General features: G+C 64.6%; 34 protein-coding genes (2 of these 34 running past the window's edge). 12 read left to right on the forward strand and 22 right to left on the reverse strand.

Features of this window, described 5'->3' with window-relative positions:
- From J2853_RS47400 to J2853_RS47455, 12 genes are all read right to left on the reverse strand, one after another.
- Positions 1 to 686 carry the 5' portion of a methyltransferase domain-containing protein gene (locus tag J2853_RS47400; protein WP_307569476.1) on the reverse strand. It extends 106 nt beyond the left edge of the window, so 686 of the gene's 792 nt are visible here — the first part of the coding sequence; the start codon lies at positions 684 to 686; its stop codon lies beyond the left edge, outside the window.
- The gene (locus J2853_RS47405) at positions 683 to 1,483 is read right to left on the reverse strand and encodes a hypothetical protein (RefSeq protein WP_307569478.1); all 801 of its coding nucleotides are present in this window, start codon (positions 1,481 to 1,483) and stop codon (positions 683 to 685) included. The genes J2853_RS47400 and J2853_RS47405 overlap by 4 nt, the downstream gene beginning before the upstream one ends.
- A 30-nt stretch (positions 1,484 to 1,513) precedes the next feature.
- Positions 1,514 to 2,449, reverse strand: a complete 936-nt coding sequence (locus tag J2853_RS47410; protein ID WP_307569481.1) for a TIGR03621 family F420-dependent LLM class oxidoreductase — start codon at positions 2,447 to 2,449, stop codon at positions 1,514 to 1,516.
- Between the two features lie 22 nt (positions 2,450 to 2,471).
- A complete protein-coding gene (locus J2853_RS47415; protein ID WP_307569483.1) occupies positions 2,472 to 4,286 on the reverse strand; it encodes a thiamine pyrophosphate-binding protein in 1,815 nt (604 codons plus the stop codon).
- The gene (locus J2853_RS47420; protein WP_307569485.1) at positions 4,283 to 4,783 is read right to left on the reverse strand and encodes a uridine kinase family protein; all 501 of its coding nucleotides are present in this window, start codon (positions 4,781 to 4,783) and stop codon (positions 4,283 to 4,285) included. The genes J2853_RS47415 and J2853_RS47420 overlap by 4 nt, the downstream gene beginning before the upstream one ends.
- A gap of 88 nt (positions 4,784 to 4,871) precedes the next feature.
- A complete protein-coding gene (locus tag J2853_RS47425) occupies positions 4,872 to 6,155 on the reverse strand; it encodes a sedoheptulose 7-phosphate cyclase (RefSeq protein ID WP_307569487.1) in 1,284 nt (427 codons plus the stop codon).
- Between the two features lie 11 nt (positions 6,156 to 6,166).
- Positions 6,167 to 6,712, reverse strand: a complete 546-nt coding sequence (locus tag J2853_RS47430) for a flavoprotein (protein WP_307569488.1) — start codon at positions 6,710 to 6,712, stop codon at positions 6,167 to 6,169.
- Positions 6,709 to 7,617, reverse strand: a complete 909-nt coding sequence (locus tag J2853_RS47435; protein WP_307569490.1) for a nucleotidyltransferase domain-containing protein — start codon at positions 7,615 to 7,617, stop codon at positions 6,709 to 6,711. Before J2853_RS47435 ends, J2853_RS47430 begins: the two co-directional genes overlap by 4 nt.
- Before the next feature lie 162 nt (positions 7,618 to 7,779).
- On the reverse strand, positions 7,780 to 7,911 hold the full coding sequence (locus J2853_RS47440) for a hypothetical protein (RefSeq protein WP_307569491.1): 132 nt from the start codon (positions 7,909 to 7,911) through the stop codon (positions 7,780 to 7,782).
- Positions 7,912 to 8,659: 748 nt separating this feature from the next.
- Entirely contained in the window at positions 8,660 to 8,986 is a 327-nt protein-coding gene (locus tag J2853_RS47445; RefSeq protein WP_307569493.1) for a hypothetical protein, read from the reverse strand.
- A 948-nt stretch (positions 8,987 to 9,934) separates the two neighbouring features.
- A complete protein-coding gene (locus J2853_RS47450; protein ID WP_307569495.1) occupies positions 9,935 to 10,135 on the reverse strand; it encodes a DUF397 domain-containing protein in 201 nt (66 codons plus the stop codon).
- 9 nt (positions 10,136 to 10,144) lie between these two features.
- Positions 10,145 to 11,023, reverse strand: a complete 879-nt coding sequence (locus J2853_RS47455; protein WP_307569498.1) for a helix-turn-helix domain-containing protein — start codon at positions 11,021 to 11,023, stop codon at positions 10,145 to 10,147.
- Positions 11,024 to 11,444: 421 nt separating this feature from the next.
- On the opposite strand from J2853_RS47455, the gene J2853_RS47460 reads away from it, so the two are divergent.
- Positions 11,445 to 12,116 carry an ATP-binding protein gene (locus J2853_RS47460; protein WP_307569500.1) on the forward strand — a complete coding sequence of 224 codons (672 nt, stop codon included), beginning with the start codon at positions 11,445 to 11,447 and terminating at the stop codon, positions 12,114 to 12,116.
- Positions 12,117 to 12,342: 226 nt separating this feature from the next.
- Here J2853_RS47460 and J2853_RS47465 read toward each other — a convergent pair whose 3' ends face one another.
- Positions 12,343 to 13,155, reverse strand: a complete 813-nt coding sequence (locus J2853_RS47465; protein WP_307569501.1) for an SAM-dependent methyltransferase — start codon at positions 13,153 to 13,155, stop codon at positions 12,343 to 12,345.
- Between the two features lie 801 nt (positions 13,156 to 13,956).
- Here J2853_RS47465 and J2853_RS47470 point away from each other — a divergent pair.
- From J2853_RS47470 to J2853_RS47485, 4 genes are all read left to right on the forward strand, one after another.
- Positions 13,957 to 15,531 (forward strand): MFS transporter, encoded by a 1,575-nt coding sequence (locus J2853_RS47470; RefSeq protein ID WP_307569503.1) that lies wholly within the window; start codon positions 13,957 to 13,959, stop codon positions 15,529 to 15,531.
- 148 nt (positions 15,532 to 15,679) lie between these two features.
- On the forward strand, positions 15,680 to 16,720 hold the full coding sequence (locus J2853_RS47475; RefSeq protein ID WP_307569505.1) for a hypothetical protein: 1,041 nt from the start codon (positions 15,680 to 15,682) through the stop codon (positions 16,718 to 16,720).
- Positions 16,721 to 17,408: 688 nt separating this feature from the next.
- Positions 17,409 to 17,750 carry a hypothetical protein gene (locus J2853_RS47480; protein WP_307569506.1) on the forward strand — a complete coding sequence of 114 codons (342 nt, stop codon included), beginning with the start codon at positions 17,409 to 17,411 and terminating at the stop codon, positions 17,748 to 17,750.
- 364 nt (positions 17,751 to 18,114) lie between these two features.
- Positions 18,115 to 20,580 (forward strand): NACHT domain-containing protein, encoded by a 2,466-nt coding sequence (locus J2853_RS47485; RefSeq protein WP_307569508.1) that lies wholly within the window; start codon positions 18,115 to 18,117, stop codon positions 20,578 to 20,580.
- A 201-nt stretch (positions 20,581 to 20,781) separates the two neighbouring features.
- On the opposite strand, the gene aroF is transcribed toward J2853_RS47485, so the two are convergent.
- From aroF to J2853_RS47505, 4 genes are all read right to left on the reverse strand, one after another.
- Positions 20,782 to 21,870, reverse strand: a complete 1,089-nt coding sequence (gene aroF, locus J2853_RS47490) for a 3-deoxy-7-phosphoheptulonate synthase (RefSeq protein ID WP_307569510.1) — start codon at positions 21,868 to 21,870, stop codon at positions 20,782 to 20,784.
- Complete coding sequence (locus J2853_RS47495) at positions 21,871 to 22,200, reverse strand: hypothetical protein (protein ID WP_307569512.1); 330 nt, start codon at positions 22,198 to 22,200, stop codon at positions 21,871 to 21,873.
- Positions 22,201 to 22,544: 344 nt separating this feature from the next.
- Positions 22,545 to 23,579, reverse strand: a complete 1,035-nt coding sequence (locus J2853_RS47500) for a cytochrome P450 (RefSeq protein WP_307569514.1) — start codon at positions 23,577 to 23,579, stop codon at positions 22,545 to 22,547.
- Positions 23,576 to 24,133, reverse strand: coding sequence for a chorismate pyruvate-lyase family protein (locus J2853_RS47505; protein ID WP_307569516.1), 558 nt, complete (start codon positions 24,131 to 24,133; stop codon positions 23,576 to 23,578). Before J2853_RS47505 ends, J2853_RS47500 begins: the two co-directional genes overlap by 4 nt.
- A gap of 613 nt (positions 24,134 to 24,746) precedes the next feature.
- Between J2853_RS47505 and J2853_RS47510 the strand changes: the two genes are divergently transcribed.
- A complete protein-coding gene (locus J2853_RS47510; RefSeq protein WP_307569517.1) occupies positions 24,747 to 25,178 on the forward strand; it encodes a hypothetical protein in 432 nt (143 codons plus the stop codon).
- Positions 25,179 to 26,020: 842 nt separating this feature from the next.
- Positions 26,021 to 26,851 carry an SAM-dependent methyltransferase gene (locus tag J2853_RS47515; protein ID WP_307569519.1) on the forward strand — a complete coding sequence of 277 codons (831 nt, stop codon included), beginning with the start codon at positions 26,021 to 26,023 and terminating at the stop codon, positions 26,849 to 26,851.
- Positions 26,852 to 26,888: 37 nt separating this feature from the next.
- Here J2853_RS47515 and J2853_RS47520 read toward each other — a convergent pair whose 3' ends face one another.
- A complete protein-coding gene (locus J2853_RS47520) occupies positions 26,889 to 29,759 on the reverse strand; it encodes an AfsR/SARP family transcriptional regulator (protein WP_307569521.1) in 2,871 nt (956 codons plus the stop codon).
- A 565-nt stretch (positions 29,760 to 30,324) separates the two neighbouring features.
- Between J2853_RS47520 and J2853_RS47525 the strand changes: the two genes are divergently transcribed.
- From J2853_RS47525 to J2853_RS47535, 3 genes are all read left to right on the forward strand, one after another.
- Positions 30,325 to 30,771, forward strand: a complete 447-nt coding sequence (locus tag J2853_RS47525; RefSeq protein ID WP_307569523.1) for a hypothetical protein — start codon at positions 30,325 to 30,327, stop codon at positions 30,769 to 30,771.
- Positions 30,772 to 30,870: 99 nt separating this feature from the next.
- On the forward strand, positions 30,871 to 32,058 hold the full coding sequence (locus tag J2853_RS47530; RefSeq protein WP_307569525.1) for a cytochrome P450: 1,188 nt from the start codon (positions 30,871 to 30,873) through the stop codon (positions 32,056 to 32,058).
- A 671-nt stretch (positions 32,059 to 32,729) separates the two neighbouring features.
- Positions 32,730 to 33,503 carry a hypothetical protein gene (locus J2853_RS47535; protein WP_307569527.1) on the forward strand — a complete coding sequence of 258 codons (774 nt, stop codon included), beginning with the start codon at positions 32,730 to 32,732 and terminating at the stop codon, positions 33,501 to 33,503.
- A gap of 32 nt (positions 33,504 to 33,535) precedes the next feature.
- On the opposite strand, the gene J2853_RS47540 is transcribed toward J2853_RS47535, so the two are convergent.
- From J2853_RS47540 to J2853_RS47555, 4 genes are all read right to left on the reverse strand, one after another.
- Entirely contained in the window at positions 33,536 to 34,861 is a 1,326-nt protein-coding gene (locus J2853_RS47540; RefSeq protein ID WP_307569529.1) for a helix-turn-helix domain-containing protein, read from the reverse strand.
- Positions 34,862 to 35,946: 1,085 nt separating this feature from the next.
- Positions 35,947 to 37,629, reverse strand: coding sequence for an ISAzo13 family transposase (locus tag J2853_RS47545; RefSeq protein WP_307569530.1), 1,683 nt, complete (start codon positions 37,627 to 37,629; stop codon positions 35,947 to 35,949).
- A 784-nt stretch (positions 37,630 to 38,413) separates the two neighbouring features.
- Complete coding sequence (locus J2853_RS47550) at positions 38,414 to 38,839, reverse strand: hypothetical protein (protein WP_307569532.1); 426 nt, start codon at positions 38,837 to 38,839, stop codon at positions 38,414 to 38,416.
- Entirely contained in the window at positions 38,836 to 38,979 is a 144-nt protein-coding gene (locus J2853_RS47555; protein ID WP_307569534.1) for a hypothetical protein, read from the reverse strand. Before J2853_RS47555 ends, J2853_RS47550 begins: the two co-directional genes overlap by 4 nt.
- A gap of 27 nt (positions 38,980 to 39,006) precedes the next feature.
- On the opposite strand from J2853_RS47555, the gene J2853_RS47560 reads away from it, so the two are divergent.
- Entirely contained in the window at positions 39,007 to 39,513 is a 507-nt protein-coding gene (locus J2853_RS47560) for a zeta toxin family protein (RefSeq protein ID WP_307569536.1), read from the forward strand.
- Positions 39,514 to 39,718: 205 nt separating this feature from the next.
- Positions 39,719 to 57,671, forward strand: partial view of a helicase-like domain-containing protein gene (locus tag J2853_RS47565; protein WP_307569538.1) — the 5' portion only. It continues 12,821 nt past the right edge of the window; the window shows 17,953 of its 30,774 coding nt (coding positions 1-17,953); it begins with the start codon at positions 39,719 to 39,721; its stop codon lies off the right edge, out of view.

A 57,671-nucleotide genomic window follows, 5' to 3' on the forward strand; every position in this document is an offset into this window, starting at 1 on the left:
TGATCGAAGTTGCCGGGAATGGGTTCATCCCCACGGTGATCGGCGAAGATCCGCACCCCGTACCAGACTGTGGTGGTAGCTCCCGCTGCGGTCAGCAGCGCCCTGAGCTCCTCCAGCGTATGAGCGCGGCTGGGGACCCCGAGGTTACCCGTCTCCGTGGTGGTGGTCATGGCTGTGAGTGCCTCGGCCCACTGGCCTTTAAGCCCCGGCCGCATAGCCAGTGCGTTGGCGCTCTTCGCCAAAAGCGAGACCAGACCGCCGGGACGCACGACCGACACCATGGCCTTCAGCAGGGGCTGTGGATCAGCCAGGTACATCAGCACGCCGTGACAGCACACGGCATCGAAACCGGTACCGACCAGATCGCACGCCTGCTCCCCAGGCCCATGGACCATGGTGACCCGTTGGCGGACGTCGTTGGCCTCGGCTGCCAGTCTGGTTTCAGCGTGCTGGAGCATCTTGATATCTGGGTCGAGCAGCGTCACCACATATCCGGCCCTGGCGAGTTGAACCGCCTGATGGCCGTCCCCGCCGCCGACATCCAGTATCCGCTGGGCATCGGCGAGTAGATGCGTACGAAGCGCGCGGGCGACCAGCTCGTGTCGCAGAGCCCCTCGCAGCGTTCCAGCGTGCCGGGTATACCTATCCGGAAGATCATCCGACGTTGAAGTCCAGGTGTTGGTCATGGCCGATCCTCCGGCAACGGGGCCAGCGTGACAAACAGGTCTGGTCGCTGCATCACCAGCAGGATCGATAGATAGCGCTTGTTCAGCAGCTCGCGTAGCTCATGCGCTGCGGAGCTGTCGGGCAGACGCCCCTGGCGGGCGGCTCGGCGCAGCGCGATCAGATAGGGCAGTCGTCGCTCGAGTGTGTCCAAGTCGACGGGTTTGGACACGCCGGTGTGGTTAAGCCAGACGTCGAGCCGCTCACGGGTCAGGACCTCTCGGACCACTACCTCGCGCCGGCTGCCGTCGGGGTCTTGAACGGTCGTCAAATGCGGGATACAGCACAGCTCGTCCGGTATTTCGCACGAGAGCAGGTCCGGGCGGCCGGTACTCGTCACGCAGGCCCCACGGAGGCCACGAGCATGCCGCACGTCATATAGGTGTGCGGCGAAGGTGACCGCCAGACTCACCTGCGCCGGGGCCGCCTCCTCGGAAATGACGGCCACTGCCCGCACCCAGGAGTAGCGGGCCACCTCGAGCCCGGCACGCAAGGCGATCGCCGGATCGTGATGCTCATACCGGGTGCGGCGCCCTTGGTCATCACTGTGGACCATGCCCACGCCGAAGGCCTCGCCAAACTCAGAGACGGCGAAGTAGTGCTCTCCCCGTGCGGTGCGCATCATGCCGTCTCCTTCCTGATAAGGGTCACAGTGAGCGTGCCTTCCGCGGCGGCGTTTCGGCTCGGTGGCAGCGCTGGCCTGGATGAGATTACTCATGGAGGCTCCGATATATGGCGTGGTGGGCTCGGTGACCTGCATGATTCGTCCGCACAACAGACACCACGATGATCAAATTTTCGCTTCGGCCAGCCGCGCAATCACGGGGGCGAACGTGTGCATCACCTCGTCCTTGACGAGGAAGTAGTTCAGTCCCAAGAGCTGTCTGCGGGCGAGGATCGCTTCACATACCTCGTCGAGCTCGCCGGCGAGCACCAGCGGAGATTGCCCGATCTGTTCTCGAGGCAGAGGCAGCTTGGTGGCGACCCAGTCGAGGTAGGAGGCCTTCCCCGGGCCGAGATGGACGAAGAAGACGGTGGTGGAGATGTTCATGCTGGGCCAGCGAGCACCGGCAAGCTCGGCGAGCCGGTCGGACTTTCGCTGAAACGACGCCAGCGACGCATCCTCGGTGAGGTGCCCGCCGGGTAGCCCTGACCGTAGCCGGGGCATGATGCTGGCAGCGTCGCCGTATCGTGCCGCCAGGGCCAGGACGCGCGAAGAGCCGCCACCGATCACAATGGGCGGTTTGACCGGCACCGGAGGCCACAGGTAGGCACCCGACAGCTGGTGAAAGCGTCCGTGGACGTCGAGGGTCTCGCCGTCGAACAATCGCGTGATGACCTCAAGGGTTTCAGCGAACCGGTCAATCAACGCGGACCTTCCGGCTGGGAAGTCGGTGCCCGTGGCGTGGAAGTCCCCCTGCAGCCATCCTGCTCCCAGACCAAGTTCGAAGCGGCCCTGGGAGATGAGCTGCACCATGGCCGCCTCGCGGGCGGTCATCACCGGGTCGCGGATTCCGCTGGCCAGGACCATCGTGCCCAAGGTAATTCGAGAGGTGACCGCGGCGATCGCCGCCAACGCCACAAGGGGCGGGAACTGCTTGCGCAGGTGATCAGGCATCACGAGGGTGGAGTAGCCGAGTGATTCAGCGGTTATCGCACGGGCTTTGAGTTGTTCCCACGATGGGGAATCTGATATCACCACGCCGAAACGGAAATCCTTGCCCACCAGTGCGCTCCACGAAATTTCATTACTGCATCGACAATAAGACGGCCATTATTTCGTCGAGCACATGGCCGGTGTGGTCGATTGGGTTCCTGAGCCACCATTCGGATGCCGATAGTTGCCGTTCGCTCAGATCTATCGCCGTCACCAATTGATCGACGGCGCTGCTTTTACGGACAGACAATTCCAGAGACGTTGTCTCGCCATCGACAAGTACGCAGAGGTAAGGCGCCTTTCCGATGTGCTGGGACAAGGTGGCCGGATCAAGGCGGGTCAGCCGCACCACGTTCAGGACCGCGCATTCGCGACCTACGCGGGTCAGAGCTTGTGCGGCGGCCAGTGCGACGGGAACGGCCATGCCGGTGGCGACGATCACGACGTCTTCCGGGTGCTGTGTGGCGGCGGTCATGCGATACAGGCCGTCGCTCACGCAGGCCTCTCGCGCGGCCGGGAAATCCAGGAGGCGATGGGGGAGACGCAGGTAGGTGGGGCGTGCGCTGGCTGGTAGCGCGTTCAGCACGCTGGTGAGGTCACCGGTGGTCGCCGGTTGGACGATGTCGACTCCCGGCGCCCGATAGGTTTCCAGGTCCCGTCGTGAGACGTAGGTCGGCCCCCAATGCCCGAGGTAGGAGCCGGTGTTGAAGCCCACTACCAGCATCGGATCCTGGTGCAGGCCGGCCAGCCGAAACTCATCGCTGCAGCACTCCAGATGCACTCCGGGGGATACGTAGATCGGGTATCCGCCGCTCTGGCTGACTCCGCGGGCGAGGTTGAAAGCGCCGATCTCGTTGATACCGGCGCATTGGCTGAGGTCGGTGCGGGTTTCGCCTGGGTCGAGCTGGGGGTCGAAGGGGTAGCTGGTGTCGGAGTTGATGACGTGCACGGTGTGCGGGTTGAGGCGGCAGACGGTCTCGAGCCACTGTTTGAGCACCTGGGAGGCGCGTGTCGTCCGCACCGGGGCAAGCGCGCGCTCGACGATCAGTTCACGCCGGGCGGGGGCCGCAGCCGGGCCGGCGTCGAACTCGCCTCCTGGAGCAGGGGCGGGGTATTGGCTGGCGTGCTGGGCCAACTCCACGCGGAGCACGGCGTGCAGGCGGTCGTCCACGCCATGGTTGTAGCGGCCGATCTGGCCCTCGATCTGGGCCAACCCCTTGCCCTTGACCGTTCGCAGCAGGACCAGGCCCGGCTTCTCGGCCGCCATCGCGTCCCGGACCGCCGCAGCCACCGCGGGGCGGCTATGGCCGTCGACGTCGTGCACCGACCAGCCGTAGTCGGCCCAGATCCTGGCGAGGGGCAGCTGCCCGCCCGCACCGGGAGTCAGCGTCAGGTCGACGTCGGAGACCGGGTAACAACTTTGCAGCCCGTTCACATCGACGAGCACCAGCAGGTCCCGCAGCCGTTTCGCCCCGGCCAGCCGGGCGGCCGCATCGATGTTGCTTTGCAGCTCACCGTCGGAGACAACGACCACGGTCAGACGCCGCAGGCCGGCGCGGCGGTAGTGCATGGCCCGGCCCACGGCGTTCCACAGGCTGATGCCGAGCTTTTCTGGACCGTAGGTGATCTCTGCGGTGCCGGTCTGCGGCAACGGAGGTACCGAGCTCGCGTCGATGCCGATGCCGCGGACCTGCTCCAGGGCGGCATAGACGGCGTTGGCGCTGGTCGCCTTCGGGATGAAGTCGTATCCGATCCCGTCGCGGGTGAGCTCGGGAAAGACGTCACCGAACAGCGCCAGGTAGGCGTCGATGATGGAGAACGCTCCGGTCAAGGGTCCGCGGTTGCATTCCCAGAACGCCAGGATGCGCTGGCGGGCGCGTGCGGCTTGGCCGTCGGCGTCGTTCATCGGCGTAGCTGTGCGATCAGCGGGCCGATGAGCGCATCGAGCGGCTGGGTACCGTCGATGCGCAGGTCCGCGCTTTCGGCTGCTGGCAGCACATGGCGTAGGTAGCCCGCTCGGCCGCGCTCCAGGTAGCCGCGGATGCTCGGTCCGATGTCGGCGCCTTCGGCGAGCTTGCGCATCAATTTTCTGGCCAACCCGACGTCGAAGGGGACGTCCACCCATACCGTGCTGAACGCCTGGGACCGGATTTCGTCAAGGGTGAGCGCGAATATCCCCTCCACGATGACGATCTGCGCTCCGGCCGCTCTGTGCTGATCGATCGCGGCACAGACGGCGGTGACGTCTAGAGTGCGAGGGTCGCTGAAATCAACGCCTGCCCCGGGGGATGCCGCAGGGCGATAGTAGTGATCCATCTGCACTACCGGCGCGTTCAAATCTTCACTGAGGCGCCGGGCGATCTCGGTTTTTCCTGCCCCGGGAATTCCGGAAATCGCAAGCACAGAACGCTCATTCAATGACGGTATGGACATATTGGCTCCGGATGCATTCAGCGCGCTTGTCAATGGCGAGGCGATCGTCTCATCGGTTTCACCCGAGGAGGGGATCGATGCCCCCGCTGTTCTGGCGTGCCGTACACAGGCCGCGGTGAGTTTCGATGGTTTCTTTCAGTAACTCGTCGCTGATGTCCTGGGCGTAATCGCACTGGCCGATGGCGGCTCTGGGCAGCGGCGCCCACAGGGCGTGCCCGCCCCGCTTGGCGCGCATCGCCTGCTGGGCGCGCGTCAGAGTGTCTACCTTGGTGATGACCGGATGGTAGATGGCCAGGTCGAGGCGCTGGCAGAGGTTCAGGATGCGATCACGATCCGATGCGCTGATCCAGCCCATCACCGTGGCCATCGTGGCGCTGAAGGCCATTTCGATGGACACCGCGTGCCCGTGCAACAGCCGGGCTGCTGGTTCGAATCCCGGACTCCAGGTGTGGCCGAAGGCATGCGGCCGGTCCTGGTAGGTCTCGAACATGTTCGGGCCCTCATGGCCCAGGTAGGAACGCAGTGTCCGGTAGATGATCGCTTCATCGGTCGCTGCCGCCGCGCTGGGCGGTGCGCTGGCCAGGCGTGAGGTGACCAGGTCGGGGCCGCGCTCTTCAAGCAGGGTGAACAGTGCTTCGTCGTCGACGATGGCCATCTTCAGCACTTCGGCGAGCCCGTGCCGGAAGGTCTTGGCCGACTGGGTGACGAACAGTGATCGGTCGACCAGGGTGAGGGCCGGCGGGTGGTAGGCGCCGACGGAGTTCTTGAGCCCGTCGGTATTGACGCAGGTTCGCGGGGAGGGACCGGCGTCGATGGCGGCCACCAGGCTCGTGGCGACCATGACGTAGGGAGTCCGGCGGTGCAGCAGCGCGCACGCCAGGCCGGCGGTGTCGCTCAGCACGCCGCCGCCGATGACCAGGACAGGCTCGTTCCTGGTCACCTCGCGGCCGTTCGGGCCGAGGTAATCGACGATGCGCGCCACGGTGCTCAGGGTTTTGTCGGCCTCCAGCGCCCGGCAGACCATGACCAGCAGCTCGATGCCGCATCCGGCGAAGTAGGCGGCGATCGCGTCGCCGTACACGCGGTGAACGTGCTCGTCGACGATGGCCACGCACCGGCCGAACGGGCGATAGACCTCGGCCAGGTCCGGCGAAGCGGGGTCGAACACCCCCGAGACCAGGCGGACCTCGCACTGCAGGTGGAATTCGGCGTGCACGGTGAAGCCTTGGGCGCTCTCGTCGACTCGACCTCCTCCGCGGTAGTAGGGGGAGGTCACGAAGCGCTCGCGGCCGTCGGCCGGCGTAAGCGAAGGGGACGCGTTGTGTACACGAGCAGGAGACACGGCTGGCTCCTCTAGCCGAGGTCGTGGAGGTAGTGCTCCAGGACGGTGGTGATGACGGTGCGCCATTCGCATCCGACGCCCTTGGTCCGGCCGTCTTCGCCGACGCCGAGCATCGCTTGCGGGGTGATCACGTGGTGGTTTCTGGACCTGAGGGTGGCCACGTGGGCCTGGGTCGGTGCGCTGTCCCACAGGGCTTGATTGGCGAACGGAAAGAACCAGATTGGGCCGTGGTAGGCCAGGATGCACGTGGTGAGCAGGGTGTCGGCGATGCCCAGCGCCGATTTGGCCAGGGTGTTCGCCGTGGCCGGGCAGACGATGAACTCTTCGGCGTCCACGGTCAGGTCAACGTGCAGCGGAGCGCTGTGCCAGGCGCTGTCCTCGGTGAACTGACCTGCGGGGAGGTTGATGAATTTCACGGCGCTGGGGGTGCACACCGTGACCACGGACGGGGCGATGAACGTCTGCAGCAGCTTCACCAGCGCGGCGACGTCGTCGGCGGCCGACGAGCCGCACACCCCCAACAGGATGTTCTTACGGGGTGGCCGCGGCGGCGTCATCGCGCGCTCGTTCGCGCCGGAGGCGGGAAACCGGCCTCCAACGAGGTGATCGTTTCCGGCAGGTCGAGGTTGGGCAGGCGCTTGTGGAAGACCGATCGCCACCAGAAATCCCGATGCAGCTGATCCGTATCGAGGATTAGCTCCTCGGCCTGCCCGATCACGTGATAGCACCCAAGGACCTGCTGCCGGTTCGCGACATCACAGGCCGCTATCACCTCCAGGCATCGCTGCAGGGCGGCGCCGTGGGGCAGCTGGCCAAGTACGGCATCAGCCAGAGCCCACTTACGCGCGGCCGGCAATCTCCCGGCCGTGAGGTGGCTGACATCGGCGAGGTATTTGACCATGTCACTCATCAGCAGGCGCCATGAGTGCTCGTCCCGGCGCAGAAATCCCTGGAAGACCGACCGCCAGTAGGTCGAGGCGTATCGACTCACCAACTCCGTCGTCAACGCTGGCAGGAAAGGGGGAAGCACCTTCTCGGTCAGAAAGCGCTGATGAAGAGAGAGGATGTCCTGTCGTTCAAAGAGCACCTGCATGGTCTGGTAGTTCTCCAGGTCATCCAGATAGCCGTGATCATATGATGGCACTGCGTGGACGAAATCCGTAAGCACCTTAAGCGAAATGAACTTGAGATTGAGAATTCCGTCTTCGGTCAGAACGTTGTAGACAGAGAACGGGACCAGGGAATCGTCTCGACCTTCCGATAGGACCTCCATGCGCAGGCCGTGGGGAATCAGCGTATCGAGACAGTAGGCATCTGACAGCGGCGTAGCGGGATCGACGAAAACCCACACATCGACATCCGAGTAGCGGTCATGAGTGTTCATTCTCCATGAGCCGCATAGGCCCAGACCCAGGACATTGTCTCTGCGAGAGAGCGTGTCGAAGACTTCGGTGTTCTTCATGTCACCTCACCTCCTTCGCTGAAGACAAGACCACGGTCCATGGAGCCGGTCTTCACGCACTTGGTATTGAACTGCGAGGGTGCCGACGTATACGCGTCGAGCGTTTACCCCGGATGGGACATCAACGCGTATACGTCGGCGGCATAACCACTAATTCTGCTTCTAGCAGGGCCTGCCCACGGCGGCCGGACCAGCGCCGTTGCTGTCCTGGCTGGCGGGCGTGTCGCTGGCGACCTGCTCCAGGCCGCTAAGCAGCTCCTCGCGAGTCGAAGCGACAGTGCTTCCGTTTCCCATGATTATCCTCCCTTCGTTTTCTTGACTCCCGGAACGTAACAGTCGAATCGGTCGACGTCCAGAGAATCTGCCATTTTCAATAAAATAATCGAAATACAAAAAGAGGGCATGCTAAAGCGGTGGACCGTGTAGTTCTTCGATAAATCGAAGCAATATCACGAGGTCCACTTATGTGTCATCAAGCCATCGTTTTGGCGTTTCAGTTTCGGCGCCGGCGAGCGAAATAAACATGCAAAGGGGAGAACTTTGTCGTATTCATCATCGTTCGCGCACTTCAGTTTCGCCGGTTGGCTTCCTGGTCGTCAAAGTGAGCGCACTGCATACCCGACGGTTGACGTTAAAGCACCACGTGCCGATCGTCGGCAACGAGTGAAAGCGCTCAGCCATCTGACTGGCATTCGCCTTATCGGACGCTCCGGCCTTCCGGGGCGTCCCGCATTTTATGGCGCACGGCCCAGTGCATTGGTGTTGACGATCTCAGCGCAAGCGACCTGCCGTGTCAGCGAGGCCATCATGAGAGAGCTCTCCATTCTTTCGTCGCATATGCATACTCGATTCGCGCTGCCGCGGCCCCGCCCTTGCTCGTGCTCACGCAGGGGTACATCGCGGCCGATGCATGAACCCTCTCCGAGGGACACGCGGTCGGGGCCTGCTGCCCGCGAGCCGGCCGCCAACCGTGTCGCCATCGCTCGTAGAAGTAGGACGTGGCGGCACGAAAAGGTCGATGCTCTCCGTGCCGTCACACGGCTTATGGCGCCATCACCGGCTCGGGGTAGTTCATATCGAGCCATTCGGCGATGCGATATGCGACCTGCGGGTCATCTACCGAGACGCGGTCAGCGGTTTCCTCCGGGTATTCGGCACCCCAGCAGAAGACCCTTCCAGCACGGTCGGCCTGCACGATCAACTTGGCACCGATCGCGAGGTGCAGTTGGCCCTCGGCGCAAGAAATCTCCGAATAGATCCGGTGCTTGCGCAACTCGGCCTGCAGACCTTGCAGAACGGTGATGGCAGGGTGCCACCACGCAGGCGCGTTCAGCCAGTCACCTTCTGGCGTGCCGGGGGACGGGATCACCCCTGAGTCCTTTCTTCCACGTAGGGCGCGGCCCCGGGAATCCTTCCGGTCGGCCTGGCGGCAGGCCGTGGGGGCCGGGAGTTCATCCCAGGGCCGCGGTGTTGGCAGACCTGGTGACCGGCCACCAAGGGTGTGGGCGGCACGGTCACTGCGGGGGCAGGGGTCTACCAACGGGAGATGGCTCAAAGGCCGGACGGAGCACAAGATGGGCTGCGCCCGCCGGCATTACAGGTGTTCGGCGAGCAGATCCGGTGAGCAGTCCAGGGGCGCCAGGAATCTGTCTCGGCTACATAGGGCCGCGATGGTTTATCCGCCGCGGGAATCAGCGGTTATGACCATGAGGCTGAACGTCGCCGAGACCGTAATGCGGCCGGAGGCAGACAACAGCGCATCGGCTTTCAGATCGTGCTCACTCGAGCCGGCTGACGGGGTCACCGGCATACAGGCCCGACCCCGGCCGAGGAAGCGTGTTTCTCATCCAGCAGCGCCGGATCCTCTCGCTGCCCGGCCTCACCTCAGGATTCCGAGGCCCAGAGAGATCGCATCCGGCTGATGAGTTGCTGGGCAAGTCACTCCTGGCGGGCCTGAAGACAACGTGAGGCTCCGGCTCGTGCACGAGAGGCCAGCGTTGCTTCATCCAGTACGGCCAGCCGGGGGAGTCGCGGGGCAGCGTTTTGTGGAGTTGCGCGACGGAGCTCAGATCAGACATCGGATCCCCAATCGGGTGATGTCGCTACGGGACAGACTTTCGGTCGGCCCCATAGCTTGTACTGTCCAACATCGAGTAACCGTCCTCAGTATGGTTCTGACGCAGACACCAGGCAAGGGTTTCCGTACTTTCCGTCACCCGTTAATCGCGTACATAGCCCGACAGGGCCGGAGTCTCGCTCTCTGCGAGGCTCCGGCCCTGTCGTGGTCCGCCTTCTCAGAGGCGGAAAGCTGTGACGATCAGTCGAATTGGTTGTTTTTGATGGCCGTGATGAAGGCCGCCCACGCGGTGGCTTCGAACTCCAGGTGCGGTCCGGAGGGGTCCTTGGAGTCACGGACTCCGATACTGCTGTCGGCGAACCCGACCTCCACACAGTCGGACTGTCCGCCGCTGAGGCTGGACTTGCGCCAGCCGGAGAACTTGGTGTCTGGGGTCGTCATGGTCGTGTCCTATGCAGAGTCGGGCAGCCGCGCGGCCGCCTGGGTGATGAGATCGATGCTTGCCTCGATCGGCAATGCGGCGGCGCGTAGCCGGTCATACATCTCGGTGTGCGGCCTGGTCTGGTCGGGGTGAGTGAGCACCAAGTCGGAAGTGACCGCCTCCACGGCGACCACGGTCGGGTCTCCAGGATCGGGATAGCGGAAAATTGAAAACGAGCAGGCTGGAAAGCTGTAACCCTCGATCTGAGCATCGACGGGCAACATCTGAACCTTGATCTTCTCGGTCCGCGCCAGTTCGATCAGACGCAGTAGCTGGGCGCGTAGCACATGAGGCGGAGCCGAGATCCTGCGCACCACGGCCTCGTCCAGGATGGCCTCATACGTCGGCCCGCCCTGCCGATGCAACATCCGCTGCCGTCCGGCGCGCCCCTTCGTGACGCCATCGATACCGGCGCCCGTCGTGGTGGAGGCCGGGCCCTGGACCCACTCTGATTCGACCCGCACCCGGGTGAACTCCGGCGTCTGGAGCAGGCCCGGTACGAAAGTCTGTTGGTACTGACAGATCGACACCGCGCCGGCCTCCAAGTTGGCGAACAGCGCCTGACGCTCACCCATCGCCTTGGCGGTCGGCTCCCACCAGCCCTTCGCCGCGGCTTCCTGGGCGATTGTCAGGACTTGGGACCACCGCTCCCCTTCGACGCCGAGCGCGTCCAGGATCTTGATGATGTCGTTCTGATCTGGTGCGACATGGGCGTTCTCCAGCCGAGAGATCTGCGGTCGTGACTGCCCGATCTTCGCGGCCAGCTCGGCGTGGGTGAGACCCACTTCCTCCCGGAGGGTCTTCAGCTCTGTAGCCAAGCGCAGACGACGCACGAAGGTAGTGATCATCTAAGTTCTCCCGAGGCCAGGAAGCGATGGGCCGTACGAAGCAGCGGACCCTCGAGAGAAAGCATACTTACGCCAAGCTGCGGAACGTATCCGGATCTGGACGGAGGCCTTCCTCGTGAGAGGAACGGATTTTCGTACCGTCCAGGAGGCGAAGAGGCGCGGGTCGCCCGCGCGAGACGGCTGCCAGCTGCTCGTTGCCATACGCCCTGCTCAGCGCAAGTGCTGAGCAGGGGAGTTCCCTGGGTGGATTTCGGCGCCCGTGTGGCTGTGGAGTGACCGTCATGTGACGGAAGGTTGAGAATGCCTTGCCAGCCAGTTGTTTCAGAACCATACTGAGGATGTTTTCCAAATCTGTACTGTCCAAGTTTATGTGCAGAACGGTTTACCGCTTCGGTTCTGAAAACGTCTCAAGGGTGATGAAATGCCCATCGTGAACGGCGCCATGGTCCAGGGTCTCGACAGGTCGCAACCGACGTTTGATCCCGTCCGATGGCGACAGGTGTTCCCCGGCCATGAACTTCAACTGCGACAGTTGCGTCGCTGGCTGACCTCTCTGCTGCCCAACTGTCCGGCTCGCGATGATCTATTGCTGGTTGCCGTGGAGCTCGGCGCGAACGCGATCAAACACACCCGAACCGGCAATGGCGGCCGCTTCGCCGTTGAAATCACCTGGCACGGCTCAACGGTGCGGATCACGGTCGTCGATGACGGTTCCTCCAGCAAACCGCACCTGGTCGATGACCCGATGGCCGAGCATGGCCGGGGGCTACAGATGGTGCGGCATCTGTCGATGCGCACGGGAACGGCCGGTGATGACCGCGGGCGCCTGATGTGGGCCGACCTACCGTGGGAGAGTCCAAGCAGTGAGCTACCCGCCGCTTTCCCCGCAGCTTTTGAGGAGGCGATCTGCGCCGGTCAAGTGCATCTGCGCCGTAGGTTTCCCAATATCTGCACGTGGTTTGGCCGCCAGACGCTTTGTTGGTGGGCGCTGCCCGCACCGCCTGCTCCGAATGAGTTTCTGACGGCGGTATCGGCTGAAGACTTGGCGGTTCAGCTGGCCGCTCTTCAGGGCCCGCAGAGCGAGAGCCGCTGAATGAGCCGGAAGGACGTACGAAATGGTGCCGACCGAACAAAATGGGCGTTCGGTCGGCTAAAGCGTCAGTTCGATTCCATCGTGGACGGCCTTGTCCGAATGGAGGAGGGTTCCTTAACTGATTGGCACCCGGGCTCAACTACATGACTTCGTAACGGCTCTGACCAGCTCTGGGGCTGAACGATACGAGCATCCAACACGTTCCTTTGGTGTGTTTGTCTTCAGATTATTTCTTCTCAGAATAACCAAACAGCACCCGGACTTGGCCAGGGATGATTTCTTTTCTTTCTTCTTCGGGAATACCCCATCGGCCGGCATCTACGAGCTCACCTTCGGCCAGAGGTAGTGCGCCGAACAGGCTCGCGATCTCCCGGCTATTGCGCGATACGCGCGAAACGTGAGAACCGGAGGACATCTGACTGATTCTCTCGGTAAATTCGGGGCTGGCGTCCTCGTAGGTAAGGTGTGTGATGGCCAGTAGGCTGCCTACAGGCATCGCATCCATCACCTCTGCGACTATTTCGCGAGGGTTAGCACTATCCGGAACAAAGTGAAGTAGCGCAATCATGAGCACAGCAATAGGCTCGTCAAAGTTCAGAATTCTTAGGGTGTCCGGGTGGCTCAAAATGTCTTGAGGCCTGACGACGTCGGCTTTCACAAAAACGGTGTTGGGTTCATCGCTCAGCAAGGCGCTGGCATGGAGCAGAGTCGTGTGGTCGGAATCCACGTAGACGGTGCGGGCATCGGGCAAAGTCTGCTGGGCGATCTGATGCACGTTCTGCGCGGTTGGCAGACCTGAGCCAAGATCGAGAAACTGCCGGATTCCCCTACTCGTGGCAAGATTAACGAAACGGCCCAGGCACTCGCGGTTCTCCTTGGCGATCGTCCTCATCTCTGGCGCGATGGCCAAGATGTAATCACCAACGCTTCTGTCCGCAGCGTAGTTGTTATGCCCCTCTAGAAGGTAGTCGTACAGTCGGGCAGTGGAGAAGATCGAGGGGTCGACTCCCTCTGGTGCAGTCTCATGTTCAACAGTCACGGAGCTTCATCCCTTGATGTCTATTTAGCTGGCGAGGTTGACCATGGCCCGGATGGGCCCGAGGGTGTTGATCACCGGCCATATTACGATGCTGATCGTTATGTGATCACTTTTCGGTAGAGGAAATTTCGCCCGACTTGGCGGGCTGAAGCTCGCACGCCCACTGAGGAGTGGTCGGCGCTCCTCTGTTCAGGCGGGCGCTGCTGGCGGCAGGGAGAAGAAGGTTGCTCGTAAGGTCAACTGTCAAGTCGAGATGGATGCCTTGGAGTGCCTGATTTGCAATTGCAGGACGGCGAGATGTGACCTTTATGTCACAAGCAGCATTAATGTCCGAAATTGAACCAGGGTGAAACGGGCGCACTCCGGCTCCAGCTTCCCGATCGTCAGCAAGGCCTCTCACTCCGGCTCTCCCGATGGCTTACTCGCTACGCGAGCATCACATATCGATCACGGTGGATGTAGGGGTTTGCGGGGATGGTGACGTCTTGGCGACCTCCCCCTACACTCCTAACTCAGACTTGACATGAGCCTTGACTATTTGTCATCTCAATGTTTTCAACTCAGGTGCTCATGACCTCTGGAATCTGACTCATCCCATATGCCCTCCCACCCCTCCTCTTTCGCCAGGACAGGAGTTGTATGGTCCCCACGACCTCCTCGCCCCCGCATGGCTTTCCTTCCGATACTCCCGCGCAACCCGTTGCGGCTCCCCGCTCTAAGTCGCAGCATCCGGTGCGCAGCCGTAGCCCTCGCCGCATCGGGCTGCTGATGACAGTGACGTGCGGTGCGATGGGTGTCGTCATGGGCGACAGCATCGCTGGCACCCTGGCTCTACCTGCTCTGGGATCTTCGACGATGGGGGCGGGCTTACCGCTGGTGGATCTGCAGTGGGTGGTGATCGCCGCCGCAGTGCCCTATGCCGCGCTCCTCGCCGCCGCGGGCCGGCTGGCTGACGCGGTCGGCCGACGGCGGATGCTGCTGATTGGCTTGACGCTGTTCGCGATGGGCGCGATAGGCGCGGTCATCGCGCCTACGTTGCCGGTGCTGTTGGTGGCGCGGCTATTACAAGGAGTAGCCGCTGCGGCGGTCATCCCCGCATCACTGGGATTGCTGCTGGCTGAGATCTCCCCTGAGCGGCGCGCGGCCGCCATCGGCGTCTGGTCGGCTGCCTCCGGGCTGGGAGGAGTCATCTTGCACAGCGGGGGCGGTTGGCTGGCCGAGACGTTCGGCTGGCATGCCCTCTTCGCTCCGTCAGCGATTCTCGGGGTGCTCCTGGTCGCCGTGGCGACCGCCTTGCCGCACCCCTCGGCTGGCCGTGGCCCAATTCCCGACCTGGTCGGCACCGCTTTGTTGCTGGCGGGTATCGCCGCGCTGGTTCTGGCTGTCACCAAGAGTCCGGTATGGGGGTGGCAGTCGGCCACGACACTCACGTTGATCGTCGGGGGAGTGGTGCTCATGGTGGGGGCAGGGTGGCGTTCGAAGCATCACCTGGTGCCTGCGATCGAAATAGCGCTGTGGCGGCAGCCGGCGTTCGCGCTGGCCGGTCTGATCTCGTTCATCTACGGGATGGCGTCGTTTTCGCTGCTGGCTGTGACGCCGGTCGTCCTGCGCGAGGTATGGCAGATGGGGCTGTCTGGCATCGGCCTTGCTACGGCGCCGATATCGGGCGGTGTACTGGTGGCGAGCTTGGTCGCCGGGCGGGTGGTACGTCGCTACGGGTCGCGCCCGGTGATCTACTGCGGCGTGCTGCTGTCCGGAGCCGCAAGTATGTGGCTGATCTCAGGCGTGGCACAGGGGCAATTCTCCCCGACCTTATGGGTGTCGGGCACCGCGGTTCTCGGCCTGGGGTTCGGGGCAATCAGCACCGCAGTATCGGAAGCCACGCTGGGCGCTGGAGCCTATCGCTATGCCTCCGCGGTCGGCGCGAGCATGACCGCTCGCCAGATTGGTGGAGCGGTCGGTGTGGCGGCCGCCGTGGCGATACTGGACCGGCCGTTCTTGCCCGGGCCGTTGCCCGGCTACAGCTCGGTGCTCACCGTACTGATCGCACTCATGGCTACTGCTGGCGTGCTCGCATTATTCATCCGGCCGACCAGGCCGGTCGCCGCTTGTATTCCTAGACCCTCCTCGCCCGGGCTGCAGCGTCGGCCAGCCCTTTCGCCCATCAGCGCGCTGACGATCCCAAGCCCGATGTTCACAGCGTTTTCGCCGTTGTTTGCTCCTTTGATCGAGGGGCCGGATCAGCCACGCACCACGCTCAGGGACATGTACAAGGCCGCCGCAAACGTGGTAGCCGCCGCGGACTGGCTGCTCGCTCAACCAACAAGTCCAGCAGGGCAGCAGGACGCGCCGCGCGGTGCCTCCAGCCGTAGCTGAGGCCATGACTGCTGACTGGAGCAGGACAAGAGCGGGGCAGGAGGCGCGCGAACAAGTACGACAAAAGGTGAGGGACGGCTTCGGGCTCTGGCGGCGAGATCGCCGCTTTATCCTCCTGATGTGTGGTCAATCGGTCACACTTCGGAGCATGGAAGACCTGGCTACCTCTCCGCGCCGGTTCGGGCCCGAGTTCGTCGAGGCGCATCGTCGCCGCTTTGGGCACAAAGCCCCGCAGGAGCGCAGCCTCACCTACGACAATGCCGTGGAGGATGAGTTCTCCTCCCGGCGAGATTGGTTGGATGAGCAGCTGCGGCACCTGCCGCTCAGCCAGGCTGAGGCGATGGCGGGCTGTGTGTGGCAAGACGACCACTACTGGCCGGTTCACTTCGAGCTCGCGGTCGGCGCCGCGCTTCGCCAAGCGGGGCTCGAGATCGTCTATGAGCAGTCCTGGGACGGGCAGACTCCCGACTGGACCGTGTTGTCGGCCACCGGTGAGCCGCTGTGCCTCGTCGAGGTACACACCGCTTCACCCTCACGCGATACCTACGGCAGGATGCGCGCTTGGCACCAGTTGACCCAGCGCATCAAGACCATTCCGGTCGGGGTCGTGCTCCGGTTGGAGTCCATCGGCCAGCCGGTCCAGGCACCTGACCCGCGCATCGCCAAGAAGATCACCCAAGAGCTGAAGGTCGCGCTGAGCAGCCCACTAAGCGGGCCGCGAATCGCCACGAGTTTCGGCTACACCTTCGTCGTTCAAGGCCACCCAATAGCTGGCCTGCTACCCTCCCCGTTCGGTCTGTATGCCTGCTTCGATGCGCCCAGCTCGATGGCTGGACAGGTCAGCGCGGCGCAGATCATCGAGCCCGTCAAGAACAAGATCAGCAAATACCGGCAGCTGGTCAACAAACACGATCTACCGCTTGTCGTGGCTGTGGGCGCGCACCGTTTTACCGGTCTGAGCCTGCGAGAACTCGACGACCTGCTCACTGGCGAGCCGGCTGTCACCCTCCAATTCAACCCCGGTGACACCTACATCGCAGACGCGACTCCGCCACCCCGATGGAACCTGCCAGTGGAGTTGGCCGGGCTGCTGTGGGTGGACAACGAGTTGCCATTCTCCATAACGAGCCGGCCCAACCCGGCTGCGCAGCGGATAATGCCCGCCGTGCTGGCTGAACTGGGCACCTGACCCAGTGGGCCGTTGCGGGCTTGCCCGCATCACCGGACGTGCGCCGGAATCGAGACCTGCCGCCGCTTGCGCTCAACCTTTCAAAGACGTGGCCGAGACGGTTTCGGGCGTGGGCGATGTTGGCCTCACGCGTAGCGGCTGCGGTAGGAGCATCAAGGCAGAAACGGTTCGCCAGCGCGTCCGTCGGCATAGGAGGGTTCACGAATTCCGAGAGGCCCGACGCCGCCGGGGTGAGACGCACCGAGTTGCGCTTGCGCCTTTCCGGCGGTGCGGGTCAGGGATCACCTCAGGGTCACCGCGCGTGGGTGGCCGTGGACCGACTCCATCCCCCGACGTGCCGCATTGCCCCGACGTGCCGCATTCCCCCGGTGTGCCGCATTCCCCCGGTGGTGCGCTGGCCCTGAGCACTGCGAGCGTGTGAATTCGTCATGATCGCATCTGATCACATTATTGTTTCGACGCGCCACAATGTGAGTCATCTGTCGGGATTATCACCAGCAGTCCGGCCACATCGGTCCGGCCGCACACCGAACAGCCAGTCAGGTGCGATGCGGGAGACGGCGCTCATCGGCCGCGCACCGCACCACGTGTCAGCAGGCGATTTCGTCAGGGCAGGGCCAAGCTCGAGAATGTCGTGGCCGCTACGCTGAAGCCGCAGCAAATCGGCCCAGGCGGGAGTGATGGAGCAGTGGCCAAGCGCGATGTGTGGGTGCGTGTCGGAAATGAACTGGTGCGCGGCGACAGCATCGTCGGCATCACTGTGGAGAGCGGGCGCTCGTTCTACCAGTCGTACAAGCTCCTGATGAAGGTCACAGGGCATCGCGACCCGTTGGTTGTCGACTCCGGGTTCAGCTGGGACGGGACGGGCGAGGATGAATGCCACAAGCAGGCGACGGCTCTCGCCGACTCCTTCGTGAACACGCTCGCGCGGGCTGCGGCTTTTCCCACCGGAGCGCTGATCCGACTCGGCTCAGACACCGATAACGAGGGCGGCCGTAGTTCCGGCTGGGACATAACCGTCCTGGGATAACCACGCTCGAGACCGATGACGAGTGCGACCCGATGATCAGTTCGGTATGGACCCGGACCCGTCCCAGCGCTGCGTTGTCCGGTCTCCAGTTGATGCTCGACTGGGTTCGGACCGCGACCATGGAGAGGGCATCAAACCCGCCGATGGCTTCAACGCCCTCTCCTTCGATCTCAAGCAGCGTATCGGCGTGACACAGCTCGTCGGGCCCGTAGGCACAGATGAGGTCGCGGCGGAGGTCGACGGCCGTCTCACGGACCTGGGTTGGCATTCCCGAAGCTGCGGTCGGGGACTGTGCAGATGCGGGTTGGTCACAGTTTGTTGCGTTGCCAATGCCCTACGGCCGAGGCCGTTCATGATTGCGATTATGGCGAGGCGAGGCGGTACGTGGCGATACGCGCTGGGCTGGTGGGCCGGGCTGGCGGGCGTGGCCGGGGCGCTGGCGCTGATCGGATCGGCGCTGCGGGGCACCGAGGGGCTGCAGACCGCAGCGAACCTGGCCCAATTGGTCGGCGTGGTGCTGGTAGTGCCGACATTGCTGGTGCCGCTATGGCTGTGGTGGCGACGATCGGTCGCCAGGCCGGCGGTGACCTCCGCGCAGGTGACCCACACCAAAGACGTGCTGGCCGGACTAGTCGAACAACAGTGGAAGGCCGAGGCGAGACTGCGGTCGCTGGACGACCCCGACCCGATCCCGGTGCGCTGGCAGCTGACCTCTGCCGTCCAGGTGATGGATCAGCCGGCCAACCTCACCCCGGGCCTGCGGCGGCTGACCGCCTCCAGCGACGGCATCGCCGCCCTGACCGGCAAGTTCCGCAGCATGCGCCGCCGCCGTCTGGTTATCCTCGGCGGCCCCGGCACCGGTAAAACCACCCTGGCCGTCCAACTGGTCCGCGAATTACTGGCCACCCGCAGCGCGCATCACGATGAACCGGTACCGGTGCTGATAGCGGTGGCAGGCTGGGACACCATCGCCTTCCCCCGGCTGCACCAATGGCTGGCCGCCCGGCTCGCCCAGGACTACCCCGCGCTGCGCGGCCCTGATCTGCCTCCCGCGATGGCCGAGGTGCTGGCCGCACGCGGGCACATCCTGCCGGTATTGGACGGCCTGGACGAACTCCCGCCGCCCGCCCAGCACGCCGTCATCACCGCGCTGAACCGCTCCCTGGCCGACACCGATCAGCTGATCGTGACCAGCCGGACCACCGAGTTTGCCCAGGCCGTCGACGGCGCGGGAAACGTGCTCACCTCGGCCATGGTCATCGAGCCCCGGCCCTTGACCCCGAAAGCGGCCGCCGCCTACTTGAAACGATGCCTGCCGCCGCAGCCGTCGGCCGGGTGGGAGGAGGTCCTGGCCGTGCTGCGCGCGGCGCCCGCCGTGATGCGGACCCCGCAGGATCGGGGGGCAGCGCTGGCTGCAGTCGCGAAGACCGCCTTGGGCCTGTGGCTGCTGCGCGTGGTCTACATCGACGCCCACGCCGACCCCGCACCGTTGCTGGACCCCGACTGTTTCCCCGGTTCTAAGGAGCTTCGCGGCCACCTGTTCGACCAGCTCATCCCCGCTCTGATCACCGCGCGCCAACCCAGCGGCGATGCCGCTGACCCCTTCCGGCCTCGCGTCAGGCACGATCCCGGCCAGGCCCGGCGATGGCTGGCCTACCTGGCTCACACGATGACCCACCCGCTAGACGGCGGCCCTCCCACCCGCGACTTCGCCTGGTGGCGCCTGGCCCACACCGCCCGCACTTTCACCGCCACAACCACTTCCTTGTTCGGGCTCGTGTTCGGGCTCGTGTTCGCGATTGTGTTCGTAGTCGTGGTCGGGATCACGGATGGGACCTCAATTGGGATCACGGTCGTGATCACGGATGCGCTTCCGAGTGGGCTTGCGGTTGGGGTCGCGTTCGGGGTCGCGTTCGGGCTGGCGTCGAGCCCATGGTCGTTACAGGAACCGGGATTCGCCAATCTCCGTCTGCAGGGTCGAGGATCTCTACTCGCCCGCCGACTCGCGGCCGGTCTCGCGGCCGGTCTCGCGATCGGGCTCGCAGTCGGGCTCGCAGTGGGCCTCCGGTACGGGCTCGTGACCGGTCTCGCGTCCGGCCTCGCAGTCGGGGTCGCGTTCGGGCTGGCGTCGAGCCCATGGTCGTTACAGGAACCGGGATTCGCCAATCTCCGTCTGCAGGGTCGAGGATCTCTACTCGCCCGCCGACTCGCGGCCGGTCTCGCGGCCGGGGTCCCGTTCGGGTTCGCGTTCGGGTCCTCGTTCGCGCTCGCGATCACGGACGAGGTCACGGATGTGTTCAGGAAAATACTCGCGCCCGGGCTGGCGATCGGGCTGGCGGTCGGGCTGGTGCTCAGTCTCGCGCTCGGGTTTATGCAGTGGGCTGAAGCTCCCGCCGCAGCACAACAGGTAGCGGAGCCGATGTCTAGTTGGCGAGCCGACCGCGCTTTGAATCTCGTGCGGACCGCCATGTTCGGGCTCGCGTTCGTGCTCGCGGTTGGGCTCGTGGTCGAGGTTGGGCTCGTGGTCCCGTTCGTGGTCGGGTTCGCGGTCGTGCTCGCGGTCGGGTTCGCAGTTGGGTTCGCAGTTGGGGATCACCATGCGTGGCTGGCGTATCTGGTCGCCTCCTATCGGCTGGCCTGGGCGGGCCGGTTGCCCCGCGCGTTGATGCCGTTCCTGGATGACGCGCATCGGCTGGGGCTACTGCGCGCGGTCGGCCCGCTCTACCAGTTCCGGCACGCTGACCTCCACGACCACCTCGCCGCTGTCCCACCGGCCCGACCTGCTCCCCGTCAGCAGGGGACCGCGACCGGACCAGTGGAGGTTCTCTGATTTTTCCCGGGCCGCGATGCCCGGGTGTTCCGTCGCGGTGACCCCGGAATCCTGGGGTCCGAGTTCGGAACACATCCGTGGCTTCGCGCTCGCTGCTAGGGGACCCTCAACTATCGGCAAGCACGCCGCCGCAGAAGGGACTGGGATGGGGTCACGTAACCCTGGTTGCCTCCTGCGGCGACGTGCTTGCCGATAGTTCCCTTAGGCTCGGGCGCCCTCTAGGGTTCGCCGCAGGGAAGCTTGGATGGACTCGTCACTCGGCATGGCCGAAGGTGTTCGGTGTCGGCCGGTCACCGCGGGCATCAGGGTCATCACGCGAGCGAGGTCCCCGATATCGCTCCCGGTCAGTGCCTGGGGGCCGTCGCAGAGGGCCTGCTCCGGGTCGGGGTGGATATCGATGATCACGCCGTCGGCGCCGACGGCGATGGCCGCCCGGGTGAGCGGCAGGACCAGGTCGCGGTGGCCGCCGGAGTGGGACGGGTCGATGATGACCGGCAGGTGCGACAGCCGCTGGGCGATCGGGACCGCGGAGACGTCCAGGGTGTTGCGGGTGGCGGTCTCGAAGGTGCGGATGCCGCGCTCGCACAGCACGATGTCGAGGTTGCCGCGCTGGGCGATGTACTCGGCGGCCATCAGCCACTCCTCGATGGTGGCGCTCATGCCGCGCTTGAGCATGACCGGTTTACCGATCTCGCCGACCGCTTCCAGGAGCGCGAAGTTCTGCGCGTTGCGGGTGCCGACCTGCAGCATGTCGGCGTAGGAGGCGACCAGCTTGACGTCGTCGGGATCGACGACCTCGGTGACGATGGGCAGCCCGGTCTGCTCGCGCACGTCGGCGAGGATCCGCAGGCCCGCCTCGCCGAGACCCTGGAAGGCGTAGGGGGAGGTACGGGGCTTGTAGGCGCCGCCGCGCAGCAGGGTGGCCCCGGCGGCCCTGGCCATCTGAGCCGCCTCCAGCGTCTGCTGCGGGGTCTCCACCGCACACGGGCCGGCGATCAGCGTGACCGTGCCGGGGCCGATCGGCACGCCGCCGACCCAGACGGTGGAGCGCTCGGGGTGGTTGTCCCGGCTCACCAGCTTGTAGGGCGCGAAGACGCTGACGACATTGACCACACCAGCCATGCCACGCAGCTCGACAGGGTCTAACTGACTGACGTCGCCGAGCAGGCCAATGATGGTCCGGCTCTTGCCGCGGCTGACTCGCACGTCGTCGCATCCGCTCTCCTTGACTCGTTCGATCACCGCGACGATGTCGGATGCGTCTGGCGCTGAGCCCATCACAATGACCATTTACAACACCCGCCGCGCGTCATCGTCACTCGGGACCGGGGCGGTGCTCAGTTGTCCGCTGCGTTCCACCGCGGCCATGAAGGTCAGCGCCGCGGTGCGTACGTGGATCAGCTCCTGCCGCACGTCGGCAGGCAGCTGAGTGCCCACCCCGAGGTGGATCACCGCCTCGGGCAGGTAGGGCTGAACCAGGGTGGGGGTGTCATCGATATCGGCCAGCGACCCTCGGGGCGCGGGCGGAGGCCGCAGATCGGTGGGCGGCCAGACGACGATATCTCCAGTCCGCTCGCCGGGTCGTTCCTCGAAGGGCTTGTCTTCGCGCCGACCTGGCATCCGATACAAGGTGCCCGGAGTCGCCTCCTCTTCTGGCCACGGCCACTCTGGCTGGGCTGGTGCCGGTGTCGGGGGAAGGCGCGAGGGACGGGTGGCCTCGCGCTGATGCCTGCGCCGAAGCGGTCTGTCCTGCGAGGCGACAGCCGTCGGTACAGGCGGTGCTGCGGTGGAGATTGCGGCCGGGATGGTGTGCTGCGGTGACACGGTGGCCGTGGTGGCCAGAGGATCACCGTAGGGGCGGTGGAGATCGACCTGCGGTGCCATCTGCGCCGGCACGGCCGGGCTGAAGACATCGTCGGGGGACGGGGCCGGCCGGGCCATCTGGGTAGTCATCGGAGCTCCGCTCAGAGGTGGGGAATGAGGCAGATCGGTAGATCAAGGTGGCCGCGGTGGGCGCGGTGGATACGGGGCAGGCTGGGCCCGGCCAACTCCATGTGCGCGAGGTGGTCGAGCATGGCGTGCACGAGTGCTTCAGCTTGCAGCCTCAGCAGGCTGTTGTCCCAGGTGAACGTGACGGTAGGGGGCCGATGATGGCCCATCAGAGGGCGATCCAATCGGAAGGCCTCTGGGTCTACCCAATGCCGTTCATCGCGATAGGCGCTGGCCAGCAGGATCAGTACGCGGGAGTGAGCGGGGATCTCGGCTCCGCCGAGCCGTACCAGGCGAGTGGTGACTCGCGAGGCCCAGTGCAGCGGCGGTGCCAAGCGCAGGCATTCGGCCACGGCGGCCGGAACCCGGTCCCGATTGCCGAGCAGTAACTGCCAGAGGGCAGGGCGGGTGGCTAACAGCGCGACCACGTTGCCCAGGGCGTCGGCCACCACGTTGCCGCCACCGGAGCCGGAACGGGGCGCCGCGAGCTCGGTGGAGTCCGACGGGCCGATCAGCTCAGCAGTAGCGTCATGGTCCAGTTGCGGCGCTGGGGGAGTGGTCCGCGCCAGGTCCGTGGCCACCGCGGTGAGGATGGGGGTGATCAGCTGACTCATCGCGTCGATGCCTCGCCAGCCGGCCAGCTGGACCAGCCGCTCTTCGGCGCGACGGCGCATCACTCGCTTGTACGGTCTGATCAGATGCGATTGAACCTGCTCGGCCGCCAAGGCCTCAAGCCAGTCATCAGCGGTGAGCGCGCGAGGCCTCGCCATCTCCGCTGAACGCGGTGTGCCCAAAGAGGGAGCGGAGGCGGCCAACGGAGCGAAGCCCTCGTCGCACAGAGCCTGCTGCACGGCGGCATGACGGGTGATCACCCATGCGCCGTTGGTCGGGAGCCACAGCACCGCACCCTGCTCGCGTAGCCGCCGATACAGCGCATGAGGCCAGGCGATGACCTCCGGACCATCGAGCAAGTCCAGCTGGCTCAGGCTCACGGCTTCGTGGAAAATCATGCAGTCTGCCCGGCCAAGACGGCACTGGCTGTCGTCTTGGCAACCGCAGGTAGCGGCGACGGGGAGAGGGAGCGCGGGAAGGCCTCCAAGACCGGCACGAAACGCGGGCAGAACATCTCCTCGATCCACAGCACCGGCTTCCCGTCGATGGAGATGAAGTAGGACCGCCACATGCTGATCACCGCCTTCTCGTCGGCTTCCCAGGACACGGCCCGGATCCCCGCATCGAGGAGTTGCCGATGCTGCTCGACCTGGTGAGCGCGTAGCACCAGTCCCAGCGGATGGTCAGGCCGGGCGATGATCTCACCGATCATCGGGTGTGATCCCACCATGATCACTCGGTTGCGGGAGACCACCAGGCCGACAGGAGTGCGTAGCTCCGACGTGCGCACGACCACCTTTTGGTGGGCGCTCAGACTCAGTGCGACACGGGTTTTTTGCGGTAAGGCCTGGGCCGAAGGGGCCAGGTCCTGGGTGAGGGTTCGCAGCTGTAGCCGAACGCCCACCAGCGCGCTGAGTATGCGTGTGGTCGAGCCATCCTGCTCGAGCACCATTCGACTGATCGAAGATGCGGAGGCATCCATCGGGCCCACCTTGCTGTCAAGTTTCTTGACTCGTTCTGTTTGTATGTTCGGCGAGCATAGAGAGGTTTATGTTGACAACTCTAGTCAAGGTCGGTCTCGTCATCAATTTGTGATCTTCTCCGCTATCGTGCTGCGCGGCATCCGCGAAGACGACGTTCGCGTCGCAGGCCGAACGATGCGCCGTACAAGAAAATGAGAGTTGACCTGCTAAAACTCGCCCATCTGAACTGAGCGAACGCCTGGTTCATCGGTGCGAAGACCTACAGCGCCGTACAGCTCGGTTTGGCCGCTGGCCATCGGTAGAAATAGCTGTCACTCGCGTGACAACCATCAGTAAAGACGTACTTTACAAGCTGAACGGCCAATGAGATACAGTGATTCGTGCTTTGCGCTGGCATCCGAAAAGCATTTTTGTCAACTTTCACGGTGAGCCGCACCCTCAGCTGGGGGCAGGGGCAGGGGCAGGGGCAGGGGCAGCGGGCTGACGGCCAGGTCACCCGTTTCTGAAACTGCCATCAAATCCATCCCGTTCGGGCTCCGGTAAGGACGTGACGCAGTGGTCGATGTACGACACCCATCCGCAGTGAGCGCACAGGCGCCCTGGCTCGGACACATCTGCGAACGCGCCACTTCCGTGGCGATCACCGCCATGCGCGGCGACGCTGCTGGCGTGCGCATCACCATGGCGTCCAGTCACGGCGTGGAGCCGGCTCTTCTTGCCCTGCACCGGCACGGCTACGCCGCCTACATCGACGCCGACGGCTCCTCGGACATCGCTTCGATTCGAGTGCTCGGCTGGTCGCACCCCCGCGTTCTCGCCCGTATCAATCATCTGCGTGCGGCGCTGCGACAGCTCCACGCCGGCCATCGCTATATGGCTGAGCAGGTACTCGCCCGCACCTTCGCCGTCCCCGACATGAGACGGCTGCCTACCGACTTCGAGCTTGCCGCCAGTCTTTTGACGATGGCAGGTCTGATCGAGTGGCTGAGCGAACAGGTATACGGTGCGCGCTGACGTCACCTGGTAGCCGCAGCTCTCCGGTCATGAGACCGCGTGGGGAGCTGAGGCGTCTTCACCGGCGGATATAAAGCCAAGCAATAAAGCTTCGAAGATCCCGAGACCCGGTCGTGCCCAGGCGCACGACCGGGCCTTTCTCCGTGGTGCCCGGCTTCCAACTCGTCCTGGACTCAGGACATGACTCCCCAGGTCAGAGCAGCCTTGAAAATGGCGAGCGCGGCTGGGCCGATCCGGGCATCTGCCATAGCAGAGCCGATCTGCCAGACCGACTACCGCATGAAGATGATTTCCTCGCATCCGCCCGGCCGGCGGCGAGAAGGGCCTTTGTCCACTGCCGATGTCCATCGCCTTGCGGGCCACCTGGTGGAGCGCGATAAGAGTGATATTCGCCACCGACGTGTTCAGGAGTTCGGTCATCGCGTCCTGACACCCCTCACGCCACCGACTCCTTAGGATGGCGGGCCGGCTCGTCGCCGCAGCTTGACTGGCTCAGGCCCGATCGGGGAACCCCGGTTGTCCGGGCGCCCCGGGCACCCTGGTCACGATCCCCGCAGATCGTTAGATTGTCCCAGTATGCCCATCCCGTTGATCTTCGAAGCTAGTATGATCAACAGTTGTAAAATTCAATGCCTGCTAGCTTGCCACATTGCCTTGCATCATGGCGTTAGTTGACGATCGCAGACGGTAAAGATGGTGATGAATTTCGTGGCGCAGTGGGACCAAACGGTGCGTTTGAATTTCTTAAAAGTTTATTCGCCAAAAAGGACATCGTGTCACGCTGAACCAATCTTGTTTAGTCTGTATGTCAATGCTTTTTGGGCAAAGGGGGCGAGTGGGGAATGAGTTCTGCTCCATGGTCTGCATCTGACACATCGGGGCCGTCACGTGGAGGCCTTTATAATTACCTCCTTGGCAACGAGAGTTATTATAAAGAAGTTGATAAGGAGGCGGCTGAATGGGTGGTTGCTTCCGGCCCGGCGTTGAAAAGACATATGGTAGAAGTAGCTCACGCGAATCGAGAGTTCATCGCGCGAGTGGTTCGTTATATGGTGAAAGAGTGCGGGACATTACAGTTTTTGGACGTCGGTTCAGGCCAAATAGGCGACGTGAGTGTCCATAGAGTGGCCCAGGCTGCCGCCCGGGAGGTTGGTTTAGAGGGCATACGAGTTGTCTACGCAGATAACGATCCGAATGTTTTTGCCTCAGCGAAAATTGAATTTGCCAGTGACAAAAACACCATTTTCATCGTCGGAAACCCTTTGGCTCCGAAAAATATTCTCGACCACCCGGACACCACGCGGTTCTTAGACTTTAATAGTCCCATCTGCGTCATACTCGCAGGCATGGTTCACTTCATTATGGATCCCGACGATCCGCAAGGAATCATCGATCGAATTATGTGGCAGGTGCCCGTCGGCAGCCACCTCGTCATCAATCACCTTTCCTCTGACGGTCTCGACCCCGAGGTCGGAGAACGTGTTCGCGCTCTCTTTCGTGAGATGAATGTACCCGTCGATTTTCGGACGATCCGGGACATTGAAAACCTTTTTGGAAATCTAGAAATGCTGGAGCCCGGCGTGGTCGATGTGGAAGCATGGCGGCCGGAGAAGCCCGTCGGTGAAAGACACCCCATGCCGACAAAAGGCGGGGTAGGTCGCAAGGTTCGATGACCGCGTAACCGGACGTCACATCATCCCGTGCGCGGTTTTACCGAGCAGCACCGGCGACCATCATCTTGTTCCAGCATCGAGTGCGGTGTTGTTCGGCCATATCGTCGGCATACATTCGCGATGCTTCGTGATAGCGATTAAAGGCGTCGACCCCGTGCCCCATTTTTGCTAGAACGTCGCCCGCCAGTTCCAGGAATCCGGCTTCACCGAAGGTGTAACGCACCGCCTGAGCCAGGGTGCGGCCACGCTCACATATCTGAAGCGCTCTGCTGTATTGGCCCGCGGCCAAGAGGGTCGTCGCTAGTGCATGGAGCGCGAAAAGCTCGTATCCGCTGTCGCCGGGTGCAGTACCGATGGTTTTGCTCACCGTCACGGCCTGGTGCCCCAGGCTGATCGCCTCATCGTGATGGCCACGCAGACTCGCCACCAGCGCCAATATGCACAGGCTGATCGACTCGGCATGGGAAGTGGCGAGCATACGGGCCAGTGCCAATGCCCGCTGGGCATCGATGCAGGCCAGCTCAAGGTAAGGCCCGAACGACACATCGTCGCCGGCTGAACCCTGCTCTGCGACGGTGATCTGATAGCGGCAGGCTGCCCGTAGCGCCAATGCCCGGGTCAAAACTCGCCGATCGCTCTGCCGGGCGACCGCGATGATGCAGGTGTCCATCAACGGCAGTGCTCGCCGTAGGCCACCAGGTTGACGGATGATCAACGAGGCCAGCCGAAGCCGAGCGCTGGCAATGATTCCGACATCCGCTGCCGCCACCGCTGCTTGAACGACGTCACGCCACATGTCCTCGGCGTCGGTTAGTCGCTCTTCGCGCACCAGATAGGAAGACGCCCTCATAGCCACGCCATAGGCCAGGCGATGGCGTTTCTCCTGGCAAGCCAGCCGGATAACCGACAATATATTGGTGATTTCAGCGTTAAACCATCCGCCGGGATCATCTGCGATTAGAGAAAGAGACTGTTTCGGAGCAAAAGGGCCTTTCATTGTCACCAAAGGGGGAAAATAAGGCTCGCTGGTGATGCTCACATCAGCGGCGGCTGCCAATTCCAGCCATCCCATAATCAGTCGTTCAACGGTCACGTCACGCTCGGGAATGTGCTCATACTCAGTAAGCCGCATCGCGCCGTATTCGCGCAGCAGATCATGCAATCGATACCGCGGTTGCCCCAGAGTGTCTACGCGGGAGGGAGTCAAGAGACTGTGCAAAACCAAGGTTTCCAGCACCGGTTCGGCATCTTCCACTCCCAGCAACATCGCAGCCACCCACATTGGCCAATCACCAGGTCCGGCCAGCGACAAAATACGAAAGGCTCTCTGCGCGTCACCGGGCAACGCATGATAGCTGTCGGCGATGCTTGCGCTCACTCCCCAGCCATCTACCGTCAGCTCAGATAGTCGATTACTCAGTCGATTCGCTAGATAGTCGATGCTCCACCCGTCCTGGATGGATAGCCGAGCTCCCACGATTCGCACAGCCAAGGGCAGACCGCTGCAGATTTTGAGTACTTTATCGGTGGCCTCCGGTTCGGCGGCCACTCGCGCAGATCCGATAATCTGGGTCAGCAGATTACGCGCCTCAACGGTGTTCAACGGCTCTAGCCGGATCGGACGGATGCCACTGCCGGCCAGGCGGATACGGCTGGTCAGAATGACCGCCGATGAGGCACTACCGGGCAGGAGTAGCTGGACCTGATGCACCGCTGCGACATCATCGATCAGCAATAGCACGCGGCGCTGCGCGAGCAGCGAGCGCACCAATGCACTGCGTTGTGTAGTGCTCGACGGCAGGTCCCGAGACGCGACGCCGAGCGTACTCAACAACTCGGCCAGCACGTCACTAGTGGACGGAGGCCGATCTGACGTCGCGGCCATGTCCACCCAGATCTGCCCACCGGGGTAATCATCGTGTAGAAGGTGCCCAACATGGACGGCGAGCGTGGTCTTGCCGGCCCCCGGCGATCCGCTGATAACAGCGACCGGCACACCGTGGCGCTTTGGGTCAGGGCGCAAAAACGCGACAAGATCGGCGATCTCCTGGGCGCGGCCGGTGAAATCCACCACGTCCGACGGTAACTGGGCCAGGGGATAGGCCGTGGCCTCGGCTACGGGCGCGGGCGAAGCAGAGGGCGAAGGCGAAGCAGAGGAAGGAGGGACATCTGGAGGGGTGTCGGCGGCGATCTGGTCATTGAGCCGCTGCAGATCCGTTCCAGGTCCATAGCCGGTGTTCCGCAGGATGACGGCGCTGGCGATCTCGAACTGCTCCAGTGCTTGCGCACGCCGCCCACTGCGATACAGCGCGGTCATCAGGATGAGATACAGCGGCTCTGAGAGCGGATCGTCGCTCAGCGCGCGCTGCACATCGGTCACCAGCGTGTGGTGCTCACCATGATCCAGCCGCGCTTGAAGAAGCGTGAGTACAGCTCGTTGGCGCTCCAGCAGCAAATCCACCCGGTATTGACTCAGCCTGTCGACGGTGGTGGAGACATCTTCCAACGGTGGGTCGTCGCCCCATAAGTCGAGTGCTGCTTGCAGTGCCTTTACCGCGCGCGCCTGGTCGCCTGCGCTCGATGCCGCCTTAGCATCGTCGACCAAGGCGCGAAAGTGCGTCACATCTATCGTGTCATTGGGCGCGAGGACTAAGCGGTAGCTACCTGCACTGCCTTTGGGTAGACGGCCGCCGAGCAGGGGACGCAGCGCGGACAGTAGCGTCTTTAACGGGCCAGTGTGATCAAGATCGTCTTCCCAAATTGCGCCCATCAACCGGTCAGCGGACATGCCATGCGGGCCCGCTACCAGCAGCGCTGCCATCGCTCGACGTTGCGCGGCAGACAGGTTCACGGCGTCGGCGGCGTCGTCGACGAAAACCGCGGTCCGTCTCAGGATCTCAAAGCGCACCGATTCCCCCGACTCGTTATCTATAGATCATCACCTTAGCTAACGGACGCGGGGGGTGAAATGACAATTTTGCGGACGAGGGGGATTTTGGCTGACCTCGCCCTGACCAAACGCGCACCTGGTTATGACCACCCAAATGTAGCTTGCGGTCGTCGTCACGGATCGTGAGGAAATCTGCCGTTTGCTGGGTTTTGTGCGGCGACCTTCCGGCCCGAGATGCATCGTCGTGGTCGCTGGTCCGGAAATTCCGCTGACCAGACGTCATCGGTTGGCGTCGGTCTGGAATTTCCACGTCGATGTCCTTGGAGGGACTGTTCACATGCACACGCTCACAATCCCTGCGCCCCGCACTCGGCCGCGCGCGCCCGGGGCTGCTACCCCGTTGCGTGCAGGCCAGGTCACGAGGCCGGCGCGGGATGCGGACGAGGCCACATCAACCTCGATCTGTGACAGCGCCCTCCCACAGAGCCGAACGGCTGCCTCTTTCACGTCGGCCGAGCCCTGCGCGCATGAAGGCGATCACTGCCACCTGAGCACGATCACCAACGAGGAGGCCTGCCAGCTTGTGGAATTCGCGCAATCGGTATGGCCGCACAGTCTCGGCGCGGAGCCGACAGCCATCAGCGATCTGGTCGACCGCGCCTATCTGCTGCGGTTCGTCTACACGCGCTACTGGCGGTCAGTGCCTCGCCCGGAGCTCTCGCCCGAGGTGCACATCCTCATCTGCTGCCTTCTGCGCGCTACCGGCCGCGATCCCCAAGCGATCCTGCACGAGGCCACCCACGATCTCATCCCCGATAGCGCGGAGGTCCTGGACTTCGTGCGCCATTACTACGCCGCCGACGGCAGTCCGCTACGCGACTTCGCTCCCTGCGTCGACGGCGCCTACCTACGCGAGCATCCCGAGGCGCTGGCGGCTGCGTACCAGCAGCACCTCGACGCCGGCTTCGGCCGCTACGACCGCCTGCCCGCGCACCTGCACACTCGCATCCGCCGCTTCCTCGGGATGTAACGGGTTGCACGTAACGCTCTGACCTTCCTCCGCCAGCACTGGCACCCAGAAATTTGATCATCTCGCACCACGGTGCCATTCCGAAGGAGCCAGACACCGATGTACTACAACCCGTTCGACCACGCACTGCAGGAAAATCCGTACCCGACCTACGCGCGGCTGCGAGATGAGGCACCGCTGTATCACAACGAAGATGTGGACTTCTGGGCACTGTCGCGCTATGCCGACGTCAGCCCCGCTTTCCGAAACCACGGTCTTTACTCCAACTCGCACGGCGTGAGCTTGGAGATGTGGGACGTGGCAGCGCAATGGGGTCTTGAGCCCACCGACCTCGTCGGTTTCCTCGCGATGGATCCACCTCAGCACAACCGCATGCGTGCCTTGGTCTCACGCGCATTCAACCCCTCCCGTGTGGCCGGCCTGGAGCCCGCCGTGCGCGCCCTCACCCGCCAGCACCTGGATAGCGCCTTCGAGGCAGGCAGCTTCAACTTCACCGCAACGATCATGGCCATCCCGATGGACGTCATCTCCGAGCTCCTAGGCATCCCGCACGAGGATCGGGCGGAAATCCGTCAGCATCTGGAAAACATCATCGGCCGCGGCGACGGCGACACAGACCTGCCGGACACGTTCTGGGTGGGCGTCGAGGCACTGACCACCTATTACAAGGCACTGATCGCCAAGCGGCGAGCACAGCCCCGCGAAGACCTCATCAGCGCACTGGTGACAGCCAACCTCGACGGAGAGCAGCTCACCGATCAAGAGATCGTCGGCGTCCTGACATTGCTCAACGCGGCCGGAAATGAGACGGTGACCAACCTCGCCGGCAACGCCTGGTATCAGGCCTGGCGCCACCCTGACCAGCGGGCAATCGCCTGGGCGGGCAACATCACCGGCTGGATCGAGGAGACCCTGCGCTACGACGGGCCCCCGCAGACAATGGCTCGCCAGCTCACCCGCGACACCGTCATATACGACACGATGGTCCCGGCGGGTGCCCGCATGCTGCTGATCGGCGCATCCGCCAATCGCGATGAGCGAGTCTTTCCCGACGCAGACCGCTACGACCTGACTCGCGACACCACTCAGACCCAAATGCTGGCGTTCGGTGCCGGAGTCCATTTCTGCCTCGGCGCGGTCCTGGCCCGGCTGCAGCTCCGGGTCATTTGCGAGGAGCTCATCGCCAGGGTGAGCAGCTATGAGATCGACGAGACGGGCATCACCTACACGCACTCGCCGACGCTCCGCGGCTTTTCCACCTTGCCCACCACGGTATCGCTGCGATAGTCATGCGGCGTCGCCGCCCATATCGGCATCGGGCCACTCAAGGCCGGCACCGATGCGGGCGGCGATCAGCCCAACAGCAGCGCCAGGGTAATCCACAGCACCTCGCGATCACCGACCGACACCGCGGGCGCACCGAGGGCACGGCTCGCGAGATCCGCGCAGCCGGCGGCGGGTAGGTGGACGTGTTCGTCGCGGACCGGCCCTCCCAGTCGCAAGCGCGGCGGCTCTGGCAAGTGAGCGCTGATCTGGTCGGCCTGACCGTAGTGCCCTGTACTTGAGGTTTCCGGACGCTTGGCCTTGGCCAGATCGTGCCGGTGAGGTCGGGACGGACCAGACCTCGACATGTCCATTCAGAAGGCTTGAGCCAGGGTGAAATGCCCATGGATGCGCAGGTTCACCGCGAGTGGTTCGCGGACCTTTTCGTACCATGTGGGCGGCGTAGTTGTCGGTCACCAGGTACAGCTCGGTCCCATCGCCGGTATCCGGGTAAACGCGGGCGACCTGGCGAAGGAACACCATGAGCTTCCGATGACCCTGCCTAGGGTGGCAGCATGCGGTGGCCTTCCCAACGGGATGTTTGTGGCGAGGTCGCTGAGTCGACGAACGCGAAATCTCCGTCGACGGTTGCGAGCCATAAACTGATGCCACGGCGCGTAGGAAGGAGCGAGGCGATGCCTGAGTGGATTCCCATGCTTGATGAGCGCACCCCTCCACGCCCGAACGGCATCATCGAGCCTGGCCCATGGCGTACGGCCGACGGCACCATCATGCATGGCCTCTACCGACGGAGCTCCATCCGCCAACCACCCCTATGGACCGAAGGCATGGCCATCTGGAACGGATGGCTCCAACACCAATGGACCGGCCCGCGAATGCCGTTCAGCAGTTTGTGGATCAGCCCGCTGAACGAAATATTCTCGCAAGGCCTGGGCACCGAGAACATTCCACACCAGCACGCGCCTGGGTGGAGCGACACCTGGACTGCCAACGCACTGCTCAGCGGACTCAAGCCATTCGGGCGCTTCCTTTACGCTGAGCAACGGGCACACGATTGGGTCCGGCTCGCAGGGGCCGCTGGACTGGCATACAACGTCACCCCCATCCCTGCCAACCCTGCCGAGCGCTCAGCTTCACCCCAGGTACGGATCAGCGCAGCGCTTACCCTGCGCTATAACGAAATTTTCGATCTCGAAGCACTCATCACCTGCTACAAGATGGCGCTGGCACCCGACATCGCGGCCCCGCACGTCCAGGCGCTACAGATCATCAGCGACGAGTTCATTTCCATGCACGTGATGGCACCCCCCGAAAACTTCGAGACGCACTCACGCGCCGTACGCGGCCTGACCCTCGGCTATGACCCAACCCTCACCGCAGCGCGTATCCTCACCGACGCCGCACACGGTCACCTTCACCCGACAGACGATCCTGCCGGCAGGTCCTGATCTCCGAAGACCCCACACTGCCTGCCGATGACTTACACCCCTGCACTGGCCAGCGCTCGTTGATAAGCCCCCACACTTCGGGCAACCTCACCGACCTGCTCCAATATATGCGCGATGGTCAGCCATCTTTGGGCGGTCAGTCGGCTTGCCGAGGCCTCGTGCAGCCGCTCCGTCGCTGCTGCCACCTCACGTAGCGCATCCTGTCCTCGCCCCAGCTCGGCCATCGTCAGACCTGCCAGCAGGTAAGCCTCAATGTGCAGACTCTCCGGCAGGCCCTCACTCTTGAGGATCGCCTCAATACGCTCTACGGCCCGCTCCAGACAGCCCAGCAGCATCTCCACACGCACCAAGGCCAGTGCGTATTGCATCGCATCCACGGGCACCGAACTTTCGGGGAGTTCGACCTCCCACGCGATTAAGGTCTCACGCCGCGTTTTGATCTGCCCCGGCGAGACAGTAAGCAGGACCTGGACGTAGGCACTGCGTAACCGCCACAGCTGGCCCGGCTCCTCACTATCAAACTGGAGAGCGAGAGCTCGCTCGATGTACGCGATCGCCTCATCGCCGCGCCCATCCTCTGCCGCCAAAAGCGCGGCTGCCCGATACACCTGCCCAAGCGCCGGGGGAGCGGCACCTTCGGCCGTCATCAGCAGCTCAGCGCAGAGCTGACGGCCCCGTACCAGATCACCACGCTCGGTGTAGGCCGCGACCAGCTCCGCACCCAAGCAGACCAGCTCATCGCTCCAGAGAAAATCACCTGTTAATACCTGCTCGGCGACCCGTACAGCGCCAGATAAGTCCCCTCGCTGCCGGTGACACTGTGACAGCAGCCCGGTCGCCTCGACATACCGCTCAGCCGGCAGATCGGCCGTATCGCTCTCCCGCACCTTGATCAGCAGCGCGATCGCCTCATTTACCGCACCGCAGGCCCGAAACACGGCCGCCCGCCCCAGGTCAACCTCCTGGCGTAGCCGCGGCACGCTATCCAGTACATCATCAGCCAGCAGCATGGCGTAGCGGTCACGAGCCTCCGCCACCTGGCCGGCTTCCAAGTCTCGCCGCGCCCGCCGCAGGTCCTCCTCGATCTGCGTGATCTGCTCAGGGGTTACTCCGTTCAGCAGATATGACCGAGAGCAGCCGAGCTTCGCAGCCAACAGGTCCAAGACTGCAGGTGTCGGAGCGCGTCTTCCGCTCTCGATGAGCGACACATAGCTGTTAGATAGCTCAGGATTTCCAAGGGCCGCCTGCGACAGACCACGCTGGCGACGGAGCGCCCTGATCCGCGCACCCACCCGCTTGTCAACCGCGACATTGCCTTCCGGGAAAACTCGGTTACCTATCTCTACCTGCAACGACACCCTTCTCGGGCCTCCCTCTAGCGATTAATCCCGAGAACTCTAGTCACACGTCTCGCTGACGGTTTAAGACATGCTATGACCTTTACAACACTCTTGACTATCATGATCTCTCCGTAAGATGTCGCACCCATCTCAGCAAAGATCACCACGGTACAACATCGTCTGCGCAGCACGCTCCTCCCTGCCTGGAAGGCATGTGAGCTGGTCAAAGCCCGACAAATCGATGGGGTGCTGAAGCAATCGACGTAGCTGATGGCGATCGAGCAGCGCAACGAGACCGCCGACGGCGTTCGGTCATCGGGCCCTAGGGGAGTGGCAGCCACATCACCATGACCAAAGCCCTGGCTCAACGGCCATGGCCGTCCCGGGATCAGCGAAGACGCCAAAGATCTCCGATGACATCCATCCCGAACGGTTCTTGGCGAATCAGAAGCCAGAAAAACTGCATCAACCCATCCGCGGACTATCCTCTAGGGTGGCGAAGAGCCTATTCTCACGACTGCTCTTCAGGCGCCGCATCGAACGAAAGGAACATCGACTGAAATGGCAAGAAACCCTTGACAGGACCCTTGACGAGCTGGTTCTTCCTCCGAAGCCGATGGGGCATAGCCCGGGCTACCTTCCGGGTCCTCACTCTCCCGAGCCGGCCACACCGCCGCAGGGTCGTCCCGGCGTCAGTCAGCGAGCTACGGACGCCGTCAGTTTTCCGTGAACCCCGGCGACGGCTGGCTTAGCCATGCGACCCTCCAAGCCCACAGGTCAGCTGCCCACAGCGCTCGCTTCCAGGTCGGCGATCTACCTTGACCTCTAATCAAGTGCTAGGTCATCTTCAAAGCTGACATCAGCTATACGCCTGATGCAACAACGACATCTGCAACGAAGGGAATCTCTGATGGAGGAAGCACCTCAGACCGAGCTCCTGTATACCTCGAATGGCCTCTATGTACACATCGCCACATCCATGTCGGAAGACACCGGGCAGGTGAGCGGAAAGGTCTCCGTGGGAAATGGGCGAAACATGCGCGAAGCCTCCACCGAATACGCGCACTTGTCCCAAGGAGCCGCACCTAAGGGCTCGCGGATTATTAACACGCAGCTTTGATCACCGATGGCGGGGTGATGCCTTCCGCTGCGGCCAGGTCGTAGAGAGCCTCCAGCGTCGGCAGTCGATGAGGGCTGGGCTGGATGGTATGTCCTGCCTCCTGGAGGAGTTGCCGGGTCTCGCGTATACGCCGGTTGAGAGTCTCGGGCCGGACGGTAAACAATTCGGCGATGGCGACTTGGGATAAGCCGAACCGGTAGTGGACAAAAGTGCTCAGCAACCGGTCGGCGAGGGTGAGGATGGGACGGCGTCCGGTGCCGGGAGCGGCCATGCGCGGGCGGTGGCCGCGCCGCTTATCCAGGTGCGCTTCGCGTTGTTGGTCATGCAGTGTCAGCAGGGTGGCGATCAGGGCGTCCCAGTCCAGGCCGGTCAGTCCGGTCAGGGCGGGATGACAGAGCCAGGCCAAGTCGGGGCTTGGCTGGTCGAACGGGTCCAGGACACCGTTGACCTGGGCGTATGCCTGTGGGCGCAGCGTGTAGTTCCAGTCGCCGTGCCAGTCGTGACGTTGCAACGGTAGGGCGTCCATCTGCCTGTCGCTGATGGTGATGCCGGTCGGGTAGATGCTGGTGTCGAGCTCGGCGTGCACGCGCAGCCCGGTGCGGGTGGTGGTGGAGGCGATGGTCTGCACGATGACCTCGTGGCTGCTCAGCGGTCGGCCTCGCCAGTTCATGGTGATGTGTGAAAACAGTCGATGCTCGACCTTGTTCCACTTGGAGGTGCCGGGCGGAAAATGGCACACGGTGATCTCCAGCCCGCTCTCCACCGCCAGCGCGGCCAGCTCAGCCTTCCAGGCTCGGGTGCGATACCCGTTGGATCCTCCCGCGTCGGCGGTAATCAGCACACGTGTGGCCAGCGGGTAGTCGTTGCTGCCCGACGCTTTCCACCAGCGGCGGATGGACTCCACGGCGAAGGCGGCGGTGTCGTGGTCGGTGCCGACGTTCACCCAGCCGGCATTCGCCGTCAGGTCGTAGATGCCGTACGGCACCGCTTTGCCCAGGCCCGGGTCGAGGAAGTCGTGGGTGCGGGTGGCCGTCGGCTCGCCCACCGGCCGCCAGGCCCGGCCCGCGTTCTTAAACTCCCCGACGAGTTCCTTCTTCTTGGTGTCCACGCTGATCACCGGATCGCCCGTGTGCTGATAGCTCGTGACCTGCTCGTTGATATAGCGGAACTGGCCATCGCGGTCCGGATGCTGCTTGCCTTCGATGGTCTTGGCGTTGGCCTGCAGGCTGAACCCTTCCTCTCGCAGCAGGTCCGCGACGATATCGGCGCTGACCCGATGTCCTTGCTGCGTCAGCTCGGCGGCCAGGGTGCGGGTGGACTTGGTGGTCCACCGCAACGGCGACATCGGATTGCCCCGTTCGTCCGGCTCGACCAAGGCCAGCAGCGCTGGTCGCAGCCCGGGGTCCAGATCGACCAGGCGTTTGCGGCCCCCACCGCGACGGCGCGCCCGTCCCAGCGGCTCGGCACCTGCGTCCAGCTCATCGACTCCTAACGACACCGTCGCCTCACGGGTATCCGCAGCTCGGGCTACCGCTCGGATCCCGCCATGCCCCAATGCGCGAGCCTCGGCTCCCATCAGCAGCCGCCGCTGCCGTTCATCCAGGTGAGGAAAGATCGTCCCGAACTTCGCCCTCAGTGTCTCCACCGTTTCCTGCGTAACGCCCATACCATCTCAACGAACGCAATCCCGGCAAGCTACGGCTTATTTCTCTGCGAGCCCTAAGATCGAGGCGAATATTGACGCTCTGGCGGCTTCTCGCCTACTCACGCAAGTAGTTCACCTCAGGCCCGTGGACCCTTCCCAAGTTGTCATATCACGATCGACTGACGGGCAGCTCACTATCGATCCCGTTCTTCCGCCCGCAACCGGTGCGAATTTCGTCAGGCAACAGATGCTGTTATCGACCTTGGCGAATGGCCGGTTTATCCCTACGTTCACTACTGATCCCGCTGAAGCGCCAGCAATGTGGGATCGTCTTGGAGGCAAGCGGAAGTTCATCGAACAGATTATGAACCGGCCCAATAGTGATCATGATTCAGTATTAAGTTATGCCGAGGTCAAGCAGCTGGCGGCCGGCCCCGAGGGGCAAGACAGGCTCACCGCAGCTCTGGCTGCGGCCGCGTTCCCCTCAAGTCCCTCAGCCAGACTCGCCGCGAAGCCTTCCGAGGCCGCTGCCCCTTCCGACTCCGGAGTTCCGGAATCCGCCAAGCCGAGCGAGCAAGAGCAAGGACGGTAGGGGAACCATGGGCAGAGACGATCACTCATGTGAATCGGGGACAAGACCCAAGAGCCATTTTGCTGGGACGAAATCACGTGCGGAGCCGCTTTAGTGAGACAGAGATCAGGTTCACCGAGGCGGGACAAAAAGTAATCAAAGCATAAAAAGCACCTAAACCGTACAGAACATGAATACTGGCGGGTTAAGGGTCTGCCGGAGGAGGTGAACTGCTCAGGTCCCGGGAAGCTTTGCCACCGTCGCTTTGGGATCCACCGCCAGCACCCGATCAGGGTTCACTACTGCAATAGGCCAGCCGCGCTCGCGAGCAATCGTAGCTACGTGCGCAGCGGTCACGTCAGGGCCAACGTCACGCTGCTCGACCAACTCGCCGGCGGCATACGCGGCGGCGGCATCCAGCGGCACAACGATCACCAGAGGCCCGCTGATGAATTGCTGCATCTGGTCGATACGGCTTGGCCCTTCTTGACGAATGTGCTGCCAGGCCTCCGACAAGGCGGCGGCTGGAACGGCGAATGTCAAGCTGCGGACTGCGGCTCGTTCAACGAAGGCCGCAGCGTAGAAGCTGAGCCCGCCACCGAGTTCGACAAGGGCGCCGGGATCTAGGACGAATCCGCCGGCAGCAGAAGGAAAGGTCACGAGACTTTGAGGTCCGGCCAGAACCGATCGATGAAGTCATCAGCCTCGTCTAGCGCCTGTTGAGATGGAGTGCCGACGAGCGTGCGCCGCTCGGCAACCCACATCACCCGGCTCTGCTCTCCTACCTTGATCTCACCCATGGCCTAAGGGTACTGCGCTCCGGCCGAGTGCGCATCGGCAGTCAAGATCTACGCGAACGGCGGGTCGACGTGGTCATTGAGACCACGATGCAAAATCCCGCGTTCTTCGCCGACAGCGTCGCGCAGTACCGGAGCGAGGGATATCGGCCAGAGGTCGCGTTCCTCGCGGTGCCACAGGCCCTCAGCCGTCAAGGAATTTTGCATCGTTACCACGAGCAGGTTCGCGATCACGGCCACGGGCGCCTAACCGTGCCGGAAAAACACGAGACGTCCTACAGCGGCATCCTGACATCGGCCGAGCTGATCGACGCCGGGCGTCTGGCAGACACGGTGGTGGTATTTCGCCGGGGAAACACGCTGCTGTATGCCAACCATGTGGGCCCGGACGGACAGCGGGGAGCGCCACCGCGGACGCGTCAAGCGATCGAAGCCGAGCGGCTGCGGCCCTGGGCTGAGACAGAAGTACAGGAGTTCGAGGCGGTCCAACAGCGTCTGCGCACGCAGATGGACCCGGGCCATGGACTCGAACGCTGAACCGACTCGACTTTGGCGCAGACATGGTGCGGACAGGTACCCCAAATGGGTGGTACATGTCCTTATGGGAAGTTTCCTGGGAATTATTCGCAGAAAATCTCACTTTGTTACTGACTACGAGTCAAGTTGTTGGTCAGAATGTGTCGCATGCGGCATATCGAGATTCGTATGCACTTTGTGGCTCCTGCGCTGGCCTGGCTGGCTCATGGCTGACACGCGGACCCGTCTGCCGCCAGAGGCCCCGCGGCAGCGCGGCATCATCCGCCGTATCCGCCGGGCCATCGCCACGGCGCTGCGCGTTGCCGAACGCGCCGTTGATGAGCGCGTCGAGCAGGCTGAGCAGGCTCAATCCGCAGGTCCTGATCAGGTGCGCCATTTCAGCGAGCAGCTCAGCAGCGAACTTGAACTGGCGCTTCCCGCGATCCGGCAACCCCTTGCTGAGCAGTGGTGGCAGCAGGCCACGCCCCAGCGGATAGGCGCCGCCTGGGAGATCACCGCCAGCTGGGCGGGGATCGGTGAACCGTACGCTGAAGCGGCCCTTGACCATCTGAGTCAAGAAACCTTTCGTCGGTACGGCATCGCGGTCGACGTGCGGACGCCGGCATCGCAAGTCGTCGCGCTCTTGGCCCGCGCCGCCGGCACCGCGATGGCTCCCGTCGAACCGGATCACCGCGCGGTCAGCCTGGTCATGCGCGACACCCTTTACGGGACGTTGATCGCTCAGCAGCTCGACCGTGCGCTACAGCCGGGTATCGCCCCGGAGCAGTTCGCGGCCGAACAGCTGCTGGGCTACGCCACCACGCTGGCGCAGATCAGCGGCCGCTCCCCCTCGCACCTCCTCAGCGACCGCTACGTCATCGAGGTACATGAGGGCTCTGACATCACCGGTCAGGCCCGCTACACCCTGGCCGGGAATCACGCTCACGATGTCCAGCAGCAGCTTCTGCGCCGCCGTACCCAGGTATTGGCCGGTGCGCCCGCCCCACCGCATGAGCTGAGAAACGCGCTGCTGGCCGAACAACACCGTCTCCAGCAGCGCATCACCGATCATCTGAACCGCGCGGATGAGCACACCATCGCCGAGCTGCGCGCCGATCAGCTTGACCTCGCCGAGGGCATCCGAGGCGAGTTGGACTATGTCCGGTTGCGACTGCAGGCCGCCGAAGCTGAGATACGGGGCGAAAACGGCACCCACGTCTTCCAAGCGAGCTCGCTGCGTGCCCGCTTCAGCGATGCGTGGTGCGCGAGCGCAACCCCCGACGAGATCAGCGCCGTGTGGCGCTACGTCGCCGCCTGGAGCGTCGGACAGGCCAGAGACGGCATGCTGGTTCACCTGCAAGAACGTATTTTCAATGCGTTCTCTGTCGTTGTCACCGATGTGGAGGTTTCCGCCGATCGGCTCCGCGAGCTGATCGGGCCCGCCGCTGAGGTACGGGACCGGCGCACGATCGAAGCGCTGCAACAGCGAACGCGCCGGATGAGCGAGCCGCCGGCCCCGGCTGATCAACCACCTGTGGCCAGCCCCTCACCGCCCACCCCACCTGAAACCCCGGCGCCGCTCCCGCTCGTGGATCCGCCGCCCCTCACCCTCGGCCAGCCACCCCCGCCCCCCGAGGCGCCGCCGCCGGATGAAAGCGTCGAGCAGCCGGTCGTCGTCACCGGCGCTCCCGCATCGATGCCCGCGATCGTTAATCCTGCCGCGGTGGATGGCGATGTCGCCGAGCCCACCCCGCTTGTCGTCGTGCCCGCTGAGGATGGTGCGGGGCAGACGGATACCGCCGAGCAGACGGTGGTGGCCCAGCAGCCGACACCGCGCCTTGACCCGGCACAGCAGAGCGACGCGGCGCGCATCGATCCCCCCGCCGGACCCGAACCGGTAGCGACCTTTCCCCCTGCGACGGATCAGCAGATTGCCCGCGCTCTGGAACACCTGGGCCTGGCCAACCCCGGCTGGATCACCGCGCTGGTCGAAGCACAGCCCATCGACGGCTTCAACGACCCGTCCATCAGCTTTCGCCCCCTGGACGATCCGGACACCATCATCGAGGTGGAGGCCCACCCTGACCACGGGGTGGTCATCGAAGTGGCGTCCGCCACCGGACTGCAGGTCAGCGAAATGCCCTGGGATGTGGTCCGCGCCTGGCTGGAGCCGGGCATGACCTCAACTCGCCAGGAGATCTTGCGCGCCAGCATCGGGCTCCGCGATCGCTTTGCGCAGGCTGATGATGAGTTCACCGCGGTCAACCGGCAGGCGGCACAGACCGAGCTCGCGCGGATCACACGTACCGCCTGGACCGCCATCACGCACGGCGCCGCTTCCGCGGGCGATCCAGACCACCGCGACGCCATCGCCGAGCAGCAGACCATCGACGCACAACGCCTACGACAGCTGGCCGAGGCCTTGAGGCCTCGCACCACCAAACCACTGTCACAGCTTCAGGCCGGCGACGCGCTACCGGCTCCCACCGAGGACGTCACCTCCGTTCCCCCGGCCGAGGGAGCGATCACACCTCACCACGCCGATGCGCCTTCGCGTGCGAGGCCGGAGCCAACGCCCCCGCCGCCCCACGCGGAACCCGCTGCGGACCCCGCAGAGCTCCCGAACGCGCGGGTATCGGCACCGCAATCTCGGCCAGTTCCCAGGAGACCTTCATCTGACCCGGGCGAAAGGTCTCCAGCCAGCGCGCCTGCTGGCCCCCTGCTCCCGGCCGGGGAGGTACCGCAGTCCACGCTTCCGCAGCAGCGCGCGGACCCCCTGGCCGGGCACCAATCAGCCACCGGCGAAGAACGCATCACCACCCCGGCGGACCCCCCGCAACCGCACCCCCCAGCACAAGATGCTGATGCACCAGCACCGCCCAAGCTCGGTGACCGTGTGCCCGGCACCGCATCACCGCAGACACCCCAAGAGCGGGTGGAGCGGGCCGGCTCCCGAGACATCACCGTTGACGAGATCGGTGACCCTCCTCAGCCTGCCACCGCTCTCCCCCACGACGCCACCCAGCATCGCCTCCCCCCGGACGCCTCCAGCCTTTCCAATGTTGCGGATCGCAGCGGCGCGGCAGCTGATGCCCCGCCGCCCGCCGTGGTCCCAGGCGCGGCCGCTGGTTACGACCTACCGCCTCAGCCCAGCGCGCCCTCCGACCGGCAAGTCACCCTCGCGTCACCCAGCCCACCATCGCGGCCCGACAGCCCCGTCACCCCAGAAACCAATGCCTCCTCCAGTGACAGCGTCGCCGAACGCGATGCCGACACCCTGGAGAACCTGCAGGGCCCTCCGTCGTCATCGAGCTGGTTCACCAGCCTGTTCAACGCCCCCTTCCGGTCGCTCGGAGTACGTGAGGAGGACTTGGCCGCGATCGACCTACTGGCCAATCGAGCGCTGGCGCATCGCGGGTTGCGTCAGGCCAGCGCTGAGCTGGAGCATCGCGACTTCACCAACAGGATCTTCTCCATCTGGTTCACCGACCAGATCCGTACTCCCGACGAGCGCATCCCTGAAGCGTTGCGCACCTACTACTTCCGCTACAAAGGCGTCCAGGAACATCTCTATATGCGCCTGGCCGGCTACCTGCGTGGCGCTTGGCAGCGCACTCCCCTGCCCGCTGACTCCTCACCCGACACCGTCGCCATCCCGATCAGTGATGAGCGCACCGATCGAATCCTGCGCGGGCTGCGCGATACCTACGCCTACGGTCACAACCTTGTTTTCCACGACGACGGCCGCATCCATGTCTACGTCTCCCTCCAGGGCGACACCCTCCCCCTCGACTTGGCCGCCGAACGCTACGCCCCCGACCTCGGTATCCGCTCTGCCCGGCTCACCAATGCCGATATCACCACGGCGCTGACCCGCTTCAGCCGACGCTGGTTCGCCGACCTGATTCGCGCCGCCGACGATCCTGGCACCACCGGCGCGCTGTTTCCTGGATGGACCAGCCACCGGCGTACCGCCGCTGAACCCGACCCCGGAGCCGTTGAAGACCTCCGCGCCGACGTCAGCGGCCTCACCATCCAGATTGAGACCGCCGACAGCACCCACTTCGGTAGGCGTCGTTGGGTCACCCTGCTGCCTTGGCTCAGTACCGCCGCCCCCGATAATCAGTGCCGTATCCTGCTCGCCGCCGACGCTGCGTTGTCTCAATACCATGAGCACCGCGATCACTTCGCCCTCAACGGCCAAGTCGACCTCCGCGACCAGGCCATCACCGAACTGACCCAGATTTTCGACACCGCCCGACAGGCCATCACCGTGGCCACCACCGACGCCGGCCCACTGGTCGGATTCAGCGCGGCGGTGCCGAGCCTGTTCGATACCAACGACCCCGATGCCGAAGCTGCGGCCACTGAGCTCGCCTTGGCCCGGATCAATCATCTGACCACGGTCCTGCCTGCTCAGCCCACCACTGAGAAGCGCTTGTCTCAGCTTCAGCTGGATGACGTCGTTGACAGGCCTGGGCGGAGGGCTCCGTTCGTCGTCACTGAAGAGCCCGCTGAGATCGGTGGGCGTTGGACCGTCACCGGCACCGTTCTGGCCGACGGAACTGGTGATGATCTTGTCGGGTGGCGCCCTTACGAAGGCGATCCCAACACCGATCCATCCGTGATCGTGTTGAACTTGCCGGGTTCGCTCGTCGGCATCATCACTGCCGTCCCGGGCCAGAGTGCCCCTGTCCCATCAGTTGAGGTCCTCGATCACGCGACCTCGGGGCAGTCCAGCCCTTCGTCCAGCCCTCCGGACTCGGTGTCGCAGATTGCGGTTCTCGAACCGTCCCAGCAAGACGATCCCGAAGCTCCGGCCGATAGCGCACCGGATGTCTCCGCGGCTGCTGTTGGCGGGCTTGGGCTCCCGGCCGGGGGCCGCTTTACCGACATCGATCAGGTCCGGGCCCACCTGGCCTCTTATCCCGCTCAGGCGATGCCACCACGGCGCGAACCGCGATGGCAACGCGGGAAACGCGAATCTGATCAGGGCTACGCCGCTCGGATCAAGCGGACCCGCGATCACCTGAAACTGATCGCTAACAGTGAGGAGATGGTCTTCTCCCCGGGTGGCCACCTCATTGTCTACAAGCACGGCGAGCTGTTCGGCATCGCCGCCGCCTTCAGCGGCTGGAACCTGACCAACGTCTGGGCCACTCGCAATCCCTTCGCCCCCTGGAGCATCGGCCAGGTCGTCGAACTCGCCGGACTCATCGAACAGAAACTGGCCGACAAAGAGGGGGTGCCCTTCCCCTGGCATTCCCCTGATCACCTTCAACTGATCACCTCCTGGGGCAACCGCTACGGCCACAAGATCGATTTGTCCCTATGGTTGGTCACCAACGGTGCGATCGACCGCCATGACACTGACGGGCTGAGCAGTCGTGACCGTGCCGAGGTCGTGGCCGCGGCACGTGCAGACGTGGTGGACCTGCACGCCAGCCACCTGCGCGTCGGAGACCAGCTGTGGATGGAAGCTGTCAGTCAAAGCGGGAAGCAGCAGCCGTGCGAAGTGATCCGCCTGGTGTCCCGAGCGAGCATGCCCGATCTCGATGAGTCCATTGACTATCTGATTGAGGTTGCGCTTCCTGCCCGCCGCCGCACCACCAGCAGCAGCAAGGCTATGACGACCCATCTGATCGGGTGGTCGAACGACCGTCTCGCTTGCGTCAACGTGGCGCGTGCCCAAGAGATAGACGCTGGCACCTACGTTGCCTCGCCACTGACGGACCTCGATTTCACGGCTCCGCCGATTCCTGATGCGACCGCGAGCGTCGCCGCGGAGGTAGGCCATGGCCAACATGTTGCTTTCCCGGACCCGGCGCTACCGGTCCGCTGGCTTTACGGATTGGCCTATTTCCCCTCCTACACCGCCGACGGCAAGATACAGATCCCTATCCACGAGGGCGACACGGGCCTGTACTTCCACACCGTGGATCCTGATACCCCGATCTGGGTCGCTGGCCGGGGCCGGAAGGGCTTCGACAAGCCCAGCCCTTACATCGACCCCAACCGGCGGCGCGGTCCCAACCGGCGGCGCGATGCTGAATCCAATGCGCTGACACTGTTCGAGGGTCTCGAGGAAGAAGCCGAGGACGGTGTCGATCTTGATGAGTTTGAGGGCGACCTCGATCTCGAAGAAGAACTCGAAGACGATCCCGAGGTCGATGGTCTCTTCGACATCCTCGCAAATGACCTCGGCGTCGGAGATGAAGAGCAACCCGAACCCGCTGTTCTTGACGGCGTCGCTCTTCAGCAGGCCGTATCGGACGCGCAAACGCCCACGAACGCCGCAGATAGGGTGCCGGCCGCCGAACCGCCGCCAAGGGCTGAGCCCACCGACGCCGCAGTTCAAGTCCTAACCCTTGCCCAACGTGCTGATGACGCCGACCCTGCCGACCGCGCTGACGGCCAAGACGTCGAACTGGACGGTGATGGTGCCGCCGAGGACGAACAGAAACGAATCGTAGCCGCCCCGGCCGCCGATAGTTCCTCTGATCTTTCTGGCCGGCCCGCCGCCGATATTCCATTTGCGCCGGCGATGTCCGACGGGTCGATTGCTGCCCCAACGCCCCTGGCCGCTTCGCCTACCGATGTCGACATCTGGTACGCGCTCACCGCGCGAGGAGCGAACTTCCTCGCCGACCTGGTGCGCAGTATCGACGATCGCCGAGCGCTCAACCATCAGATTTCTAGTCAGGGAGGCAGCGTCGGGCACCGCGCTGGCGGCCCTGAACCGGATGCGTGGGAAGCCATCCACACTCGCTCTCAAGGCCTCGAGATCGAGGTCCGTCACGCTGCCGACGGAGACCGAAAAGGGCTCATCTCCTGGCAACACCTACGGCAGTGGATCAGCGCAGGCCTGGATGCCCCCTCACGTGACGTACTGCTAACCGCCCAGCGGGCCGCGGCGCGCTACAGGAGCGCCCAGCCAGCCTTCAGAGCCCTTGGGGAAGAACAGTTACATCGGCTAGCACACACTGAAATCGACAACCTAGGCACCAAGATCGCTACTGAAGTTATCGCACGTGCCCTACATGCCCGTCAGGCCGGACTGCCCTTACCGGGCCTGCTGCCGCGCTATGGCCAAGCTCCGTCGCAGGCGCCGACTTCCCTGTTCGATGCTGGGCAAGATGACACCGGCGATGCCGCGTATGCCCAGCGCGTCGAGCGCCTACAACAGTTCATGGATGTCTTGCCTGCCCGCTGGTATGAACCGACCCCGGTGAGCCGGTTGAAGCCCGGTGATTTCCTTCATCATCCCCTCTACTCCGGCGATCTCTACAAGATCACCACGTCGGCCGTCGATCGTGGGGAGTATTTTGAGGCCCTCGGAGAAATCGTCGGTCGCGGGCAGGTCGTCACCGACCAATGGTTCAAGCACGAGGACCCCGACCCCATAGTCGATGTCCTGGTGTTACCCCAGTCGCTCGAGCCATTGTTCGACCTCGATCAGCAGTCGGCCCTCACGGCCGAGCAGAGCATCGCATCAGGTGGTTTCCTCGTGGAGGAGCCTGCCAGCACCGCAGCCCAGGCCAACGACCACGATGAACGGCCCGAATCTGCGGCCGATCAAACCTCTCCGGCAGCCCGGCGGGCTGCCGGCGACCGCGATGATGACAAGCTCGCCGAAGCTCACAACACGGAGGGGCTGCAAGACCTCAACGCCGACGAACAATCGCAGGCCAAACCCGGTGGATCCGACGGCATTGCCCCTCGATCCGCCATACCGGACCCGCACCTGCCCGCGGCTACTACACGCAGCGTACCGATCGCCGAAACGACATCATCGGCCGAGATCACCGACGTCGATATCTTCTACGCCATCAACGGGCCGCGCTCTCGGTTCATAGCTGCTCTCATCCGCAGCATCGACGACCCCAAGGCGCTCAATGATGTGATCTCCGGGCAGGGCGGATCCGGCGGTATCCGTTCCGGCGGCCCAGAGCCTGGCCTAATCCGGTCAATTCAGAATCGCCGCAAGGGGCTAGAGATCGAGGTCAAGGCCCCTGGAGGCACCCGGCAGGGAATCGTGCCTTGGCGCAGGCTGGGGCAATGGATCGCACTCGGCCTCGATCCCTACACGCGGGACGCGTTCTTGACCGCCTCCTCGTTGGAGACCCGGCTTAGATCATCGTCTGGGCTGTTCTATGAAATGGGCGAAACCCATCTGAACGTGATGGCCGAAAAGGAGGTCGAGGCCTTCCTTCGCGAGCTCACGGACACCATCACCGAACGGGCCCTGCAGAGGCGCCAGGCAGGATCGCCCTTGCAGAAACCGGTCCGTCGCTCCACTCTCACGACCCCTGAACCAACCGCCCTATCGTTCGACGTCGGCGACGCCGTCGCGCCGGACAATCCCTACGCCGCCCGCATGCAGCGTTTGCATGAGATTGCTGCTGTCTTTCCCGATCGCTGGTACGACTCCACGCCGCTGAGCCAGGTCCAGCCCGGATGCGTCCTCAGGCGTTCCGGCCACTTAGGTGGCCTGTACCGAGTCTCTCAGCCCGGCGTCGACCATGGCGAGTACATCGAATTCACCGGTGAATTGATCAAGAATGGAAAGGTCGTCACTGACCGCCGGTACAAGAGCCACGTCACGGTGGACGTTCAGCTGTTGCCGCAATCACTTCAGCCATTGTTCGACCTCGATCAGCAGCCGGCTCTCACTGCTGAGGCGAGCGCCGCACCGGCAGGATTTCTCGCTGAGAAGCCTGCCAATACCGCCGTCCACGCTCAAGACGGTGGCTCACCCGGATTGGCAGCTGATCAGGCTCCCGCGGCAGTCCAGCGGGCTGACGACACGGCCTTCGATGACGATGAGCTCGCCGCAGTCCACCACAACGAGGGGAGGCAAGAACCCGGCGGTATCGAGCTTGCGGACATCGGTGCCAGGGAGAACGGAAGCGATCAGCAGGAACGCCAGCTCACGTCGGAAAATCCGGCACCTGCGTCTGCCCCGTCACCGTTGTCACCGATCACACCGGCTTCCGCCACTCCCGCTCGTGCTCGTAGCGCAGGCGATGCCACAGCGCTGACCAATACCGATATCTACTACACGATCAAGAGTCTCGACGACCATTTTCTGGCCACTCTGGTCCGCAGCATCGACAACCGAGGCGCCCTCGCGCAGGTGATTTCCAGGCAAGAAGGCTTCAGCGTCCACCGCTCCGATGACGCTGAACCCGAGGTTCGGCACTCTGGCCAGGTTCAGCGCAAAGGAGTGAACACCGAAGTCCGATCCCCCGCCGGTATCCGCGGCGGATTGCTGTCGTGGAACCGGCTACGACAGTGGGTGGCATCCGGCTTGGACCAGCGCTCTCAGCAATTACTGCTGGATGCCGATCGGATGGTGCTCCGCTACGCCCTCGCACGCAAAGGCTTTCGAGCTCTGGGCGAAACCAGCCTGCACGCTGCAGCAGAACGCGAGATCCACACCGTGCTCCTCAGCGCACGAGACGCGATCCTTGACCGCGCGCTGTACGCCCGCCAAGCCGGTATTCCTCTGGCCGCACTGGTTCGCCGAGCACGCAACGATCCTGAGCCCACCGCCACGCTGTTTGATCCGGGCCCCGAGAACGGCCCGAATGAGAGCCACCCCGCGCTAACCGCAATTCATTACCTACAGCAGCTGGATAGCGTCCTGCCCCCGCAGGTAGATGAGAATGTTCCTCTCAGCCAGCTGGTGATCGGGGATTTCCTGGAGCATCCCGGATATCCCGGCGACACATTTCGCTTGACCGCCCTGCCCCAGGATCGTGGAGACTACTTCGACCTCCCCGGTGAACTGCTCCGCCAGGCTGGCGTAGTCCCCTTCCGCCTGCATAAGCACCTCAGCCCCGACCCGCCCGTGCGGCGGATCCTACTGCCCACGTCCCTGGCGCTATTCGTCCCTTCCCCGCAGATCGCCGCAGACCCCGAGCCCGCGAGCCCTGCACTCGAACCCGCCGTCACCAGCGTCGGCGATGCGGTGGCCTCGGCCGCACTCCACCCGACACCTGGCTTGTTCGACCCAGCCACCCACGAGCGGATCACTCAGGCTGCCGTCGAGCTGCAGCAGGCGCTACGCGCCGCTCCCCCGGTCGACATTGAGCCGGCTCTGGGCGTGTTCCTGGAGGCCGCCACGGCCACCGTCTCCGCGCCCGCCGATGATCCTCATCGCGAGGAGCGCAATCGCCTGACCGAAGCCGCTTATGCGAACAACACTGACTACGGCGTCGCGCTGGCGATCCGGATCGCGGCGGCCTACGGCATGCCCACGGGTCCGATCGAGCACTACGGGCGCACGCTCGATCAGACCTCCAGCGGGCGGAGGTTTCGAGGACTGGCCGCACGCATCGCGGAGATGGAAACCCGCGGCGGCGTCGAGCTGGACGGTACCGGCTGGAGCGCGCTCGCCCGAACCGACCTTGGCCAGCCGACCGCCCTGATCTCCCTACTCGCTCTGGGCGAGATCTTGCGCCGCCGTGGACGATCCGGCCCGCCACCCGGGGCGATCACCGGTGTCGAATTCGCCCGATCTCTCGCCACCGATCCTGAGCAGCTGCCGCGCGCCTGGACAATCGACCATGACGGCCTGGACGCCGCCATCACCTACGCCGGCCACCGCCGCGTCCTCAGCAGCCACGAGGCGGACTTCGCCGGCGCGGAAGAGACCTGGGTGCAGGTCAGACACCGACTGCGCCTCATCGCCGCTCAACGCGCCGCGCAGGTCACGGCCCAAGGCATAACACGGGTCCTCACCCATCTGGCCATCGCACCGCACCAGCACATCATGGCGTTGATGCCGGAGCTGACACCGCAGGTGCAGGCGACGATGACCCACACCGCGTACGCACACGCTCAGGGGCTGCAAACCAGCGACGACGACGCCCTGCACCGCTACGCGATCACGCTGCATGCCAAAGTCGACCACCTGATCGACTCCGACGATCTCACTCAGGACGACCAGCGGGCCGGTGCTCGAGAAATTGGCTTTCAGCTCATCGGCTGGGACGCCGCAGCCGCGCGCATTACCGCAGCTGATCCGACGCGCGACCCGCAGCCCAGCGCCGCCTACCTGGCCGGTACGCGCCTGGCCCGGGCGCTATATCACGCCCCCGAGGACCTGGCATACCATCCCCTAACCGACGCGGACCCGCAGACCTTAAGTGGAGCGGCGGACTATGCCAGGGCCCGTAATGATCTGGGACGACCGCGTCCGGCAGGCACCGCCTGGATACCCGCCGCCCGGCGATGGACCGCGCTGGCCAGCTATCTGCACCAGCTCACCGAGCCCAATCCCAGCATGCTGGCCCCCACCGAGCTCGCGCAACTCCTCAACGCCACCGTCACCATCGAAGAGGCGGCAGGCGACGACGCCAACCCGACCAATCCAGTCCTCCAGCCCGGGGCGCCGTTCGGCCTTGAGACCCAACTCTTTGACCCCGCCACCGACGAGCGACTCCTGCAGAGCATCACCAAGCAGCTGGGCCACGTACAGGCCCGTCGTGGCCTCGACCTGAGCGCTCAGCGGCTGCGAGGGATCGCTGAGCGTCTATCCATCACAGAGCTACCGGGCCCGTTCTCCTTCACCCAGGAGGATCAGGCCTCCATCGCCGCGGCGGTCCCGGAGTACATCTCCGGCCTGTTGAATGCGCCCGACAAAGACTGGCACCAGGACCTGACGGACCTGCACGCTCTGATCGACAACCTCGCTGAGGCGTCGCAGATCACCCCGCCGCGTCGCCAGGAGCTACAGCGCGTAATCGCCGCACGGTTGTGTGCGTGGGATGCGGCGCTGGGCCAGCTGCAGGCCGCCCAGCCCGCTCGCCGTTCGCTGCCGTCCCGGGCCTACCGCGATGGTGTCCCTCTGGTCCGGCACCTGCATGTCGAGGACCCCACAGGGGAGATTTTCACCGCCATACGGCACACGATCGACCTGCCTACCCTGCTGGGCGCCGCCGACTACGCCAACGCCCGATGGCGACAAACCGATGACCTGCCTGATCAGCCGGGCACCGGCGCCGGAAACCGGTGGCACGCCTTGGGCGCTCGCCTGTGGGACCAGGCGGACCTGGAGCCCGACCAGCGAACCGACGACATCACCGCGCCCCCCGTCGCCTTGTCGGCCACAGACCCGACACAGCAACAAGCCAACCAACCGGACCCCCCCCGCTACTCCCCCGGCTCCGCAATCTTCGACGACGCCACAACCGAGCATCTGAAGCAGTCGGCTCGCCAATTGGAGCTCGCCCTGCGCGAGGGCACCGCCGCCGATATGGACACCACCTACCAGTCCTTTCGCAGCATCATCCAATCCGCTGTGGCCGCCAGCACCTCATCCGGCTACCGTCCGTCGGCCATCGAAGCCGACCGGATGCTCTACTACTCGGCCAACGCCTACAACGAGCGTGCCGTCCAACTCATCACCACGGTCGCGGCTGCCTACGGGCTGGACGAGGCTGCCATCGAGCCATACATCTCCCGCCAGGACCACCGGCCGGTGCCGTTGGGGTTGGAGGGGGTCGCGGCTCTTGCCCAGCGGATGGGCTCCTGGAGCGAGGACAAGGTCGACGCGCTCGCCATGGGCCTGCACGCCGACCACCACATCGAGCGGGCCATTGATCTGCAAACACTGCTCGCCCTGTCGGTCATTCACCCCGATGGACCTGAGCGGGAATACCTACTCGGCAGTGAGTTCGCCCGTGCCTGCTACCGCGAAGACCTCAGCCGAGCATGGTCGACGCATGAGCAGACCATCCAGGGCGCCCTGGACTATGCCCGCATCCGGGCCGAGGTTCTCACCGGTCGCGCTGATCTCGATCCCACCGGCTGGGCCCATCTGGCCGATGGCCTGCAGCGCATCCGCGACTGGCGTCAAACGATGCTGGACGTCGAGCGCATCCAGGCGGTCGCTGGCCGGCTCCAGCTACCCGATCCGCCCATCCAGGCGCTCGACACCGGGTATGCGCCTCGCCTCGCCATAGCCACCACGGCGCGCACTCACCTCGCCCACCTGATGACCTTGTCCGATACCGACCTGCAGGTAGAGGCCATGGGCCTGCATGCTCTGCTGGACCACTACGATCGCGCGCCCGGGCTGGACTCTGGACGGCGCACAGAAATCGCCGCTGACGCGCTCGCCCGACTGATCGCCTGGGATGCGGTCCTCCTACACGCTGAGGCCACCCACCCCGACCGGCCCATGATCGCCGGCCCCGCCTACCACGCTGGTATCGCGCTGGCCCGGCGCCTGCGCGTGGAGGACCGCGACGAGGAGACGTTCGCTGCCACGGTTCACGCCGCCGATCGTGATGCCCTGATCGGAGCCGCCGACTACGCCCACGCCCGCGCGGTCGATCGTGCCGTCTTTCCCGCCGGGCCCGAGCCGAAGGCCGAAGGACAGCGCTGGCAAGAGATCGCCACCCGCATCCAGGCCGCCCTAGGGATCACCCCTGAGCAGCGTCCCGAGCTGCTGGGCCGCCCGCTCAGCGACCTTCCCCGCCCCGACCCCCTTCCCTTGACCGGCGTAAGCGGTCCGGCCGCCGCGCAGCCGAGCCCGCGCGCCGCCGACAGCCAGCAACCGCTCGTTGAGGTCGACCCGGCATCCGAGCCGCCAGAGGCAGCGCCGTTCACCCTCGATCCCGGCCCGCTCTCTCCCGCGGTCCAGCAACGGCTCGCTGAACACGCGCTGGCCTTTCAAGACGCCCTGGACAGCCGCAACGCTGCCCGCATCGATACCAGCTACCAGCAACTGGCCGCCGCGCTACGGGCCGCGGTCACCGATCTGGACCCGTTGCTGGACGCTCCTGTGGTCCGTGACCGCGACCGCGTGCTGCGCCAGGCGCGCGAGGCGGGGGTCGAGGTGGCCGCCGACATCACCCGGCACATCGCCCGAGCCAACGGCGCCACCGCCGCCGAAGCCGAAGGGTTCGCCAACCGGCAGCGCAACACCGTTGAGCCGCTGGTCGGGGTCAGCGGCCTGGTGGAGTTCATGGCCACCAAGACGCCGGCGGAACTGGATAAGTCCGCCATGGTCATGCGGGCCCAACTGGACGTCGGCCTAACCTCCAACGAGGTCGCCCTTCCGGTGCTGTCGGTGGTCCAGACCCAGCCACCCAGCGCCGCCTACCTGGCCGGCGCCGAGCTCGCCCGGACCCTGCACCTCCAACAGCGCCTGGACGACGCCTGGACGATGGACGAGGAGAGCCTGCGCGGCGCCGTGGACTACGCCCAAGCGCGCGTGGACCTCGGCCCCAACTACGCGGCGGCCGAAGCTTCCGCCTGGATGCCGACCCGTGACCACCTGGCGAACATCTGGGACCACCGCCGCCCCGCGCTCGAGGAAGCACACCGCGAGGCCGAAGCCAACGTCAGCGACGCCGACCCCGGCGCTACGACGCCAGCGGACGCCCCGCGGTTCTTCCCCATGCCCGGAGTATTCGCGGCGCCTGTCCACGAGCAGCTCAGCACCGCCGCCACCGCCTACCAGCGCGCATTGGACAGCCGCAATCCAGCACAGATCGATAGCGCCTACAGCGATCTGGCCGCCGTGGTGCGTGAAGCGCTCACCACGCTGGCCCCGGGACCCGGCGACCGCGAAGCCGCCGAACGCGACCGGATCCTGCGCCCCGCCCGCGACGCGGGCGTGCACGTGGGCGCGGACATCATCCGGCAGACGGCGCTGCTCAACGGAGCCAGCCCCGACGAAGCCGAGACCTTGGCCCAACAACAGCTGACGGCCAACGAACCGCTGCGCCTGGCGCGCCAGCAGGTCGGATCCATGACCGGCCACACCCAGAACCAGCTCGATGCCACCGCCATGTATCTGCGGGCCCGCCTGGACACCGGCATGACCGTCGATGAAATCATCCTCGCGGGCCTGTCGGTGGTGCAATCGACCCCACCCAGCCCCGAATATCTGGCCGGTGCCGCACTCGCCCGGCAGATGCACGCCACCGGACGCCTGGATGCGGCGTGGACCAGCGCACCGCAGACGCTACGCGCCATCGTGGACTACGCTGCCGCACGCGCTGACATCGGCCCCGACTACCGGCCCGCCGACTCCCCTTCCTGGATCCCTCTGCGCGATCGTCTGGCACTGATCTCTGAGCAGCGGCGCTTCGACATGGACACCGACCGGCTGCAGCGGATCGCCCAGGCCATCTTCATGCCCGAACCTCCCACCGACGCCCTGCCGTTCTTCACCGACGTCGAGCGCACCTCAGCGGCCGAGGCGGTGCGCGGCCGCGCCAACGAGATATGGGGAATGAGAGACGACGAGCTGCACTATGAGGCGCTGCGCCTGCAGGCAGCCGTAGAACACCTTCGTCGCTGGCCACAGATCCCCCCGGCCGATCGCCGCACCCACCTGCATCGTGAACTGCTGGTGCGCTTCCCCAGCTGGGACATGGTCACCGGCCGCGCCGCCCTCCACGACGGCCGTAGCCCGCTGCCCAGCGCCGCCTACCTCGAGGGGATCGCGCTGGCCAAAGACCTCTACGCTCAGCGGCTGGACGGCCCGGCCATCGTGGCCCACATCCGTGATCTGCCGATGGAAACGCTGCTGGGCGCCTCCAACTACGCCGAAATCCGCTGGGACGCCCAGCCCACCCCCGACACTCCCGAATGGCCTCGCGAGGTACGCCGCTGGCGACACATCGGTGACCAGATCCGCATGCACGCCGGCATCCTGGCCGAACCCGAGATCGACCTCCAGGCGCTGTACGGCGACAACCCCGGCCCCAACATTCACCCATACGAGTCCGAACTGGACGTTGAGCTCCAGCGGACCTGGCACGCGCTGCACGGCTGTGAACCTGCTAACTGCGACCTCGGCGATCTCGATGACGACCGCGCCGACGCCTTGCGTTACGCACTGGATGTCGACACCCATCTGGGCCAGCTCGGCATCGCCACCGGCAGCCACGCCGTGGTGTGGCACGCCGAAACGCGCGACCTCGCCGTGCAGTGGCAACCCGCTCCCGGCGAGCTGCCGTGGAACCTGACGGTGGCTGCCAACTCCGCCAACCTTCAGGTCTTTCGCGGCGACTTTTGGATAGTTAACGTCTTCATTGGCGGGCCGGACACCGTTCCCGCCGCGCACGCTGCGCAGGCCTTCCATACCGCTCTCCTCGACCGCGCCGGCCTGGTCGCCGTCGGCGCCGCATTGCCCGAGGCCACCGCGGCGCCGCTGGATGAACCCGCCCCGGCAGGCCCCAGCGCGCACGAGCAGGTCGAGCAGATCCGTGCCCGCCTGGCCGCGCTCCCTGCCGAAGCTCTGCCCTCGCGCCGCCCCGCCGGAGCTCAGACACCAGCAGAGAGCGAACACGACTTCGCCGAGCGGCTGTCGCGGGTGCGCGACCGCCTCACCCTGGTGGCCGAAAGCCCGTATCTGGCGCCTACCCCTGGCGGGCACCTGCTGGTCATCGGCGACGACACCCGGCGCATCGTCACCGCTTTCGCCGGGCTAGGAGTGGTGCCCGAGGTGCTGCTGAAGGACCGCTCCGAGCAGGAGATCGCCGAAATCGCCGCCCGTCTGGAAGCCCACGTGCGCGACGGCGACGGCCAGCCGTTTCCCTGGGCGTCGGCCGACAACCCCGACCACGCCACATGGACATCTGAGCGCGGACTCACCGTGCGCGATGACATCGTGCACCTGATCGCCGGATACGACCGCCAGCACGATCGCGACTCCCTCGCACTCACCCGCGACAACGAGCGCATCTGGGATGTCCACCACGCCCAGCAGGGCCGCCCCCGGGGAAAAATCCGCCGGGAGAACATTCAACGAGGCGACCGGCTACGGATCATCCGCTCCCGGCAACGAGACTGGAACTCCGACGCTCGCGAGGGCATCGTCGATGACGTGCGCCAGCTCGGCGCACAAGGCACCGAAGTCGACCTGATCGACGAAAACGGCACTTCCACCCTCACCCTCACCGCCGAGGACGGCCTGGTTCGGCTCGGCGATCTGTGGGCGCTCCCCGAGGCGTTCACCGCCCAGCCCCACCAGCCGGCGACCGCGCTCCCGCTGTCGCACGAACCTGCTGTACCTGCCGAAACGGGCACCGAGCAGCTGCCGACCGGCCAGCTATCACAGCTCCCTGCCTCGCCACCCGCGCCCGCGCCAGTTTCAGCAGGGTCCGCAGCGCCGCAGCCGCCGGTGGCCGATCGCGACCTCCTTGCGTCGGCCTACCCGCCCGAGAGCGGCGAGGGCGCGATCGAGACGGCGATGAGGCAGCTGATCGACGGGCTGCACCGCGACGACGAGGCGGTCGCGCAGCACGCGCTGACCGACCTGGTGATGCACCTCGTGGCCGCCGCCAATCGATCGATTGGCAACGCGCAACCCGCCGCCCTGCGGCCGAAAGCGGAATTCTCCGGCGCGGTCGAGGGCGCCATGCTGCAGCTCTTGGAGGAGCTGCGCCGTGGCGATGAGGCCGCCACCGCCGACGCCTTGAGCATCGTGCTCACCCTGATCGCTGCGCCGGCCATGTCGTCCCTTGCCGACGACATCAAGCGGAATGCCTCCTGGCCGCAGACCGGCGCAGGGGTTGAGGACCTGACGCCCGCCCGGCGCAGGGACATGCTCACCGACGGTGCCAACCTCATGGCGCGGACATGGCATGGAGGCGACGCGGAGACCTCCAGTAGCACGTTCACCTTCCTGCTGGACGTCATGACGATTGTCGTGACACCGGGGGTCGCCGATGAATCTGCTCCTGAGCGCGAGGCCGCTGAAAGCGTCCGGCAGACCCACGACGCCGATGGTGAGCGCGAGGCGGCCCCGACGGCCGATGCGCCGCAGTCCCCCGCAGCCGCGCAGGTACCGCCCTATGGATTCGAGGCCCAAGCTGAAGCCGCTGAAGCGATCTTGTCGCCACCAACCCGGCACGCTTTCGACAGGACGGATCTACACGTCGATGACTACATCGAGGCCTACGGCACATGGCGCCGCATCCGGCGTCTCAACGATAAATCGATCACTTCCGTCAACGAGGCCGGGGTCTCCCGCCGCCACAACTACTTCGCGGTCGCCCGGGTTCGCCGCCCCATCCCGCAGGGGCATGCCCCCGTCTCCAGCCCGCAGTGGATGCGCCAGGCCTTCACTTTGCCGATCTACGCGCTCGAGTACGCCCGCCGTCAATCAGATGCACAACACCTGACCTACCACGTCTATCGGCGTGGTCACG

It is taken from the genome of Streptosporangium lutulentum (assembly GCF_030811455.1).
GTDB classification, from domain to species: Bacteria; Actinomycetota; Actinomycetes; order Streptosporangiales; family Streptosporangiaceae; genus Streptosporangium; species Streptosporangium lutulentum.

Excerpts from the sequence above, each read along its gene's own strand:
- J2853_RS47405 (WP_307569478.1), bottom strand. The coding sequence starts at position 1,483 with ATGCAGGTCACCGAGCCCACCACGCCATATATCGGAGCCTCCATGAGT.
- J2853_RS47415 (WP_307569483.1), bottom strand. The coding sequence starts at position 4,286 with ATGAACGACGCCGACGGCCAAGCCGCACGCGCCCGCCAGCGCATCCTG.
- J2853_RS47430 (WP_307569488.1), bottom strand. The coding sequence starts at position 6,712 with ATGACGCCGCCGCGGCCACCCCGTAAGAACATCCTGTTGGGGGTGTGC.
- J2853_RS47435 (WP_307569490.1), bottom strand. The coding sequence starts at position 7,617 with ATGAAGAACACCGAAGTCTTCGACACGCTCTCTCGCAGAGACAATGTC.
- J2853_RS47440 (WP_307569491.1), bottom strand. The coding sequence starts at position 7,911 with ATGGGAAACGGAAGCACTGTCGCTTCGACTCGCGAGGAGCTGCTTAGC.
- J2853_RS47450 (WP_307569495.1), bottom strand. The coding sequence starts at position 10,135 with ATGACGACCCCAGACACCAAGTTCTCCGGCTGGCGCAAGTCCAGCCTC.
- J2853_RS47455 (WP_307569498.1), bottom strand. The coding sequence starts at position 11,023 with ATGATCACTACCTTCGTGCGTCGTCTGCGCTTGGCTACAGAGCTGAAG.
- J2853_RS47460 (WP_307569500.1), top strand. The coding sequence starts at position 11,445 with ATGCCCATCGTGAACGGCGCCATGGTCCAGGGTCTCGACAGGTCGCAA.
- J2853_RS47470 (WP_307569503.1), top strand. The coding sequence starts at position 13,957 with ATGGGCGACAGCATCGCTGGCACCCTGGCTCTACCTGCTCTGGGATCT.
- J2853_RS47475 (WP_307569505.1), top strand. The coding sequence starts at position 15,680 with ATGGAAGACCTGGCTACCTCTCCGCGCCGGTTCGGGCCCGAGTTCGTC.
- J2853_RS47485 (WP_307569508.1), top strand. The coding sequence starts at position 18,115 with ATGGCGAGGCGAGGCGGTACGTGGCGATACGCGCTGGGCTGGTGGGCC.
- aroF (WP_307569510.1), bottom strand. The coding sequence starts at position 21,870 with ATGGTCATTGTGATGGGCTCAGCGCCAGACGCATCCGACATCGTCGCG.
- J2853_RS47495 (WP_307569512.1), bottom strand. The coding sequence starts at position 22,200 with ATGCCAGGTCGGCGCGAAGACAAGCCCTTCGAGGAACGACCCGGCGAG.
- J2853_RS47500 (WP_307569514.1), bottom strand. The coding sequence starts at position 23,579 with ATGATTTTCCACGAAGCCGTGAGCCTGAGCCAGCTGGACTTGCTCGAT.
- J2853_RS47505 (WP_307569516.1), bottom strand. The coding sequence starts at position 24,133 with ATGGTGCTCGAGCAGGATGGCTCGACCACACGCATACTCAGCGCGCTG.
- J2853_RS47515 (WP_307569519.1), top strand. The coding sequence starts at position 26,021 with ATGAGTTCTGCTCCATGGTCTGCATCTGACACATCGGGGCCGTCACGT.
- J2853_RS47530 (WP_307569525.1), top strand. The coding sequence starts at position 30,871 with ATGTACTACAACCCGTTCGACCACGCACTGCAGGAAAATCCGTACCCG.
- J2853_RS47535 (WP_307569527.1), top strand. The coding sequence starts at position 32,730 with ATGCCTGAGTGGATTCCCATGCTTGATGAGCGCACCCCTCCACGCCCG.
- J2853_RS47545 (WP_307569530.1), bottom strand. The coding sequence starts at position 37,629 with ATGGGCGTTACGCAGGAAACGGTGGAGACACTGAGGGCGAAGTTCGGG.
- J2853_RS47555 (WP_307569534.1), bottom strand. The coding sequence starts at position 38,979 with ATGGGTGAGATCAAGGTAGGAGAGCAGAGCCGGGTGATGTGGGTTGCC.